Source organism: Streptomyces sp. NRRL F-5755, from assembly GCF_001279365.1.
Classification (GTDB): Bacteria; Actinomycetota; Actinomycetes; order Streptomycetales; family Streptomycetaceae; genus Streptomyces; species Streptomyces rimosus.
In genome coordinates this window covers 1-48,230 of record NZ_LGCW01000293.1, presented here as the reverse complement: position 1 = coordinate 48,230, position 48,230 = coordinate 1, and the positions used below count along the sequence as shown (strand labels likewise).

The 48,230-nt window shown below is 72.3% G+C and carries 48 protein-coding genes, 1 tRNA gene and 2 riboswitches; of the genes, 35 read left to right on the top strand and 14 right to left on the bottom strand.

The window, feature by feature from the left end; genetic code table 11:
- Positions 1-152: 152 nt before the first annotated feature.
- Both ADK86_RS31250 and ADK86_RS31245 read right to left on the bottom strand, forming a co-directional pair.
- Positions 153-749, bottom strand: coding sequence for an isochorismatase family protein (locus ADK86_RS31250; RefSeq protein ID WP_053699614.1), 597 nt, complete (start codon positions 747-749; stop codon positions 153-155).
- A gap of 167 nt (positions 750-916) precedes the next feature.
- Positions 917-2,245, bottom strand: coding sequence for a nicotinate phosphoribosyltransferase (locus ADK86_RS31245; protein WP_053699613.1), 1,329 nt, complete (start codon positions 2,243-2,245; stop codon positions 917-919).
- 80 nt (positions 2,246-2,325) lie between these two features.
- Between ADK86_RS31245 and clpS the strand changes: the two genes are divergently transcribed.
- The 12 genes from clpS to ADK86_RS31190 all read left to right on the top strand — a co-directional run bounded on the left by clpS (position 2,326) and on the right by ADK86_RS31190 (position 12,525).
- Positions 2,326-2,685, top strand: coding sequence for an ATP-dependent Clp protease adapter ClpS (gene clpS, locus ADK86_RS31240; RefSeq protein ID WP_234339742.1), 360 nt, complete (start codon positions 2,326-2,328; stop codon positions 2,683-2,685).
- The gene (locus ADK86_RS31235; protein ID WP_053699612.1) at positions 2,685-3,293 is read left to right on the top strand and encodes a DUF2017 domain-containing protein; all 609 of its coding nucleotides are present in this window, start codon (positions 2,685-2,687) and stop codon (positions 3,291-3,293) included. The genes clpS and ADK86_RS31235 overlap by 1 nt, the downstream gene beginning before the upstream one ends.
- Before the next feature lie 497 nt (positions 3,294-3,790).
- Positions 3,791-5,266 (top strand): amino acid permease, encoded by a 1,476-nt coding sequence (locus ADK86_RS31230; protein WP_053699611.1) that lies wholly within the window; start codon positions 3,791-3,793, stop codon positions 5,264-5,266.
- A 103-nt stretch (positions 5,267-5,369) separates the two neighbouring features.
- Entirely contained in the window at positions 5,370-5,792 is a 423-nt protein-coding gene (locus tag ADK86_RS31225) for a Mov34/MPN/PAD-1 family protein (protein ID WP_003986612.1), read from the top strand.
- 92 nt (positions 5,793-5,884) lie between these two features.
- Positions 5,885-5,959: riboswitch (cobalamin riboswitch) on the top strand.
- A gap of 58 nt (positions 5,960-6,017) precedes the next feature.
- Positions 6,018-7,013, top strand: a complete 996-nt coding sequence (locus tag ADK86_RS31220) for an ABC transporter substrate-binding protein (protein ID WP_053699610.1) — start codon at positions 6,018-6,020, stop codon at positions 7,011-7,013.
- Between the two features lie 5 nt (positions 7,014-7,018).
- Positions 7,019-8,065: a FecCD family ABC transporter permease gene (locus ADK86_RS31215; RefSeq protein ID WP_053699609.1), complete on the top strand. Its 1,047-nt coding sequence runs from the start codon at positions 7,019-7,021 to the stop codon at positions 8,063-8,065.
- Positions 8,062-8,901, top strand: a complete 840-nt coding sequence (locus tag ADK86_RS31210) for an ABC transporter ATP-binding protein (protein ID WP_053699608.1) — start codon at positions 8,062-8,064, stop codon at positions 8,899-8,901. The genes ADK86_RS31215 and ADK86_RS31210 overlap by 4 nt, the downstream gene beginning before the upstream one ends.
- Complete coding sequence (locus tag ADK86_RS31205) at positions 8,898-9,692, top strand: (2Fe-2S)-binding protein (protein ID WP_053699607.1); 795 nt, start codon at positions 8,898-8,900, stop codon at positions 9,690-9,692. Before ADK86_RS31210 ends, ADK86_RS31205 begins: the two co-directional genes overlap by 4 nt.
- Positions 9,693-9,793: 101 nt before the next feature.
- Positions 9,794-9,907 carry a putative leader peptide gene (locus tag ADK86_RS45485; RefSeq protein WP_312024637.1) on the top strand — a complete coding sequence of 38 codons (114 nt, stop codon included), beginning with the start codon at positions 9,794-9,796 and terminating at the stop codon, positions 9,905-9,907.
- A 156-nt stretch (positions 9,908-10,063) separates the two neighbouring features.
- Positions 10,064-10,369: a MoaD/ThiS family protein gene (locus tag ADK86_RS31200; protein WP_003986029.1), complete on the top strand. Its 306-nt coding sequence runs from the start codon at positions 10,064-10,066 to the stop codon at positions 10,367-10,369.
- Positions 10,369-11,319 carry a PLP-dependent cysteine synthase family protein gene (locus ADK86_RS31195; RefSeq protein ID WP_030602386.1) on the top strand — a complete coding sequence of 317 codons (951 nt, stop codon included), beginning with the start codon at positions 10,369-10,371 and terminating at the stop codon, positions 11,317-11,319. Before ADK86_RS31200 ends, ADK86_RS31195 begins: the two co-directional genes overlap by 1 nt.
- Before the next feature lie 453 nt (positions 11,320-11,772).
- On the top strand, positions 11,773-12,525 hold the full coding sequence (locus ADK86_RS31190) for an MBL fold metallo-hydrolase (RefSeq protein WP_030602384.1): 753 nt from the start codon (positions 11,773-11,775) through the stop codon (positions 12,523-12,525).
- A 106-nt stretch (positions 12,526-12,631) separates the two neighbouring features.
- On the opposite strand, the gene ADK86_RS31185 is transcribed toward ADK86_RS31190, so the two are convergent.
- Positions 12,632-13,900, bottom strand: a complete 1,269-nt coding sequence (locus ADK86_RS31185) for a PTS transporter subunit EIIC (RefSeq protein WP_030602381.1) — start codon at positions 13,898-13,900, stop codon at positions 12,632-12,634.
- Positions 13,901-14,140: 240 nt separating this feature from the next.
- On the bottom strand, positions 14,141-15,451 hold the full coding sequence (locus tag ADK86_RS31180; protein ID WP_030602378.1) for a PTS transporter subunit EIIC: 1,311 nt from the start codon (positions 15,449-15,451) through the stop codon (positions 14,141-14,143).
- Positions 15,452-15,677: 226 nt separating this feature from the next.
- Between ADK86_RS31180 and ADK86_RS31175 the strand changes: the two genes are divergently transcribed.
- The 5 genes from ADK86_RS31175 (at position 15,678) to rdgB (ending at position 18,804) form a co-directional block, all read left to right on the top strand.
- Positions 15,678-15,911, top strand: coding sequence for a glucose PTS transporter subunit EIIB (locus ADK86_RS31175; RefSeq protein WP_003986022.1), 234 nt, complete (start codon positions 15,678-15,680; stop codon positions 15,909-15,911).
- Between the two features lie 236 nt (positions 15,912-16,147).
- Positions 16,148-16,879 carry a ribonuclease PH gene (gene rph / locus ADK86_RS31170; RefSeq protein WP_053699606.1) on the top strand — a complete coding sequence of 244 codons (732 nt, stop codon included), beginning with the start codon at positions 16,148-16,150 and terminating at the stop codon, positions 16,877-16,879.
- 340 nt (positions 16,880-17,219) lie between these two features.
- Complete coding sequence (locus tag ADK86_RS42640) at positions 17,220-17,366, top strand: SCO1431 family membrane protein (protein WP_003986020.1); 147 nt, start codon at positions 17,220-17,222, stop codon at positions 17,364-17,366.
- Between the two features lie 124 nt (positions 17,367-17,490).
- Positions 17,491-17,901: a hypothetical protein gene (locus tag ADK86_RS31165; protein ID WP_053699605.1), complete on the top strand. Its 411-nt coding sequence runs from the start codon at positions 17,491-17,493 to the stop codon at positions 17,899-17,901.
- A 300-nt stretch (positions 17,902-18,201) separates the two neighbouring features.
- Complete coding sequence (gene rdgB, locus ADK86_RS31160; RefSeq protein ID WP_053699604.1) at positions 18,202-18,804, top strand: RdgB/HAM1 family non-canonical purine NTP pyrophosphatase; 603 nt, start codon at positions 18,202-18,204, stop codon at positions 18,802-18,804.
- Positions 18,805-18,913: 109 nt separating this feature from the next.
- Here rdgB and ADK86_RS31155 read toward each other — a convergent pair.
- The 4 genes from ADK86_RS31155 to proP all read right to left on the bottom strand — a co-directional run bounded on the left by ADK86_RS31155 (position 18,914) and on the right by proP (position 22,224).
- A tRNA-Leu gene (locus ADK86_RS31155) sits at positions 18,914-18,988 on the bottom strand.
- Between the two features lie 7 nt (positions 18,989-18,995).
- A complete protein-coding gene (locus tag ADK86_RS31150) occupies positions 18,996-19,838 on the bottom strand; it encodes an HNH endonuclease signature motif containing protein (protein ID WP_324611428.1) in 843 nt (280 codons plus the stop codon).
- 26 nt (positions 19,839-19,864) lie between these two features.
- Entirely contained in the window at positions 19,865-20,503 is a 639-nt protein-coding gene (locus ADK86_RS31145) for an HNH endonuclease signature motif containing protein (protein WP_053699602.1), read from the bottom strand.
- 182 nt (positions 20,504-20,685) lie between these two features.
- Complete coding sequence (proP, locus tag ADK86_RS31140; protein WP_053699601.1) at positions 20,686-22,224, bottom strand: glycine betaine/L-proline transporter ProP; 1,539 nt, start codon at positions 22,222-22,224, stop codon at positions 20,686-20,688.
- Between the two features lie 489 nt (positions 22,225-22,713).
- Between proP and ADK86_RS31135 the strand changes: the two genes are divergently transcribed.
- Positions 22,714-23,226, top strand: a complete 513-nt coding sequence (locus ADK86_RS31135) for a hypothetical protein (protein ID WP_030603701.1) — start codon at positions 22,714-22,716, stop codon at positions 23,224-23,226.
- Positions 23,226-24,635: a sensor histidine kinase gene (locus ADK86_RS31130; RefSeq protein ID WP_053699600.1), complete on the top strand. Its 1,410-nt coding sequence runs from the start codon at positions 23,226-23,228 to the stop codon at positions 24,633-24,635. The genes ADK86_RS31135 and ADK86_RS31130 overlap by 1 nt, the downstream gene beginning before the upstream one ends.
- Positions 24,636-25,300: 665 nt before the next feature.
- Here ADK86_RS31130 and bcp read toward each other — a convergent pair.
- On the bottom strand, positions 25,301-25,768 hold the full coding sequence (gene bcp, locus ADK86_RS31125; RefSeq protein ID WP_003984879.1) for a thioredoxin-dependent thiol peroxidase: 468 nt from the start codon (positions 25,766-25,768) through the stop codon (positions 25,301-25,303).
- Positions 25,769-25,966: 198 nt separating this feature from the next.
- Here bcp and ADK86_RS31120 point away from each other — a divergent pair, with 198 nt between their 5' ends.
- The 3 genes from ADK86_RS31120 to ADK86_RS31110 all read left to right on the top strand — a co-directional run bounded on the left by ADK86_RS31120 (position 25,967) and on the right by ADK86_RS31110 (position 27,320).
- Entirely contained in the window at positions 25,967-26,287 is a 321-nt protein-coding gene (locus ADK86_RS31120) for a DUF3618 domain-containing protein (protein ID WP_003984880.1), read from the top strand.
- Between the two features lie 248 nt (positions 26,288-26,535).
- On the top strand, positions 26,536-26,838 hold the full coding sequence (locus ADK86_RS31115; RefSeq protein ID WP_176564603.1) for a GroES family chaperonin: 303 nt from the start codon (positions 26,536-26,538) through the stop codon (positions 26,836-26,838).
- A 54-nt stretch (positions 26,839-26,892) separates the two neighbouring features.
- Positions 26,893-26,965, top strand: a riboswitch (guanidine-III (ykkC-III) riboswitch).
- Between the two features lie 34 nt (positions 26,966-26,999).
- A complete protein-coding gene (locus ADK86_RS31110) occupies positions 27,000-27,320 on the top strand; it encodes a DMT family transporter (RefSeq protein WP_003984882.1) in 321 nt (106 codons plus the stop codon).
- 31 nt (positions 27,321-27,351) lie between these two features.
- Here ADK86_RS31110 and ADK86_RS31105 read toward each other — a convergent pair whose 3' ends face one another.
- Positions 27,352-29,805 (bottom strand): transglycosylase domain-containing protein, encoded by a 2,454-nt coding sequence (locus tag ADK86_RS31105; RefSeq protein WP_053699599.1) that lies wholly within the window; start codon positions 29,803-29,805, stop codon positions 27,352-27,354.
- A 294-nt stretch (positions 29,806-30,099) separates the two neighbouring features.
- Between ADK86_RS31105 and ADK86_RS31100 the strand changes: the two genes are divergently transcribed.
- The 4 genes from ADK86_RS31100 to ADK86_RS31085 all read left to right on the top strand — a co-directional run bounded on the left by ADK86_RS31100 (position 30,100) and on the right by ADK86_RS31085 (position 33,536).
- Positions 30,100-30,897 (top strand): ABC transporter permease, encoded by a 798-nt coding sequence (locus ADK86_RS31100; protein WP_053699598.1) that lies wholly within the window; start codon positions 30,100-30,102, stop codon positions 30,895-30,897.
- 94 nt (positions 30,898-30,991) lie between these two features.
- A complete protein-coding gene (locus ADK86_RS31095; RefSeq protein WP_234346109.1) occupies positions 30,992-31,756 on the top strand; it encodes an ABC transporter permease in 765 nt (254 codons plus the stop codon).
- Between the two features lie 8 nt (positions 31,757-31,764).
- Complete coding sequence (locus ADK86_RS31090; protein ID WP_078952374.1) at positions 31,765-32,805, top strand: ABC transporter ATP-binding protein; 1,041 nt, start codon at positions 31,765-31,767, stop codon at positions 32,803-32,805.
- A gap of 17 nt (positions 32,806-32,822) precedes the next feature.
- Positions 32,823-33,536 carry a DUF1707 domain-containing protein gene (locus tag ADK86_RS31085; RefSeq protein WP_053699597.1) on the top strand — a complete coding sequence of 238 codons (714 nt, stop codon included), beginning with the start codon at positions 32,823-32,825 and terminating at the stop codon, positions 33,534-33,536.
- 159 nt (positions 33,537-33,695) lie between these two features.
- Here ADK86_RS31085 and ADK86_RS31080 read toward each other — a convergent pair whose 3' ends face one another.
- Entirely contained in the window at positions 33,696-35,024 is a 1,329-nt protein-coding gene (locus ADK86_RS31080) for an SGNH/GDSL hydrolase family protein (protein WP_053699596.1), read from the bottom strand.
- A 246-nt stretch (positions 35,025-35,270) separates the two neighbouring features.
- On the opposite strand from ADK86_RS31080, the gene ADK86_RS31075 reads away from it, so the two are divergent.
- The 4 genes from ADK86_RS31075 (at position 35,271) to ADK86_RS31060 (ending at position 39,320) form a co-directional block, all read left to right on the top strand.
- Positions 35,271-36,662: a DUF445 domain-containing protein gene (locus tag ADK86_RS31075; protein WP_053699595.1), complete on the top strand. Its 1,392-nt coding sequence runs from the start codon at positions 35,271-35,273 to the stop codon at positions 36,660-36,662.
- 83 nt (positions 36,663-36,745) lie between these two features.
- Positions 36,746-37,537, top strand: a complete 792-nt coding sequence (locus tag ADK86_RS31070) for a class E sortase (protein WP_234346107.1) — start codon at positions 36,746-36,748, stop codon at positions 37,535-37,537.
- A gap of 11 nt (positions 37,538-37,548) precedes the next feature.
- Positions 37,549-37,785, top strand: coding sequence for a DUF3311 domain-containing protein (locus ADK86_RS31065; protein ID WP_030376415.1), 237 nt, complete (start codon positions 37,549-37,551; stop codon positions 37,783-37,785).
- A complete protein-coding gene (locus ADK86_RS31060) occupies positions 37,782-39,320 on the top strand; it encodes a sodium:solute symporter family protein (RefSeq protein WP_053699594.1) in 1,539 nt (512 codons plus the stop codon). The genes ADK86_RS31065 and ADK86_RS31060 overlap by 4 nt, the downstream gene beginning before the upstream one ends.
- Here ADK86_RS31060 and ADK86_RS31055 read toward each other — a convergent pair.
- The 3 genes from ADK86_RS31055 to ADK86_RS31045 all read right to left on the bottom strand — a co-directional run bounded on the left by ADK86_RS31055 (position 39,298) and on the right by ADK86_RS31045 (position 42,843).
- Complete coding sequence (locus ADK86_RS31055; RefSeq protein ID WP_078952373.1) at positions 39,298-40,359, bottom strand: SCO0930 family lipoprotein; 1,062 nt, start codon at positions 40,357-40,359, stop codon at positions 39,298-39,300. The two genes, ADK86_RS31060 and ADK86_RS31055, sit on opposite strands and share 23 nt — an antisense overlap.
- 146 nt (positions 40,360-40,505) lie before the next feature.
- Positions 40,506-42,092: an NADH-quinone oxidoreductase subunit NuoF family protein gene (locus tag ADK86_RS31050; protein ID WP_053699593.1), complete on the bottom strand. Its 1,587-nt coding sequence runs from the start codon at positions 42,090-42,092 to the stop codon at positions 40,506-40,508.
- Between the two features lie 109 nt (positions 42,093-42,201).
- Positions 42,202-42,843: a hypothetical protein gene (locus ADK86_RS31045; RefSeq protein ID WP_053699592.1), complete on the bottom strand. Its 642-nt coding sequence runs from the start codon at positions 42,841-42,843 to the stop codon at positions 42,202-42,204.
- 368 nt (positions 42,844-43,211) lie between these two features.
- Here ADK86_RS31045 and ADK86_RS31040 point away from each other — a divergent pair, with 368 nt between their 5' ends.
- The 5 genes from ADK86_RS31040 to ADK86_RS31020 all read left to right on the top strand — a co-directional run.
- Positions 43,212-44,267 (top strand): PucR family transcriptional regulator, encoded by a 1,056-nt coding sequence (locus ADK86_RS31040; RefSeq protein WP_053699591.1) that lies wholly within the window; start codon positions 43,212-43,214, stop codon positions 44,265-44,267.
- 129 nt (positions 44,268-44,396) lie between these two features.
- Positions 44,397-44,702 (top strand): DUF6412 domain-containing protein, encoded by a 306-nt coding sequence (locus ADK86_RS31035; protein ID WP_030185513.1) that lies wholly within the window; start codon positions 44,397-44,399, stop codon positions 44,700-44,702.
- 96 nt (positions 44,703-44,798) lie between these two features.
- Positions 44,799-45,566: a YidC/Oxa1 family membrane protein insertase gene (locus tag ADK86_RS31030; protein WP_053699590.1), complete on the top strand. Its 768-nt coding sequence runs from the start codon at positions 44,799-44,801 to the stop codon at positions 45,564-45,566.
- Positions 45,567-45,703: 137 nt separating this feature from the next.
- On the top strand, positions 45,704-46,561 hold the full coding sequence (locus ADK86_RS31025) for a fumarylacetoacetate hydrolase family protein (RefSeq protein ID WP_053699589.1): 858 nt from the start codon (positions 45,704-45,706) through the stop codon (positions 46,559-46,561).
- A gap of 118 nt (positions 46,562-46,679) precedes the next feature.
- Positions 46,680-48,230, top strand: a 1,551-nt coding sequence (locus tag ADK86_RS31020) for a choice-of-anchor A family protein (protein WP_107088608.1), incomplete at its 3' end; no start/stop codon positions are given.

The following is a 48,230-nucleotide window of genomic DNA, read 5'->3' as shown; positions in this document are numbered from 1 at the left end:
GCAGGCGACCGAAGCCCCGGTCGCGTCCATACATTTCGGCCGCTCCAGGCAACGAGGAGAGACCCCTGCGGGGCCCCGAGCCCCCACCCACCGAACCCCGAGCGTCAAGGCGCACCCCCACCGGGGCAACCGCACCCCCACGGGCAAACCCCTCACGCAGTGATAACCACCGGCTTCCCGGTCAGCTCGACGCCGGCTGCCCGCATCCGCTCCAGCGCCGCTTCCGTCGTTGCCGCCGCCACCCCGGCCGTAAGGTCGAGCAGTACTCGCGTACGGAACCCCTCCCGCACCGCATCCAGCGCCGTGGCCCGCACGCAGTGATCCGTGGCCAGCCCGACCACGTCCACCTCGGTCACCCCGTGACCATGCAGCCACTCCGCCAGGGGGCGGCCGTTCTCGTCTTCGCCTTCGAAGCCGCTGTAAGCGGCAGCGTGCGAGCCTTTGGAAAAGACCGCGTCCACCGCCCCGGACGCGAGCGCCGGCGCGAAGTTCGGGTGGAAGCTGCTGCCTTCCGTGCCGGCGACGCAGTGCGGGGGCCAGGACGTCTCGTAATCCGGGCGGACGGAGAAGTGGTCGCCGGGTTCGACGTGGTGGTCGCGGGTCGCAACGACGTGCCGGTAGCCGCTGCCCGCCGCCTGCCCCACCAGGTCGGTGATGGCGGCGGCCACATCCGCACCTCCTGCCACGGCGAGGCTGCCGCCCTCGCAGAAATCGTTCTGCACGTCTACGACGATCAATGCCCGGTGCATGGTGCGAGCCTTCCGGCTGGGAGGGGAGGGAGGGGGCGCGGAGCAGGTGTGACCGAGGGTAGCCACTCTCCGTGCCCAGGGGGAGTGGGCACCGGGAGCACGCACGGGCAGCCCCGCCCGCCCCGGGGACAGGTTTTCGGCCTACCGCCCGCGTCAGCGGGCACCGGCTACACCGCCTCGGTCGGCAACACCGCCTCCCCCCGGGACAACTGCATCGCAGACATCGGCAACCCGCCCCGCGCCGCAATATGCCGCTCCCGCACCGCGTCCAGCGGCTCACGCGCGACGACCTCGCCGCCGCGGACCAGCGGCACCGGCAGCAGGCGGTCGGCGAGTTCCGGTGGTACCGGGCCGGTGCCGACGACCTCCGCTTCGGCGACGCCGTGTTCGTCCAGGCGGCGCGCGGCCCACTTGCGGCCGCCGAGCGACGCCTTGCCGCCCATGGACTTCTTCGCGACCGGCCGCAGCGGGGCGTCCGGCGCGTCGCTGTCGGCGCGGGCGACGAGCTTGTAGACCATGGAGGCGGTGGGGTGGCCGCTGCCGGTGACCAGCTGGGTGCCCACGCCGTACGCGTCGACCGGTGCCGCCGCGAGCGAGGCGATGGCGTACTCGTCCAGGTCGCTGGTCACGACGATCTTCGTGTCGCGGGCGCCCAGCTCGTCCAGCTGCTGGCGGACCCGGTGGGCGAGCAGCAGCAGGTCGCCGGAGTCGATGCGTACGGCGCCGAGGCCGGGCCCTGCCACCTCCACGGCGGTGCGGACCGCCTCGGCGACGTCGAAGGTGTCGACGAGCAGCGTGGTGCCGTTGCCGAGGGAGTCGACCTGCGCCTGGAACGCGTCCCGCTCGCTGTCGTGCAGCAGGGTGAAGGAGTGGGCGCTGGTGCCGACGGTCGGGATGTTGTAGCGGAAGCCGGCCGCCAGGTCGGACGTGGAGTGGAAGCCGCCCACGTAGGCCGAACGGGCGGCGGCGACGGCCGCCAGCTCGTGGGTGCGGCGGGCGCCCATCTCGATCAGCGGCCGGTCGCCGGCGGCCACCGCCATGCGGGACGCGGCGGCGGCCACCGCGGAGTCGTGGTTGAGGATGGAGAGGATCACCGTCTCCAGGAGGACCGCTTCGGCGAAGGTGCCCTCGACCCGCATGATCGGCGAGCCGGGGAAGTAGACCTCGCCCTCCGGGTAGCCCCAGATGTCGCCGCGGAAGCGGTAGTCGGCCAGCCAGTCCAGCGTGCGCGCGTCGAGGATGCCGCGTTCGCGCAGGAAGCCGAGGATCGTTTCGTCGAAGTGGAAGTTCTCCACCGCGTCCAGGACCCGGCCGGTTCCGGCGACGACTCCGTAGCGGCGGCCTTCGGGCAGGCGCCGGGTGAAGACCTCGAAGACCGAGCGGCGATCGGCGGTCCCGGACCGCAGCGCGGCCTGCAGCATGGTGAGTTCGTACTGGTCGGTGAAGAGCGCAGTCGACGGCACGGCCACCGGCAGCCCCAGGTCTGCTGTGTTCATGGTGAGATGCTACCTCCCATACTCGTCACTTTGACGATTTCCCCGGGCCGTTTGTGCGATGCCCCACCACGGGTGGCAGCATGGAGACCGTGAGCGCCGACCCGTCTGCCACCATCGCCCTTCGATCGACGCGCTGCGCGCTCAGCGCCCCCGTGGAGATCGAACGCCCGGAGTCCAGCGAGGCACCTTCCGAGGTGCCGGACCCGGACGTGCCCTGGGTCACGGTGGTCCACAACGACCCCGTCAACCTCATGAGCTACGTGGCGTACGTTTTCGAGACGTACTTCGGCTACTCGAAGGGCAAGGCCAAGCAGCTCATGCTCGACGTTCACCACAAGGGGCGGGCGGTGGTCTCCAGCGGCACCCGCGAGGAAATGGAGCGCGACGTGCAAGCGATGCACGGCTACGGCCTGTGGGCGACCCTCACCCAGGACCGCTGATGGCCGGACACTTCGAACCCCTGCCCGGCGGCGGTGCGGCCGCCCCCCTCGACGAGGTCGAGATCTCCATCCTGCGCAGCCTCGCCGTCCAGCTCATGGAGCTGATCGGACCGGGCGAGGAGGCGCCCGAGGGCGCGGACCCGCTCGCCGCGCTGTTCACGGACGGCCCCAGCGAGCCGCCCTCCGACCCGGCGCTGGCCCGGCTCTTCCCGAACGCCTACGGTGGCCCGGACGAGGTGCCGGACGACGCCACGCACGCCGCCGCCGCCGAGTTCCGCCGCTATACGGAAAACGATCTGCGCGCCCGCAAGCGCGAGGACGCGCTCGCCGTCGTACGGGCCCTGGACTCGCTCGGACCCGTCGGCGGCGGCGAGGACGGCGCCGTGGACGGTGCCGTACTGCGTCTGAAGCCGGACGAGTCGCGGCAGTGGCTGGGGGCCCTGAACGACCTCCGGCTGGCCATCGGCACCCGCCTGGAGGTCACCGACGAGGACGAGAGCGGCGAGCTGCTGCGCCTGCCGGACAGCGACCCGCGCAAGCCGATGGTGATGGCGTACCTGTGGCTGGGCGGCCTCCAGGAGAGCTTGATCGAGACGTTGACGGCTTGAGGGGTACGGGGCGGGGCGTACGAGCGGCCCCTACCGGCCGGTGATTTTCGTCGCTCCCGGCGGGGTGGCCCGGGGCGCTCGCCCGGGCGGGCCGGTGCCCTCGGCCGGGCCGTCACCGGGTGCCGCCTCCGGCGTGCGACCCGCCCCGCGCCTGGCATCCGGGCCGTTTCGCGGCCGTGGCGCGCGCCGTGCGGAGCGGACCGGCCGGGACTCCGCTCAACGGACGCTCAAATCCGGATAACGATCGCGTCACCGGCCCTGACTACCCACCAGGCCATTCCAGCATTTATCCTACTTTTCTTGTGCTCGGCTTCGCGGCATCACTGGTAGAGGTGTGCGAGGCCGTGATAGATGTTCACGACCTGCCGTGAGTGACGCCACCCCTGTTGCTCCGGGAGCGCTTGGCCGACCGACCGTCGGCGTGCAGGAACTCCATCCGGGGGGATCGGAACCCGATCCGGACAGACCGGGTCGGAATGGAGAAGGGCGCACCACTCATGACCTCTGTGCAGGTCGAAAAGAAAGTCGGCGGCAGCGATGCCGCGGGGTCTGCTTCCGAAGAGGGTTACCAGCGGGGGCTGGGAAACCGGCAGATCCAGATGATCGCCATTGGTGGCGCCATCGGAACCGGCCTGTTCCTCGGGGCGGGCAAGGCGATCTCCAAGGCAGGACCCAGCATCATCCTGGCCTACGCCATCGTGGGCCTGGTCATCTTCTGCATCATGCGGGCCCTGGGCGAGCTGCTCATGTACCGCCCGGTGTCGGGCTCCTTCTCGGAATACGCCCGCGAATTCCTCGGTCCGTTCATGGGCTTCGTGACCGGCTGGACATACTGGCTGTTCTGGGTGGTCACCGGCATCACCGAAGTGACCGCCGCGGCCACCTATGTCCAGTACTGGAACAAGGGAATACCCCAATGGGCGTCCGCCCTGGTCTTCACGGTCGCCCTGTTCGGAATCAATCTGATCTCCGTGAAGCTCTTCGGTGAGCTGGAGTTCTGGTTCTCGATGGTCAAGGTCACCGCGATCATCGGCATGATCCTCATCGGTCTCGGTGTGATCACCCTCGGTTTCTCCGACGCCGGCGACACCGCTTCCTTCACGCTTCTGTGGTCGGACGGCGGATTCTTCCCGAAGGGCATCGGCGGCACGCTGATGACCCTCCAGATCGTGATGTTCGCCTTCCTGGCGGTCGAACTCGTCGGCGTCACCGCGGGCGAGGCCACCGACCCGAAGAAGGTCCTGCCCAAGGCGATCAACACCGTGCCGTGGCGCATCGGCCTCTTCTACATCGGCGCGCTGATCATCATCCTGTCCGTCGTCAGCTGGACCGTCTTCAAGCCGGGCGTGAGCCCGTTCGTCGCGGCCTTCCAGCAGATCGGCCTGCCGGCCGGCGCGGCCATCGTCAACTTCGTCGTACTGACCGCGGCGCTGTCCTCGGCCAACTCCGGCATGTACTCCACCGGCCGGATGCTGCGCGACCTCGCGCTCAACGGACAGGGCCCGAAGCTGTTCACCCGCCTGAGCAAGAACGGCCTGCCCACCTGGGGCACCGGCATCTCCGTCGCGATGATGCTGGCCGGCGTGTGGATCAACTACCAGTGGCCGGGCAAGGCGTTCGACCTGGTGGTCTCCTTCGCGACGATCTCCGGTATGTGGGCCTGGATCATGATCCTGCTGTCCCAGCTGCGCTACCGCGCCAAGGCCAACCGCGGCGAGCTGCCGCAGTCGGAGTTCAAGGCGCCCGGCTCCCCGTACACCTCGGTCTTCGCGCTGGCCTTCATCGGCATGGTCATCGTGATGATGGGCGTGGACCCGGACGCCCGCGTCTCGCTGTACGCGGCACCGTTCTGGGCGCTGGTCCTGGGCGTCAGCTACCTGGTGCTCAAGGCGCGCAACCCGGAGTCGTTCGCCAAGCCGGCCGCTACCGCTGTGGGGGCGGATGCGGCCGCGAAGGGCGGCGAGAAGGGCTGAGGGCGGCCCGTCCCCGTACGGGCTGTTGAGCAACTGTCCAGCATGCGGGCCGATCCGTACCAACCTCCGGTACGGGTCGGCCCGCCTGCTTATTCTTGGCCCCATGCTGACCCTTACCAAGGCCCTGTACGACCAGATCGTGGACCACGCCCGCAAGGACCACCCGGACGAAGCGTGCGGCATGGTCGCGGGCCCGGCCGGCAGCGGACGCCCCGAGCGGTTCATCCCGATGCTCAACGCCGCCCGCTCGCCCACCTTCTACGAGTTCGACTCCCAGGACCTGCTCAAGCTCTACCGCGAGCTGGACGACCGGGACGAGGAACCGGTGATCATCTACCACTCGCACACCGCGACCGAGGCGTACCCGTCCCGTACGGACATCTCCTACGCGAACGAGCCCGGCGCGCACTACGTCCTGGTCTCCACGGCCGACACCGACGACGCGGGGCCCTTCCAGTTCCGCTCGTTCCGGATCGTGGACGGCGTGGTCACGGAGGAAGACGTCGAGGTCGTCGACGCGTACTGACCGCCGGGCGCCGGGCCGTACGGACCACCGCGGCGGCGGGCGCCGTCCGCGCACCTGACACACTGTGCCGCATCACCTCGGGCGGCAGGACCCAGGAACCCGGTGCGAATCCGGGACGGTCCCGCCACTGTGACCGGGCCGCCGAGCGGCCCGGAAGCCAGGAACTGACCTGCCGCCCTCAGCACACCGACCAGGGGACGCGGATCCCCCGGAGGAGGCACGGCCATGTCCAGGTCCCATCGCGCCCTGCGCGCGCTCATCTCGGCGGCGCTCCTGCTGCCGCTCGCCGCCTGCGGCAGCGGCGGCGACGACGGCAAGGCGTCCGGCGGGGCCGGGACCAAGGCGGCCGGCTTCCCGTACACCGTCACCAACTGCGGCGTACGCACCACCTTCCAGGCACCGCCCCGGCGCGCGGTGACCATGAACCAGCACACCACCGAGATCATGCTTGCCCTCGGCCTCAAGGACCGGCTCGCGGGCACCGCCTACCTCGACGACAAGGTGCTGCCGCGGTACGAGAAGGACTACAAGAGCGTCAAGGTACTCGCCGAGAAGTACCCCTCCTACGAGACGCTGCTCGGCGCCAACCCCGACTTCGTCTACGGCGGGTACGCCAGCGCCTTCGACAAGGCGGAGGGGCGCGAGCGGGCGGCCCTGGAGAAGTCCGGTATCAAGACCCGCCTGAACATCGAGTACTGCGCCCAGGGCAAGACCGGCGTGCAGCAGCTCGCCCAGGAGATCCGCGAGGTCGGCGCGACCTTCGGCGTACGCGACCGGGCCGAGGCCCTGGTCAAGAAGGCCGAGACGACGATCGACGCCACCAAGGTGAAGCTCAGGGGCGTCGCCCCGGCGTCCGTCTTCGTCTACGACAGCGGCGACACCGCCGTGCACACCGCGGGCGGCAAGGGCATCGGCAACGAGATCATCACCCTCGCCGGCGGCCGCAACGTCTTCGCCGACCAGCGCCGGACCTTCACCGATGTGTCCTGGGAGCAGATCGTCGAGCGCAAGCCCGAGATCATCGTGATCTACGACTACGGCGGCACCACCGTCGAGGCGAAGAAGAAGCGGCTGCTGGACGACCCGGCGCTCCAGGACGTACCGGCCGTGAAGAACAAGCGGTTCGCGGTGCTGCCGCTGTCCAGCGCGGTGCTCGGCGTACGCGTACCGGACGCGGTCCGGTCGCTGGCCGCGCAGCTGCACCCGGACTCCTTCAAGTAGCCCCGGTGACCTGCGAGACCGCGGCACCGCCGCGCCGCCTGCGCTACCCCCTCGTCCTGACCGTCCTGCTCGCCGCCCTGCTCGCGGCGGGCCTGGCCGGCCTCGTCCTCGGCTCCGTCACCATTCCGCCCGGTGACGTGCTGCGCATCCTGACCGGGGACGCGCCGCCCGGCCCGTACCCGACGATCGTGCTCGACGTCCGGCTGCCGCGCGTGCTGCTCGGCGCCGTCGTCGGCGCGGGGCTGGCCGTCATCGGCACCGTCCTCCAGGCCCTGGTCCGCAACCCGCTCGCCGACCCGTTCCTGCTCGGCGCCTCCTCGGGGGCCTCGACCGGCGCCGTCATGGTCGTCGTCCTGGGCGTCGGCGGCGGCGTGGCCACCACCGTCTCGATGCCGCTGGGCGCCTTCGCGGGCTCGCTCGCCGCGCTGGTCGCGGTGTACGCGATGGCCCGGCGCGGCGGCACCATGACCACCGGGCGGCTGGTGCTGGCGGGCGTCGCGGTGCAGTACATCCTGTCCGCGCTCACCAGCCTCGTCCTGGTCACCGCGGCTGAGGCCGAGCATCTGCGGGCGATCATGTTGTGGACGCTCGGCGGCCTCGGCCAGGCCCGCTGGAACACGCTGTGGCTGCCCGCCGCCGTGCTGCTCGCCGGGCTCGCGCTGCTGCTCACCCTCGCCCGGCCGCTGGACCTGCTGCTGGTGGGGGAGGAGGGCGCCACCGCCCTCGGCCTGGACACCGGCCGCTTCCGCGCCGCCGTCTTCGTCCTCGCGTCGCTGGTCACCGGCGTGCTCGTGGCGGCCAGCGGCTCGATCGGCTTCGTCGGCCTGATGGTGCCGCACGCCGTACGGATGCTCGTCGGCGCCTCGCACCGCGCCCTGCTGCCGGTCGCGGCGCTGGCGGGCGCGGCCTTCGTCGTCCTCGCCGACCTGCTGGCCCGTACGGTCGCGGGCTCCCAGGAGATCCCCGTCGGCGTGGTCACGGCGCTGGCCGGCGGACCGTTCTTCCTGTGGCTGCTGCGCCGCACGACGCGTACGGAAGGGATCACCGGATGAACGGCCGGACCATGGAGACCGGCGCGCCCGCCCCGGCCCCCGCCGAACTGCGGGCCGAGGGCCTGTCGTACGGCATCGACGGCCGCCACCTGGTCGACGGCGCCGACCTCCACGTCGCGCCCGGCGAGACGGTGGGACTCGTCGGGCCCAACGGCAGCGGCAAGACCACCCTGCTGCGCTGCGTCTACGGCACCCTCGCCCCCACCCACGGCCGGATCACTCTCGACGGGCGGGACCTGGCCGGGTTCTCCGCCAAGGAGCGGGCCCGGCGCATCGCCACCGTCCCGCAGGACGGCGGGGCCGCGTTCGACCTGACCGTGCGCGAGATCGTCGCGATGGGCCGCTCCCCGCACAAGCGCTTCTGGGAGACCGACTCGGCGGCCGACGCCGCGCTCACCGACGAGGCGCTGGCCCGGGTGGGCGCCGCGGCGCTGCACGACCGTTCCTTCGCCGCGCTCTCCGGCGGCGAGCGGCAGCGCGTCCTGGTCGCGCGGGCCCTCGTACAGCAGCCGTCGCTGCTCGTCCTCGACGAGCCGACCAACCACCTCGACATCCGCTACCAGCTCGACATCCTCGCCCTCGTGACCGGCCTCGGCACCAGCGCCCTGCTCGCGCTGCACGACCTCAACCTCGCCGCGTACTACTGCGACCGCCTGTACGTGCTGCGCGCGGGCTGCGTCGTCGCCCACGGCACGCCGCACGAGATCCTCACGCCCGCGCTGCTGGCCGACGTGTACGGAGTGGCGGCGGAGGTCAGCGTGCATCCGTTGACGGGGGCGCCGACGGTGGTGTACCTGCCGCCGGGGGCGGACGCTGCCGAGGCGGTACGGGGATGAGCGCGTACGAGGCGGCGACCGCCCACGACGGCCCGCTCGCCGCACTCGCCGCGCACGGTCCCCGCTACCGCCTCGGGGTCGGCGCCCCGCCGCCCGGCGCGCCCGGCTGGCTCGCCGCCGACCGCCTGCTCGACCCGTACGGCCCGGAACTGTCCCACCTGCTGGACACCGAGCACCGCGGCAGCGGTCACCGCACCGCGCACGCCGCCGCCCTCACCCTGATCGCGGTCTACGCGGGCCGGGTCACGGCGGCGGCCGTGCTGCACTGGGCGCTGACCGGGCGCGTCCTGGACGTACGGCCCGGAAACGTGTGGCTGCGGCCGGACCCCGGGCACGGCATCGCGGAGGTACGGCTGCGCGCGTTCCGCATGCTGGACGGGCCGGGCGTTCCGGATGCCCCGGCGGACGCCGGGAGCGCGGCAACGGTCCAACACGCCGTCCTCACCCAGCACTTGTTTCCCCTGGCCGACGCCCTGCGGGAGCGCACCCGGGCCGGGCTGCGGCAGCTGCGCGGGGGAGTGGCCCACGGCTGCGCGACCGCCCTCGGCGCCTCCCGCGCCGACCCGGACCTGCTGGCCCGCCACTGGGCCGCCTTCCTGGACGGTGCTCCCGGCGGGCTCGCCGCGCTGGGCGATGTGGTCACCGTCACGCGCCCCGACGGCACCCGGCGTCTGGTGTACCTCCGCAGGACCTGCTGCCTCTTCTACACGAGCGCCGAAGCCGTACGCTGCGCCAGCTGCTGCCTGACCAGCAGGGACGACCGTATCGCGGCGTACGAGGGGCGCTCCTGAGCCGTACTCCGGCCGCTCCGCGTCCCACCAGGCAGGCGGCAACCGTCCGGATCGCAAGACGAGGTTCCAGTCGCCGGACCGGGAATCGATACGATGACCGCATGGTTTTCCACGACGTGAGCGAGAAGACGCCGGGCATGTTGCTTGTGGCGCGGCTGCACGTCGACCTGTGCCGCCTCGCCAGCGCCATCTGTCCGAAGCGCGCTGCCGCCTGACGCCGCCGGACCCCCGGCCGCGCGGCGGCCGCGGCGCGCAGCACGCCTGCGCGCGCCCACCCGCGCTCTCCCGCACAGCGCCATCCGCGACGCACGCCCGCGCCTGCGCCGCGCGCAAGCCCATCCCGCACGTCCCGCCCTCCCACAGGAGCTCTCATGGCCATCGAGGTCCGTATCCCGACCATCCTCCGCACCTACACCGACGGCCAGAAGGCCGTCGAGGGCAGTGGGGACACCCTCGCCGACCTCTTCGCCGACCTGGAGAGCCGCCACAACGGCATCCGTGAGCGCCTCGTCGACGGCGGCCAGCTGCGCCGCTTCGTGAACGTCTACCTCAACGACGAGGACGTGCGCTTCCTGGAGGGCATCTCCACCAAGCTCAGCGACGGCGACAGCGTCACCATCCTCCCGGCCGTGGCCGGCGGCTCGGGCATGTCCGACGGCCCCCGGGACCAGCGCTGATGCGGTACGACTCCCCGCTGGCGGCGGTCGGCAACACCCCGCTGGTCCGCCTGCCGCGGCTGTCGCCCTCCGCCGACGTCCGCATCTGGGCCAAGCTGGAGGACCGCAACCCGACCGGCTCGGTCAAGGACCGCCCCGCGCTCCACATGATCGAGCAGGCGGAGAAGGACGGCCGGCTCACGCCCGGCTGCACGATCCTGGAGCCCACCTCGGGCAACACCGGCATCTCGCTGGCGATGGCGGCCAAGCTCAAGGGCTACCGGATCGTCTGCGTCATGCCGGAGAACACCTCCTCCGAGCGGCGCGAACTGCTCGCCATGTGGGGTGCCGAGATCATCTCCTCGCCCGCGGCGGGCGGCTCCAACACCGCCGTACGGGTCGCCAAGGAGCTGGCCGCCGAGCACCCCGACTGGGTGATGCTCTACCAGTACGGCAACCCCGACAACGCCGGCGCCCACTACGCCACCACCGGCCCGGAGATCCTCGCCGACCTGCCGTCCATCACCCACTTCGTGGCGGGCCTGGGCACCACCGGCACGCTCATGGGCGTCGGCCGCTACCTGCGCGAGCACGTCCCCGGCGTCCAGATCGTCGCTGCCGAGCCGCGCTACGACGACGTGGTCTACGGGCTGCGCAACCTCGACGAGGGCTTCGTGCCCGAGCTGTACGACGAGTCGGTGCTCACCACCCGGTTCTCCGTCGGCTCCGAGGACGCCGTGCGCCGCACCCGCGAACTCCTCGCCGAGGAGGGCATCTTCGCGGGCGTCTCGACGGGCGCCGCCCTGCACGCGGCGATCGGTGTGGCCAAGAAGGCGGTCAAGGCCGGACAGCCCGCCGACATCGCCTTCGTCGTCGCCGACGGCGGCTGGAAGTACCTCTCCACCGGCGTCTACACCGCCGAGTCCACCGAGGCGGCCATCGAGACGCTGCACGGGCAGCTCTGGGCGTGACGCGCTGAGGCCAAGGGTCCGGTCCTGCGGGACCGGGCCTCTTTGTTGTACGGCTCCCGGCGCGCGTACCGGCGTACGCTCCGCGCTCTTGGCCAAAAGCGCGCGCCCCACCACCCCCGGGCGCCCCGCTCCGCGCCCGTCCGCCCAGGGGCCGGGCGCCCGGCGGGGCCGTACCCGGCGTCCGGCGCCGTCGTGTAGGCGTACCGCACCGGGGAACCACAGGAGGGGAACCCGGTCCTGTACACACCCACCCGGACTGGTGATTCCGCCCACAGCTCGCCCCGCCGGAGGAGCCACCGGCCCTTTCGCGCCTTACCCTCGTGGGCACCGCAATGACCGCTCGGACCCGGCATGGACGCTCGCCGGGCGAGGCCGGCAGGGACCGTGCACGCCCCCGCCGAAGCCCCGCATGGACCCGCCGCTCCGCCCCCAGCCACGGAGGTTCACGCCCGCATGAAGCTCACTGTCGTCGGTTGCTCGGGGTCGTTCCCTTCCACGGAATCGGCCTGTTCGAGCTATCTCCTGGAGGCCGACGGCTTCAGGCTGCTGATCGACATGGGCAACGGCGCCCTGGGCGAGCTGCAGCGCCACTGCGGTCTCTACGACCTCGACGCCGTCCTCCTGTCGCACCTGCACGCCGATCACTGCATCGACCTGTGCGGCTACTTCGTCGTGCGCTACTACCGGCCGGACGGCGGCCGGTGCGCGCCGATGCCCGTGTACGGGCCGGCCGGCACCGAGCGGCGGCTGACCGCCGCGCACGCCGACCTGCCGACCGACCAGGCGATGAGCGAGGTCTTCGACTTCCGCACGCTGACCCCGGGCACGTTCACCGTCGGCCCCTTCACCGTCCGCGCCGACCTGGTCAGCCACCCCGTCGAGGCGTTCGGCTTCCGTATCGAGCACGACGGCAAGTCACTGACGTACTCCGGCGACACCGGGGTCTGCGACGCCCTGGACGGCCTCGCCGACGGCACCGACTTCTTCCTGTGCGAGGCGTCCTTCACGCACGGCAAGGAGGACATCCCGGACCTGCACCTCAACGGGCGCGAGGCGGGCGCGCACGCCGCGCGCGCCCGCGCGGGACGGCTGGTCCTGACCCACATCCCGCCGTGGACCGATCCGGGCATCAACCTGCGGGACGCGCAGGAGGTCTTCGAGGGCCCGGTCGAGGTCGCCAAGGCGGGGGCGGTCTACGAGATCTGAGCCGGGGCCCCGGAGCCGCCGGCCGGCGACATGCGAAAGGCCCCCGCGACCAGTGTGGTCGCGGGGGCCTTCGTCGCCCGGGGCGCTCTGGGGCGTCGGCCGGTGCCTACTTGCCCTCGGCCTTCTGCAGCTCGGCGAGTTCCTCGTCGGTCTCGCGGCCCGGCGTCTTGAGGTTGAACTTGATGATCGCGAACCGGAAGATCACGTAGTACAGGGCGGCGAAGCACAGGCCCACCAGCGCCAGCATCCACGGCTTGGTCGCGATGCCCAGGTTCAGCACGTAGTCGATCGCGCCGGCCGAGAAGCCGAAGCCGTCCTTCATGCCCAGCGCCCAGGTCAGCGCCATCGAGACACCGGTCAGTACGGCGTGGATCGCGTACAGCACCGGGGCGATGAACATGAACGTGAACTCGATGGGCTCGGTCACACCGGTGACGAAGGCGGTGAGCGCGAGCGAGAACATCATGCCGCCGACGACCTTGCGGCGCTCGGGGCGGGCGCAGTGCACGATCGCCAGGCAGGCGGCGGGCAGCGCGAACATCATGATCGGGAAGAAGCCGGTCATGAACTGGCCGGCGCTCGGGTCGCCCTCCAGGAAGCGGGCGATGTCACCGTGCTTGCCGTGGTAGTCGCCGGCCTGGAACCAGGGGAAGGAGTTCAGCAGGTGGTGCATGCCGACCGCGATCAGACCGCGGTTGGCGACGCCGAAGATGCCCGCGCCGACCGCGCCGGAGCCGACCAGCCACTCACCGAAGCTGTGCAGACCGGTGCCGAGGACCGGCCAGATGTAGCCGAAGACGATGCCGATGACCAGGCCCGCGAAGGACGACAGGATCGGGACCAGGCGGCGGCCGCTGAAGAAGCCGAGCCAGTCCGGCAGCTTCTTGCGGCTGTAGCGCTGGTAGATCAGGGCCACCACGATGCCCATCACCACGCCGCCGAGCACCTTGGCGTCGGCGGGCGCGGCCTCCTGGACTATCTTCCCGTCGACCACCTTGGCGATCTTCGGGAGGCTGTCGTCGCCGAAGGTCGCCAGCACCTTGCTGAAGACCAGGTAGCCGACGACGGCCGCCAGACCGGTCGAGCCGTCCGCCTTCTTGGCGAAGCCGATGGCGATACCGACGGCGAACAGCAGCGGCATGTTGTCCAGGAGCGCACCGCCACCGGCGGCCATGAACTCCGCGATCTTGTTCAGAAACGCGGGGAACGACTCCTTGCCGAGCATGTCCGCCTGGCCGAGCCGGACCATGAGCGCCGCGGCGGGCAGCGTCGCGATCGGCAGCATCAGGCTGCGGCCGATGCGCTGGGCGACGGCCATGGCGCCGGAGCCACGGCGCTTCTTGTCGGGAGCCGCCGTAGCGGTGGCCGAACTCATCGGATTCCTCCTGGGGAGGCGGGCCCTCGGAGAATGGGGGGTGGCCCGCAGGCTTGGTCTACACCACTCAGTGGTTTAGACCATTCTTAGCATGTCGCCCACACATAAAGGAATCCGTTCTTCCTCAACGTTTAGATCACAGACCAAGCGGCCCTCAAGTCCATCGACTTGAGGGCCGTCCGGACAGGGCCGTACGGGCCCGTCCGCACACCGGCGGGCCCGGGCTCCCGCCCGCTCCGCCTACTTCAGATTCTGCTGCTCCAGCTCCTCTTCCACCTCTTCCGGTTCACGGCCCGGAGTGTGCAGGTCGAACTTGGTGATCACGAAGCGGAAGAGCACGTAATAGACCACCGCGAAGCACAGCCCGATCGGAATGATCATCCACGGTTTGGTGGCCAGTCCCCAGTTGATCACGTAGTCGATCAGACCGGCCGAGAAACTGAAACCGTCCTTGACGCCCAGCGCCCAGCTCACCGCCATCGAGACACCGGTCAGCACCGCGTGCAGCGCGTACAGCACCGGCGCGATGAACAGGAACGAGTACTCGATCGGCTCGGTCACGCCGGTGACGAAGGAGGTCAGGCCCACCGACAGCATCAGGCCGCCGATCTCCTTGCGGCGGTGCGGCTTGGCGCAGTGGGTGATCGCCAGCGCCGCGGCCGGCAGCGCGAACATCATGATCGGGAAGAAGCCGGTGGTGAACTGCCCGGCCGTCGGGTCGCCCGCCAGGAACCGGTTGATGTCACCGTGCACCTGCGTACCGTCCGGCTTGGTGAAATCACCGAACTGGAACCACATGAACGTATTGAGGAACTGGTGCATCCCGATCACCAGCAGCGCCCGGTTGGCGACGCCGAAGATGCCCGAACCGGTGGCGCCCAGATCCGTCAGCCACTTGCTGAAGCTGGTCAGCGCGTCGCCGATGGGCGGCCAGACCCACAGGCACAGCGCGGCGAAGGCCAGCCCGACGAACGCCATGACGATCGGCACCAGCCGGCGCCCGTTGAAGAAGCCCAGCCAGTCCACCAGCTTCACCCGGTGGTAGCGCTGCCAGATCCAGGCGGCGAAGAAGCCCATCACGATGCCGCCGAAAACCCCCGGGTTCTGGAAGTTCGCCGGCGTCGCCTTGCCGTCGCCGCCCACGCACACACCGCTCCACTGCCCGGCCGACGCGTACGCGGAGCCCGCCGCGCAGTCCTGCGGGAACTGGTGCAGCACCGAGTAGTAGACGAGGAAGCCCACCACCGCGGCCAGCGCTGTCGAACCGTCCGCCTTCTTCGCCATGCCGATCGCCACACCGACGCAGAACAGCAGCGGCAGGCCCAGCGAGGAGTCCAGCAGCGCGCCGCCCGCGCCCGCGAACACCTTCGCCACGTCCTGCCAGCCCAGGCCGTCCGCGCCGAAGACGTCCGGCTGGCCGAGCCGGTTGAGGATGCCCGCGGCGGGCAGGACCGCGATGGGGAGCTGGAGGCTGCGCCCCATCTTCTGCAGCCCCTGGAAAAGGCCCGTCGACCGCTTCTTCCTCGGTGCCGCCGCCGCGTTCGAGCTCATCCGCGTCCTTTCGGCCCCCGGCCCGCAGCGGGCCGGCTCGGTACGTGCCGCATACTTGTGGTGTAGACCATTTGTGGTGCGTTTCGGGCCCCCGGAAAGCGCTGCCGGGTGGTCGCCATCTTTCGCCAGACGGCGGACATGCGCCCGGGTAACTGGGCTGAATGTGCGTTACCGTGTGATCATCGAGCGGCACCGCCGCCGGTGGCCGAGACAAGCAGGAGTGGACATGGCCAGCAAGGCTGAGAAGATCGTCGCCGGGCTCGGCGGACTCGACAACATCGAGGAGGTCGAGGGCTGCATCACCCGCCTCCGCACCGAGGTCGCCGACCCCTCGCTGGTCGACGAGGCCGCGCTGAAGGCCGCCGGCGCGCACGGCGTCGTGAAGATGGGCACCGCCATCCAGGTCGTCATCGGCACCGACGCGGACCCGATCGCCGCCGAGATCGAAGACATGATGTGAGCCGCTGAAGCGCTCTCCGTCCGGGGCTCCCGGTCCGCGCCGCGGTGGCGATGGGCCGGGGCCTCGGCGTATGTACGGACCTTGACGCTCGACCCGTTGCGCGTGCGGCACGTGGCGCGTGAGAGCCGTAACGCGAGACCGTGGCGTGTGACGCGGTCGCGCGGTGGCGAGCGGCCCGCAGACGATCCCGGCCGAACCGGAACCACCCCCTCTACGGAGCCGATAGGGTCGGAGCCATGTCTCGTATCGACGGCCGCACCCCCGACCAGCTCCGCCCCGTCACCCTGGAACGCGGCTGGAGCAAGCACGCCGAAGGCTCCGTACTGATCTCCTTCGGCGACACCAAGGTCTTCTGCACCGCCTCCCTCACCGAGGGCGTCCCGCGCTGGCGCAAGGGCAGCGGCGAGGGCTGGGTCACCGCCGAGTACGCGATGCTGCCGCGCTCCACCAACACCCGCGGCGACCGCGAATCCGTCCGCGGCAAGATCGGCGGCCGTACCCACGAGATCTCCCGCCTCATCGGCCGCTCGCTGCGCGCCGTCATCGACTTCAAGGCGCTCGGCGAGAACACCGTCGTCCTGGACTGTGACGTCCTCCAGGCCGACGGCGGCACCCGCACCGCCGCCATCACCGGCGCGTACGTGGCGCTCGCCGACGCCATCACCTGGGCGCAGACCAAGAAGACGATCAAGGCAGGCCGGCAGCCGCTCATCGGCACCGTCTCCGCCGTCAGCGTCGGCATTGTCGGCGGCGTACCGATGCTCGACCTCTGCTACGAGGAGGACGTGCGCGCCGAGACCGACATGAACGTCGTCTGCACCGGCGACGGCCGCTTCGTCGAGGTCCAGGGCACCGCCGAGGCCGAGCCCTTCGCCCGCGACGAACTCAACGCCCTCCTCGACCTGGCCGTCTCCGGCTGCGCCGGCCTGGACACCGCCCAGCGCGAGGCCCTTGCCCGCACGTTGTGAGGGGTGGGCGGGGCGTATGGCCCGTGCGGGGGTTGTTTGTACGGGCGGGTGCGCGGTCCGCGTGGGGTTTGTTTGTACGGGCGGGTGTGCGGTCCGGGCGCGGCTCCGTTCGTACGGGCGGGTGCGTACGGCTCGTGCGGGATGCCGCTCGTACGGGCCGCGCGCTCGGCCCGTACGGGGTTGGGTCCGTACGGGTGGCCACCGCCCCTCTTGACGCGCCGGCCCCCGCTGCGGTGGGCCGGCGCGCCGCTGGGCGAGGCGGCGGCGCCCGCCCTGTGACCTTTCCCTCGTGGGATCTGCGTCTCTGGAAATACGGCGACCGCCCGCGCACCGTGGACGCATGACCACTTCCGCTGCCACCGCCACCACCGGGGCCCGGACCCGCACCGGCGGCCCCAAGGACGACTCCAACCTGCTGGAGCACATCGTCGGCTGGACGCTCGTCGTCGTCCTGGCCATGCTGCTGACCCAGACCGGCCTGGTCTGACGGCCGGGGCACCCGCCCCGCCTCCACTTCTCGCCGCGCCCCTGTCAACCAAATCGCGCGCGGCGGCGTTATCCCTGGTACCGACGCACCACCCGCGCTCGGCACACCAGGGGAGGACCGTTCCATGGCCGTACGCCGCCGTACCGCATTCCGCCGCTCCACGACGACCACCGCCGTCGCACTGGCCACCGCCGCGCTGGCGGCGTCCCTGCTCACCGCCTGCGGAACGGTCGAGAAGGCCGTCGGCTGCGCCAAGATCGCCACAACCTTCGCCAACGACCTGGACCAGCTCAGGCAGGACCTGAGCAACGCGGCCGAAAGCCCACAGGACGCCCAGCGCGCCGTCGACCGCCTGAACAAGGACCTCGGCAAGATCCAGAAGTCCACGGACGACCCGGACGTCCAAAAGGCCCTCACCGACCTGACCAAGGCCCTGGACAAGGCCGACGACGCGGTACGCGACGGCAAGGTCCCCGACCTGGACGGACTGAAGGACGCGGCCGCGTCGCTCACGAAGACGTGCACGCCGGGGTAGGCGTCGGACCTCGGTGGGGGGATGAGCGTCGGACCTGCGCGGAGGGGCGGGCGTGGGATCTGCGCGGAGGGGCGGGCGTGGGGAACTGCGCGCCGGGACGGACGTCAGGACCCGCACGCCTACATGGGCCCCAGGACCCGCATGCCTGCATGAGCATCGCGACCTGCACGCCTGGATAGGTGCCGGGACCCGCACGCCTGGATAGGCACCCGGACCCGCCCGCCGGCATGCCTGGATAAGCCCCAGGACCCGCCCGCCCGCACAAGCATCGAGATCCGCGTGCCTGGATAATCGGGGCCTATGAAGCGCCTGATCCTCGCCACCCGCAACGCCGGCAAAGTCACCGAACTCCGCGCCATCCTCGACGCCGCCGACCTCGACGTCGAACTGGTCGGCGCCGACGCCTACCCGGACGTTCCCGACGTCAAGGAAACCGGTGTCACCTTCGCCGAGAACGCCCTCCTGAAGGCCCACGCCCTCGCCCGGGCCACCGGCCACCCGGCCGTCGCCGACGACTCCGGGCTGTGCGTCGACGTCCTGGGCGGCGCGCCCGGTATCTTCTCGGCCCGCTGGGCGGGCCGGCACGGCGACGACCGGGCCAACCTCGACCTGCTCCTCGCCCAGCTCTCCGACATCGCCGACGGCCACCGCGCGGCGCACTTCGCGTGCGCCGCGGCGCTCGCCCTGCCCGACGGCACGGAACGCGTCGTCGAGGGCCGCCTCGAAGGCACCCTCCGCCACACCCCCGCCGGCACCGGCGGCTTCGGCTACGACCCGATCCTCCAGCCCCTCGGCGACACCCGCACCTGCGCCGAACTCACCGCCGACGAGAAGAACGCCATCAGCCACCGCGGCAAGGCGTTCCGGGGGCTGGTGCCGGTGGTGCGGGAGTTGTTGGGCTGAGTGGGGCGAGCGGTCGCACGAGGCCCGGCGGCTCGCCCGGCCAGTGGCCGTATACATGAAGCAGCGGTGTCTCCTTCCGCGGAAGGAGACACCGCTGCTTCATGCTGGGTGGGCCCGGTGGGACTCGAACCCACGACACACCGGACCTAAACCGGCGCCCTCTGGCCAGCTGGGGTACGGGCCCGCGGCGCCTACTGTACTGTGCCCGGTTGCGCGGCCGTCAGGGGATCTTGGGTTCGGGCGGTCCGCCGTCCGAACGTGCGGGTCTGGCTGTGGCAGGAAGGACACAGATAGCGCAGGTTGCCGATGCGGTCGTCGAGCCGGTTTCCGTCGATGTGGTCGATCTCCAGGACCAGCCGCCTGCCCTGCCAGGATTCGCCGAGGCCACATGCGCCGCACTGCCGTGGCACCGCCTTGTCGTCCAGGGCGCGGCGCAGCAGGGACGTCTTCGTCCGGCGGGAGCCCGGTGGGTGGTGCCGAAGGACGTCGTCGGCAGGTCTGCGGGCCGGGGAGGGATGGCCGCGACCGTGGGCCTGCCCGGTGAAGTGCGCGGTCGACAGGCCGTAGGCCGTGATGCTCCGGTCCAGGAGCCGCCGGGAGGAGGTGGTGACGGGACGACCGAGCAGCCGGAGTGTTGCGGCCCGGCTTCTCGAACCGGCCACGGCGGCGATGAGTTCGTCGCGCGGCAACAGCTCCCCGCGGGCTCCGCGCCCGGTGAAATGCGCCGTGCTGATGCCGAAGCGCGTCAGCTTCCTGCGGATGTGGCTGTAGGCGCTGTCGTACGGCGCGACGCCCAGGTGATCCAGAACGTCCCGGATGCTTCGCGCTTGTGCGGCGGCTTCCTCCAGGCGCTCCCTGGTGTACGTCTGCGGTGGTCGCCGGGGCAGCTCTTCCAGGACGAAGTGCGTGGTGTCGATGCCGTAGTGCGTCAGGCGGCGGCGCAGGTAGCGGAGCGTGCCGCTGCCCGGAGGCGTGCCCAGGCGGCGGAGCATGTCCACCGGGCCGGTGGACGCCGCGGCCGTGCGGGCGAGCACGCCGCGGGTGTACCGCCGACGGGCCGTCATGGCAGGCGCCCGTGCGGAGCGCGCCGTTTGCGGCCGCGGTAGGTGTCCGTGACGGCGTGGCAGTTGGGGCACAAGAGGCGCAGGTTGGCGGGGCGGTTGTCCCACCAGTCGCCATTGCGGTGATCGACCTCCAGGCGCAGGGGCTTGCCGTTCCACACCGGGCCCGTGCCGCACATCGCGCACTGTTCCCGTATTCCCTGCCGCAGCAGAGCTCTGCGCAGCCGGTCGCCGGGCAGCCGCCCCTCGGACGGCGATCCCAGGACCAGCCGGTCGGCGATCGGGCGTTGCGGCCGTCTGGGGCGCGCGGTGGTGAAGTGGGTCGTGTCCAGGCCCAGTTCGGCGATCCGGCGGGCGATATGGGCCTGGTTGCCGCCGACGGGGTGGATGCCGAGACGGCGTACGACCTCGGCGGTGCTGTGGGACAGGGCCACCGCCTCGCGGAGCGCGGTTTCGGAATGGCGGACGGCCCCGGACATGAAGTGCGCGGTGTCGATGCGCTCTTCGGCCATCCGGCGACTGATGTAGTACCGGACGCTCCGCGTGGGGGCGCTTCCGCAGTGGCGAGCGGCTTCCTCGTACGACGTCGAAGCGAGCGCGGCCTCGATGAGCAGCTCGCGGGTGTATTTCGTCCCCATGGCCCCCGCTTCCCCCGGTAACGCTTCTCGGGCGTGAGTAGCGCCCTCGAACACTTCAACGACCACCTCCCTGTCCGGTTACGCCGAACGGCCCAACAAATCGACGGCGGCCCCTCGCCCGCCGTGGACGAGAGGCCGCCGTGCCGCGAACCCGACCGCTCAGGGCCGGACGCCGAGCCCCCTCAGAACCGAGGATCCGGCGACTGCGCCGTGACGATCTCCACCGCTTCCTCCTTGGTGGCGACGGCGGGCGGGGAGCCCTCCAGGGGCTGTTGGGCGGTTTCCTTCATGCAGGCCACGGCGATGGCGCCGATGAGGGCGGCGCCCATCGCGTAGTAGGCGGGGATCATGTCGTTGCCGTCGGCGGCGTCCATGAGGGCGGTGATGACCAGGGGGGTGGTGCCGCCGAAGAGGGAGACGGCGAGGTTGTAGCCGATGGACAGGGAGCCGTAGCGGACGCTGGTGGGGAAGAGGGCGGGCAGGGCGGCGGACATGGTGCCCAGGAGGCAGACCAGGCAGAGGCCCAGGATCAGCATGCCGGGGATGATCGCGGCCAGGCTGCCCGCCTTGACCAGCAGGAACGCGGGCGCGGAGAGGAGAAAGAAGCCCAGCATGCCGGTCATGAGCAGGGGCTTGCGGCCGAAGCGGTCGTTGAGCTTGCCGACGGAGCTGATGATGCACATCAGGACGACCATGGTGCCGATGACGATCAGCAGACCGTGCGCCTCGTCGTAGTGGAGGGTGTCGGTCAGGTAGGTCGGCATGTAGGACAGCAGCATGTAGTGGCAGATGTTGTACGCGCCGACGAGGGCGATGCACAGGATCAGCATGGGCCACTGCTGCGCGAAGATCTCGCTGAGCTTCTTCTTGGGGGCGTTCTCGGAGAGGTGGGAGAACTCGGACTCTGTCTCGGTGACGGTCGCTTCGCCGTTGTGGGTCTGGGCGGCTTCCAGCTTCTGGAAGGCGGGGGTCTCGTCGAGCTTCATCCGCAGGTAGAGACCGACCAGGCCGAGCGGTCCGGCGACCAGGAACGGGATGCGCCAGCCCCAGTCGTGCATGGTCTCGCTGCCGAGCGTGGTGTTGAGGATCAGGACCAGGCCGGCGGCGCCGGTGTAGCCGGCCAGGGTGCCCATCTCCAGGAAGCTGCCGAAGAAGCCGCGCTTCTTGTCGGGCGCGTACTCGGCGATGAACGTCGAGGCGCCGCCGTACTCACCGCCGGTGGAGAAGCCCTGGATCATACGGAAGATGATCAGGAGGATCGGGGACCACAGGCCGATGGTGGCGTAGGAAGGAATCAGGCCGATGCACAGGGTGCCGGCGGCCATCATGATCATGGTGAGCGCGAGGACCTTCTTGCGGCCGATACGGTCGCCGAGCGGCCCGAAGAACGCGCCGCCGATGGGACGCACGAGGAAGGCGACGGCGAAGGTGGCGAACGAGGACAGCAGGCTGACCGTGTCGCTGCCGCCCGGGAAGAACACCTTGCCGATGGTGACCGCGAGGTAGCTGTAGATGCCGAAGTCGAACCATTCCATGGCGTTTCCGAGCGCGGCGGCCTTCACGGCGCGTTTGACGACGCGCTCGTCGGTCACCGTGATGTCGGTGCGCCGCAGCCGGGGGTTGCGACGGCGGGCGACGGCCCGGAAGAGGTTTCTGTGGCGTTTGAACGCCTCCGGGTCCCGGTCGGTCGCGGGTTCGGCTTCGGTGCTGCCGGTCGGCACGAGTCGAGTCCTCTCGGTCGGTCAGCGCGCTCGATGCGCGGCAGGGGGTCGCAGCTGTCGTGGGCGGCCTCTTGGCCGGCTCGGCCGTCGGCGGTCGCCGTGATCACCCGAAGGTGGTCGTACGACAGGTGCGCCTGCGCACTGGAGCGCGGCTCAAACCACTCTGACCCCACAACGCGATGTACGTCACGTGACATGCGCCGTCCGGAGCAGCGGTTTCTCCCGGTTTCGGGCTGGTTCTCACCAGGGGTGCGACGGCCGCTGTTACAGGACTGGTACAAAGCCGAGTGGTCACCGCAGCGTCCGGGCAATCAGCCTGTGTGGCGGGGAGGGGAAAGTTGCGGGTATCGAAACCGCCCTTATGCTCCGAACCGTTCGCTTCGCGAATACCTCGCGTATGTGCCCCTCGTTCCGCGCGCGCGTGACGCGTTCGGGCGTGGTGGCCCGATCTGCGCCGGCACGGGGCCGCCGCCCCGGAAGGAGAAGCTCATGACCGACCGCGACCGCGAAGGCGCCCGCCGGTTCAGCGGCCGCACCGCCCTGGCGACCTTCGTCGCGGTCACCGCACTGGCGGCGGCCGGCGTGTGGTTCAGCCAGGCGGCGGACCGCGCGTCGGCGGTGGACGCGGCGCCGAAGACGTCCGCGGTGCGGGACGTGAAGGGCGCGGCGAAGGCGACCGGCGGGCTGCCGGGGGTGCGCGACTGCGGCTTCGGCGAGCCGGAGATCAAGCCGAAGGTCATCACGCTGACGTGCGCGGACGCCGCCATGGTGGCGACCGGCATCGTCTGGGAGCGGTACGGCGCGGCGGAGGCCGAGGGCAAGGGCGTGGTGCAGGTCGAGAAGGCCGCCGCGGGGGCGGGCACGGACGCCGGGTTCCCGGCGACGTTCCGGCTGTACGGGGCGAAGACGGTGGACGGCGCGCGGGCGTTCACGGGGCTGGAGGTCACGTACGAGGGCTCGACGCCACTCGGTGACTCGACGGAGATGTACAACCTCGCGTGATGGGCATCCGAGGCCGGATCGCCCTGGCCATTTCGTGTGTGACGGCGCTGGCGGTGGTGGTGCTGGGGTTCGCGGTGCACCACATCGCGGACGCGGAGCGGGAGCGGTCGGCGCGCTCCTATCAGGACGACCGGCTCAGTTCGGCGCTGCAGATCTACGAGCGGGACGGCACGCTGGCGCTGGGCGCCCAGCTGGACGACGCGACGCTGCCGGCACCGCTGCGCGCCGCGGTCCTCGCGGGCAAGTCCGGTACGTACCGGAGCCAGGGCGAGGACCCGCGGGTGTGGGCGGCGACCGGCGTGGGCGGCGGGGTCGCGGAGGGCCGTTCCGGGAGCGATTCCGGCACCGGCGATTCCGGTACCGGTGGCTCGGGGACCGGCGATTCCGGGAGCGGCAATCCCGGTACCGGTGATTCCGGGTCCGGCAGGGCCGGCGCGCAGCCGCGGACGCTGTCGGTGTCGGCGGCGTTCCCGGACAACGACCCGGCCCAGGAGGCGCTGGGCCGGGCGCTGCTGATCGCGGGCATCGGCACGGTGGTGCTGATGGCCGGCGTGTCGTGGTTCGTCTCGCAGCGGCTGTCCCGGCGGCTGCGGCACAGCGCGGCGGCGGCGCGCCGGATCGCGGCGGGCGAGCCGCCGGACGCCGAGGCGCTGGCGGCGTCCGGCCGGGACGAGGTGGCCGAACTCGGCCGTTCGGTGCACCACATGGCGACGTCGCTGGCGGCGCGGGTGGAGGCGGAGCGCAAGTTCACCGCGGACGTGGCGCACGAGCTGCGTACGCCGGTGGCCGGGCTGGTCGCGGCGGCCGAACTGCTGCCGCACGAGCGCGCCGTCGAGCTGGTACGGGACCGGGCGCAGACCATGCGCAACCTGGTCGAGGACCTGCTGGAGGTCTCCCGGCTGGACGCGGGCGTGGAGTCGGCACAGCTGGACGCGGTGGACCTGCCGTCGCTGGTGCGCGGCATCGTGGGCCGGGCGGAGCGGGTGCGCGGCATCACGGACGTCGGAATCGTCGTGGCAGGCCCGGCGCGGGTGGTGGAGACCGACCGGCGCCGGGTGGAACGGGTGCTGGTGAACCTGCTGGCGAACGCGGCCAAGCACGGCAGGCCGCCGGTGGAGGTACGGGTCGAGGGCACCCGGATCGTCGTACGCGACCACGGCCCCGGCTATCCGCCGGAGCTGTGCGCCGAGGGGCCGCGCCGGTTCCGTACGGCGGCACCCGAACGCGGCACCGGCCACGGCCTGGGACTGACGATCGCAGCCGGTCAGGCGGAGGTGCTGGGCGGCCGGCTGATCTTCGGCGCGGCCGAGGGCGGCGGGGCGGAAGCGGTATTGGAGCTGCCGGAGCCGGTGGGGGCGGATGTGGAGGTTGAGCCGGTGGGGGATCGGGGGGCGGTGACGGCTTCGTAGGTGGGGGGCCGGGGGCGGTGACGGCTTCGTAGGGCGAGGGTTCGGCGGCGGTCGGGTGTGGAGGAACGCCGGCGGCCGTGCGGGCCGGCCGGGTGCCGGCCCCGGACGTCGGGCCGGTGGGGCGGTCAGGTGCTGTGGGCCCGGGGCGGTCAGGTGCCAGGCCCTCGGCCGGTCGGGTGGGGCCGGTGCCCGGTCAGGCGCCGGGGACTGGGCCGGGCGCCGGGCCGAGGACGGGCCGGGTGAGGCCGGCGGCGGTCAGACGCCGGGGGCTCGACTGGGCGCCGGGCCGAGGGGAGCGGCCGGGGCCGGGTCGATGGGGCGGTTCAGTCGCCGGAGCGGCCGGGCGCGGGGCTGATGGGGCGGTTCAGCCGCCGGAGCGGTCAAGCGCGGGGCCGAGCGGACCAGTCGCCGGAGCGGCCGAGTCCCGGACCGACGGGGCGGACCACCCGAGGGAGCGGCCGAGTCCCGGACCGACGGGGCGGACCACCGCCGGAGGGGCCGAGCGCCGGGGTGGCCGGGCGCCGGGCCGAGCGGACCAGCCGCCGGACGGGGCCGAGCCCCGTACCGCCGGGGCGGACCACCCACCGGAGCAGCCGATCCCCGGACCAACGGGCCCGCCCAGCCCCCCGCCCGCCCCCGTTCCCCCGTCCGGCCCAACGCGCCCCCTACAGCCCCAGATCCTTGATGATCTTGGCGACGTGGCCGGTGGCCTTCACGTTGTACAGGGCGCGCTCTACCTTGCCCTCCTCGTCGACGATCACGGTGGAGCGGATGACGCCGGTCACGACCTTGCCGTACAGCTTCTTCTCGCCGTAGGCGCCGTACGCCTCCAGGACCTTCTTCTCGGGGTCGCCGAGCAGCGTGACCGACAGTTCCTCCTTCTCGCGGAACTTCGCGAGCTTCTCCGGCTTGTCGGGGGAGATGCCGATGACGTCGTAGCCGTGGCCGGCCAGGAAGTCGAGGTTGTCGGTGAAGTCGCAGGCCTGCTTGGTGCAGCCGGGGGTCAGCGCGGCCGGGTAGAAGTAGACGATGACCTTGCGGCCCTTGTGGTCGGCGAGCGAGACCTGCTTGCCGTCCGCGTCGGGGAGGGTGAAGGCGGGGGCGGTGTCGCCGGGCTGCAGTCGCTCGCTCATGGCTCTCCTTGGGGCGTGGGTGGGGCGGCACGCGGTGATCGCGTACGGGGCCGGGTGCGCGAGCGGGTCGCGCCCCCGTTTTGGCTACGTCCCGAGATTACTGAGCCGCCCGAAAAGGGGGTGCTGTGGGGCGCCGGGGCCGGTGGGCTGACAGACTGTGCGCACGGAAGACGGATCGAGACGACCGGAGGCAGCGCGGTGTCGGAGGCCAGGACCCCTGCGCAGATCGAGAAGGACATCGTCCGCAGGCGGCAGGAGCTCGCTGTGACGCTGGACGAGATCGGCGTGCGGCTGCACCCGAAGACGATCATGGGGGACGCCAAGGCGAAGACGGCGGCGGCCGTGGACCGTACGGCGGGGCGGGCCTACGTGGCCGCCAACCGCGCCGTCTCGGACATCCGCGCCCAGCTCGTGTCGGAGGACGGCGCGCCCCGCCTGGAGCGCGTGGTGCCGCTGGCGATGATCGGTGTGGCCGTCGTCGGGCTCCTGGTGGTGGGCTCGAAGCGCCGCCGCTCCTAAGGGGCCTGGGCCTCGCCGCTCCTGAGGGGCCTGGGCCTCGCCGCTCCTGAGGGGACCGGACCTCGCCGTTCCTAGGGCCCCGGACCTCGCCGTTCCTAGGGCCCCGTACGCCGCCGTTTCTAGGCTACGTACGCGGCCGTTCCCGCGGCCGGTCCCCGGCGCGTGCGCTGTCCGGTCCCGCGGCCAGGTACCGTCTTGCCGTGAGCCCGAATAACGCCAAGGACACCCACGACAAGCTGCCCATCCGGATGCTGCACGACCGGGTGCTGGTCCGTACCGACATCGCCGAGGGCGAGCGCCGCTCCAGCGGCGGCATCGTCATTCCGGCGACCGCGGCCGTCGGCCGCCGCCTGGCCTGGGCCGAGGTGGTCGCGGTGGGTCAGAACGTACGGACCGTGGAGCCCGGTGACCGGGTGCTGTACGACCCGGAGGACCGGGCCGAGGTCGAGGTGCGCGGCGTCGCGTACGTCCTGATGCGCGAGCGCGATCTGCACGCGGTGGCGGCGGAGCGCCTGGAGGGCGCCGAGGACGCGACGGGGCTGTACCTGTAGCGCTGCGGCCGCAGTGGGCGGACGGCGGGCGGTGACCAGGGTCACCGCCCGTTTTATTCGCCTTTTGCTAGGGTCGGAGGCATCCCGACGAGACGCGCCGTACCGGGTCACGACAAGACGACGCACCCCTGTAGAAGCTCGTTTTCCACGGAGGTGCCGTCATGGCATGGATCCTGCTCGTCGTCGCCGGCCTGCTGGAGGTCGGCTGGTCGATCGGTATGAAGTTCACCGAGGGGTTCACCCGGCTGTGGCCCAGCGTCTTCACGGGCGCCGGCATCGTCGCCAGCATGCTGCTGCTCTCGTACGCCGCCCGGACGCTGCCGATCGGTACCGCGTACGGCGTATGGGTCGGCATCGGCGCGGCGGGCGCCGCGATCGTGGGCATGCTGGTGCTCGGCGAGCCCGCCACCGCCGCGCGGATCTTCTTCATCTGCTTGCTGCTGGTGGCGGTGGTGGGACTCAAGGCGACATCTGGCCACTGAGGCCGGCCGAGGGGCGCGTACACGCCCCGCATCACACCCCCGGAAAGTTCTCCCACCCCCCATAGGCCCCGGCGTACCCGTTCATCCCGCCGTCCCCGCCGACCCCGCCGCCGATCCCGCCCCGGCCTCCGCCGACGCCGCCCATTCCGCCGCCCGTCCCGCCGTCGATGCCTCCGGTGGGCGGTTCCACGGTGGGCCAGTCGTCGGTGGGGCCGGCCGTCGGTTCGTGGGTCGGGTACGTCGGGAAGCTGGGGCCGGGGGCCGTGGTGGGGCCGCTGGTCGGCGGTTGGCCGGTGGGGCCGGTGGGCGGGGCGCTGTCGGTCGGGGACGCGGAGCTGCTGCTCGACGACTCGCCGGGCGTGCTCGGCTCCTGGGAGGGTGGCTGGTTCGCGCCCTCCTCCAGGTCCAGGTCGAAGTCCTTGACCGGCTTCCCTTCCAGGGCGTCGGCCGTGTACTGCGCCCAGATCCGGGCGGGGAAGCCGCCGCCGTTGATGCGGGGCAGGCCCGCCGCGCCGTACAGCGGCTTCTGCGCGCCGGAGTCCGGGTCCTGGCCCAGGACGGCGACGACGGTGGCCAGTTCGGGCGTGTAGCCGGCGAACCAGGCGGCCCGGTCCTCCTCGGCGGTGCCGGTCTTGCCGGCCGCGGGCCGCCCGGCGGCGCGGGCCTCGGCGCCGGTGCCGCCGGGGCTCTCGATGACGCTGCGCAGGATGGAGGTGGTGGTGTCCGCGGCGTTGCGCGGCACGGCCGTCTTCTCGCCGCGGTCCGGCAGCTCGACGGTTTCGCCGCCCTTGGTGGCCTTGGCGACGAGGCTGTACGCGCGCTGCTTGCCGTGGTTGGCGAGCGTCGCGTACACCTGCGTCATGTCCAGCACGCTGGGCGTGGCGGTGCCGAGCGAGATGGCGCCCTCGGAGGAGCCGAGGCTCGGCGTGTCCTTGGGGACGCCGAGGTCGATGGCGGTCTCCTTGACCTTCCGCGGCCCCACGTCCACGCCCATCTGCGCGTAGACGGCGTTGACGGACTTGTCGGTGGCGGTGGTGACGGTGATCGGGCCGTACGAGCGGCCGTCCTCGTTCTCGGGCGAGAAGCCGGTGCCCCGGCCGTTGCTGACCGCCTCGCGCTTGTTGGTGCCGTCGTAGACCGTGTTCGGGGTGATCTTGCGGCCGTCCTGGGTGACCGAGTTGTTGGCGACCGCGGAGGCGAAGACGATCGGCTTGAAGATGGAGCCGACCTGGTAGTCGCGGCGGGTGGCGCTGTTGACGTACTGCTTGGCGTAGTCGATGCCGCCGTACATGGCCACGACGTTGCCGGTGGCGGGGTCGATGGAGGTGCCGCCGGCGCGTACGTACCGGTCCGCCTTCGAGCTGCCCAGTTCGTCCATCAGCCGCTCGTCCACCGCCTTGACCAGCGCGTCCTGCCGCTTCCTGTCGAGGGTGGTGGTGATGCGGTAGCCGCCGGCGGCCAGTGTCCGGTCGTCGATGATGTCGTTCTTGGTCAGATAGTCGCGGACCGCCTCGACGAGGTAGCCGCGCTGCCCGGACAGGCCGGTCGGCGGCTTGGCCTTGCCGGGCGTGGGGAACTTCAGCGCCGCCCGTTCGGACTCGCTGATCCACTTCTTCTTGACCATGCCGTCCAGGACGTAGTTCCAGCGGTCCAGGGCGCGCTGCCGGTTCTCCGGGTGGGCGGCGATGTCGTAGGCGCTGGGCGCGTTGAGCAGGGTGGCGAGGTAGGCGCCCTCGGCGGTGGTGAGCTGGTCGGAGTTCTTGCTGTAGTACGCCTGCGCCGCGGCCTGGATGCCGTAGGCGTTGCGGCCGTAGTAGCTGGTGTTGAGGTAGCCCTCCAGGATCTCGGACTTGCTGCGCTCACGGTCCAGCTTGATGGCGATGAAGAACTCCTTGGCCTTGCGGGTGAGGGTCTGCTCCTGCCCGAGGTAGTAGTTCTTCACGTACTGCTGGGTGATGGTCGAACCGGACTGCTTGCCCTTGCCGGTGACGGTGTTCCAGGCGGCGCGCAGCATGGCGACGGGGTCGACGGCGGACTCCGAGTAGAAGTCGCGGTCCTCGGCGGCCAGTACGGCTTCCTGGGTGGTCTTGGGCACCTGGCTGAGCGGTACGTTCTCGCGGTTGACCTTGCCGTCGCGGGCGATCTGGCTGCCGTCCGCGTACAGGTAGACGTTGCTCTGCGCCTGCGCGGCCTGGTTGGCGGCGGGGATGGGGACCAGGACGTACCCGGCGACCAGGCCGCCCGCGATCAGCAGCAGGATGAGCAGGACGCCGCCCAGCACCATCCGCCAGGTGGGGATGACGCGCCGCCAGCCGGTGCGCCTGGGGCGGGACTTGCCGCCCTTCCCGTCAGCGCCGGAACCGGAACCAGGGCCGGGCCCGGCCTCATCCGGCGCGTCGCCGCCGGTAGAGGGCAACTTGGAGCGCGCGGCCCACCTCGGAACGCGGGGACCGGCCTTGCCGTCCTGCTGCGGATCGTCGCTCATGTCTGTAAGGACTCCTCGGCCGCCGCCGACGGTTGTGCCGCGGGCGGATCGGTGACGTGTCGGGCGAATCGCGCCCATAGCCGGAAAAGGAACTGTCGCCCGATACGAAACTCTCGCATCATGCCCTTCGGTCACGAGGGGCGGCGCGCACCTGTGACCGCTCCGTGACCGGCCGAATGGGGCGCTCGGCTCACCGGAACGGGTGAATAAATGCGTGGCCGGGTCCGCGCCGCCGCACTAGGCTCCGGTGCCCGCGCCGGACCGGCGCGCGGTCAGGTACGGGAGGCACGGGACGTGTTGTACGCCGCCGTCGCGGCCCGGAGCTTCCGGCGCTACGCCACCTACCGTATCGCCACCGCCTCCGGTGTCTTCACCAACACCGTCTTCGGCTTCATCATCGCCTACACCTACATCGCTCTGTGGGCCGAACGCCCCCACCTGGGCGGCTACGACCTGCCGCAGGCCCTGACCTACGCCTGGACCGGCCAGGCGCTGCTGGCCGCCACCGGGCTGCTGATCGGCGGCGGCATGGACGACCTCCAGGAGCGCATCCGCAGCGGGGACATCGCCGTCGACCTGCACCGGCCCGCCGACCTCCAGCTGTGGTGGCTGGCCGCCGACCTCGGGCGGGCCGCGTTCCAGCTGATCGGCCGGGGCCTGCTGCCGATGGCGGTGGGCACGCTCGTCTTCCCTTCGGCGCTGCCCGCCTCCGCGGTGACCTGGCTGCTGTTCCTGGTGTCGGTGGCGCTCGGCGTGGTCGTCGGCTTCGCGCTGCGCTACCTCGTGGCGCTGACGTCCTTCTGGCTGCTGGACGGCGCGGGCGTGGCGATGGTCGCCGGGCTGCTGTGCATGTTCTGTTCGGGGATGGTGCTGCCGCTGAACGTCTTCCCCGGCGCCTTCGGCGAGGTGGTCCGGCTGCTGCCCTGGTCCTCGATGCTCCAGGTGCCCGCCGACGTGCTGCTCGGCGTGCACGACGGCGCGGGCGTCGCGGGGGCGCTGGCCTTCCAGGCGGGGTGGGCGGCGGTGCTGCTCGCGGCCGGGCGGCTGCTGCAGTCCGTGGCGACGCGGAAGGTCGTGGTGCAGGGTGGCTGAGGAGCGGGTGCGCGCCGGGGCGGCCGTACGGGAACACGCCGGGGCGGCCGTACGGATCGGGGAAGGGCTGCGGGCGTACGGGCTGATCGTGGCGATGTGGGTACGTTCCACGCTCGCCTACCGGACGTCCTTCCTGCTGACCGCGCTCGGCCACTTCGCCGCCACCGGCCTGGACTTCCTGGCCATCCTCCTGATGTTCTCGCACATCACCGTCCTCGGCGGCTTCACGCTGCCCGAGGTGGCGTTCCTGTACGGCACGTCCAACGCCGCGCTCGGCCTGGCGGACCTGGCCCTGGGCAGCATGGACCGGCTCGGCTCCCGGGTCCGCGACGGCACGATGGACGTGCTGCTCGTGCGCCCCGTACCGGTCTTCGCGCAGGTCGCGGCGGACCGTTTCGCGCTGCGCCGGCTCGGCCGGATCACCCAGGCGGCGCTGGTGCTGGGCTGGTCGCTGACCCAGGTGGAGGTGGACTGGACGCCGGGCAAGGTGCTGCTGGTGCCGGTCATGCTGCTGAGCGGCACGGTGATCTTCGGGGCGGTCTTCACGCTCGGCGCCGCTTTCCAGTTCGTCACCCAGGACGCGGCGGAGGTGCAGAACTCTTTCACGTACGGCGGATCGACGATGCTTCAGTACCCGCCCGCCGTCTTCGCCAAGGACCTGGTGCGCGGCGTCACCTTCGTCGTACCGCTCGCGTTCGTCAACTGGCTGCCCGCGCTGCGCCTGCTGGGCCGCGACGACCCGCTCGGGCTGCCGGGCTGGGTGGACTTCTGCGGGCCCGCGGTGGCGGCGCTGATGTGCGTACTGGCGTGGCTGGCCTGGCGGACGGGCCTGCGCAACTATCGGAGCACAGGGAGCTGAGGGGCGGCATGGGAGTCGGGACGCGGGACACGGCGCCGGGCGCAGGGCGCGATGAGGAGCGGGACGCGGCGGACCGCCGTGCGGAGCCGGGCTTCATCGAACTGGACGGCGTCGAGAAGGTCTTCCATGTACGGCGCAGAGCGGGGCGGCTGCGGCGGGTGCGGGAAGAGGTGCGGGCCGTCGACGGCATCAGCTTCAGCGTGCCGCGCGGCGCGATGGTCGGCTACATCGGCCCGAACGGCGCGGGCAAGTCCACCACCGTCAAGATGCTGACCGGCATCCTGGTGCCCAGCGGCGGACGGCTGCGGGTGGCAGGCATCGACCCCGCGCGCGAGCGCACCCGGCTCGCGCGCCGCGTCGGGGTGGTGTTCGGGCAGCGGACGACGCTGTGGTGGGACCTGCCGCTGAAGGACTCCTACGAGCTGGTGCGGCGGATGTACCGGGTGCCGGAGGCGGCCTACCGCCGCAACCTGGAGCGCTGCGTCGAACTGCTCGACCTCGGACCGCTGTTGCCGGTGCCGGTACGTCAGCTCTCGCTCGGCCAAAGGATGCGCGGCGACATCGCGGCGGCCCTGCTGCACGATCCGGAGGTGCTCTACCTCGACGAGCCGACCATCGGCCTGGACGTCATCAGCAAGGCGAAGGTCCGCGGCTTCCTGCGCGAGGTGAACGCGGAGCGCGGCACGACCGTCCTGCTGACCACCCACGACCTGACCGACATCGAGCAGCTGTGCCGCCGGGTGATGGTGATCGACCACGGGCGGCTGGTGTACGACGGCGATCTGGACGGGCTGCATGCCGTGGGGCGCAGCGAACGGACCCTGGTGGTGGATCTGGAACGGGAGCTTCCGCCGATCGAGGGGGTGCCCGGTGCCCGTACGGTCAAGGTGGAGGGTCCGCGGCAGTGGCTGGCGTTCCCCGCGGCGCAGAGCGCGGCGCCGGTCGTCTCGGCGGTGGCGGAGCGCTATCCGCTGGTGGATCTGTCGGTGCGGGAGCCGGACATCGAGGATGTCATCTCCCGGATGTACGCGGACAGTACAGCGCCGTAAGGCATTAATCTGAACGTATGACTGACGAACTCCCCGATCTGCGCGCATCGGACGCCGACCGTGAGCGGGTCGCCGAGATCCTGCGCGAGGCCCTCGCCGAAGGACGGCTGGAGATGGCGGAGTTCGACGAGCGGCTGACCGCGGCGTACCGGGCGCGTACGGTCGGCGCGCTGAAGCCGCTGGTAGCGGACCTGCCGCAGCCGCACGACGACCGGATGGCGGCCACCCGCGCCGCCACCTCGGGGGCGCTGTCCTGGCGTGAGCGGATCGGCGGCGAGCCGAGCTCCCGCGGTGCCTTCGCCTTCTGGAGCGGCTTCTCGCGCAAGGGGCGCTGGACGGTGCCCCGGGTCTTCACCGCCGGGGTGTTCCAGGGGGGCGGCGAGATCGACCTGCGGGACGCCTGCTTCGAGGCCGGTGAGGTCACGGTGCGCTGCTTCGCGCTGATGGGCGGCATCGATGTCGTGGTGCCGCCGGGCGTCGAGGTGCAGGTGACCGGCTGGGGCTTCATGGGCGGCTTCGACAACGGCGACGGCGAGCCGGGGGACCCGGGCGCGCCCCGGGTGAAGATCACCGGGTTCGCGATGATGGCCGGCGTCGGGGTCCGGCGCAAGATGTCCAAGAGGGAGAAGGAACGGCTGAAGCTGGAGCGCGAGCGCCGGGCGGAATCGGCGCTTCCGCGGGAGTCGGGCCGGCGCGAGGTGCCGGACCGGCTGCGCAAGGAACTGGACTGAGGGCGGGCGGGTCAGGCACCGCCGGTTCCGTCGGACGGCTCACGGCGCTGCGGGTGCTGTCGGATGGCCTTAGGCGGGCTGCGGGTGCCGGCGGACGGCTGAGGCGGGCTGCGCGTGCCGTCGGGCGGCTCAGGCGGGCTGCGCGTGCCGTCGGATGGCTTACGGCGTCGCCCGCACCGTCCCCTTGAGCTGCCGCAAATCCACCGCTTCGGCCATCGCCCGGTACCCCGCGTCGCTCGGGTGCAGATGGTCGCCCGAGTCGTAGGCGGGCCGCAGCCGCAGCGGGTTGCCCGGGTCGCGCAGCGCCTCGTCGAAGTCCACGTACCGCTCGTAGACCTCCCCGGCCCGGATCTTCGCGTTGAGCGCCTGCCGTACGGAGTCGAGCTCCGCCCGATAGCCGCGGTGCCCGCCGAACGGGGTGAGCGTGCTGCCGATGACCTGGATGCCGCGCGCCCGCGCACGGCGCTCGATCTCCCGCATGCCGTCCGCCAGCTTTCCCGGGTCGAGCTGGCGCGGTGACTTGAACAGGTCGTTGAGGCCGATCTCCACGATCACCGCCCGCACGCCGGCGCGGGAGAGCACATCGCGCTCCAGCCGCGACAGCACGCTCGGCCCGCTGCTGACCGCCCAGCGGCTGCCGTCGGTCAGCAGGCGGTTGCCGCTGATGCCCTGGTTGAGGACGCCGTAACGGGGCGCGCCCGGCTCGGTGCGCAGCCGGGCGGCGAGGAAGTCCGGCCAGCGGTGGTTGGCGTCCGGGGTGGAGGTGTTGCCGTCGGTGATCGAGTCGCCGATGGCGACGACGGTGCCGCCGGTGTGCGGGCCGCGCACGTCCACGCCGGTCAGATAGCGCCAGGAGGTGACCTTCTTGGTGTAGGCGGCGCCGGTGGTGTCCGCAGCCCGGTCGCCGCGCGCCAGGTACGACGTCTGGCGGGCGTGCGGGTGGAAGGTGACGGGTCCGGAGGGGGCGGGGGAGTAGGTGGTGACCAGCAGGTCGGCGGCGGCCGGCACGGTCAGCCGGACCGGGTCGCTGGTGACCTCGCCGCCCGCCGGGACGGTCACGCCGGGCCGCCCCGAGAAGGTCAGCCGGCGCATGCTGCCGGGCGCGGCGGCCGGGGTGCCGGGCGCCGCGGCGCGGGCGAGGGAGGCGTGGCCGATGGCCAGCGGGCGGGTGCCGAGGAGGTTGGAGAGCTGGATACGGGCGCTGGTGCCGCCGATGCTGGTGTGCACCACGTTGCGGATGGACGTACCCGCGTAGCCGTCGAGGTTGCCGGGCTCGACGGCCGCCGCGGCGGCCGACCACGTACCGGCCCACCGGTCGGCGGCGGGCCCCGGCCTGCCGTCCTCGGAAGCCCCCTCGCCGTTGCCGCCCGGGACGAGCAGGACCACGGCGGCGATCAGCGCGGCCAGCGCCACCAGTCCGGAGATCAGGGCCCGGACACCTCTGGCGGACAGGCGCCCGCCGACGGACAGGCCCCCTCTGGTGGACATGCGGCACGGTCTCCTGGGGGACGCGGAACGGGATGCTCCGGGCGGGCACAGGGCAGCGTGTATCAGCGGCGTGGTCCGACCGTCCTCATGCTGCCACGCGGGCCCGCCGCTCCGCCCGGCGGCCCGGCCCCGCGGACCGGACGCGGGAACTCGTGGTTCACCGCCGGAGTAGGACACAGTTGAACGCACGTACCGGCACGGAGCGGGGCACCCGCCGATACGTACGGTCCGATCGGGTGCGAGCGGATGGAACGGATGGAACGGATGAAGACGGACGTGATCCCCGGCGGCGATACGGCCGCGGGAGCGGGCGGGACGCCGTCCGGCGGCGCGCACGCGGGCGGCGGCCGGGTCCGCGGCCCGGTACCGCCCGGCGGCTTCCCGTACAGCCCCGCCGACGAGGCGAAGCGGCGCGGCGTACGGCGCATGAAGACCCTGGCGACCTGTCTGCTGCTCGGCGTCGCCCTGGTCTACGCCCTCGCCACCTGGGCGAAGGCCGCCGGAGCGGGCGGCTGGGCGGGCTATGTGGCGGCGGCGGCCGAGGCCGGCATGGTCGGCGCGCTGGCCGACTGGTTCGCGGTGACCGCCCTGTTCAAGCGCCCGCTGGGGCTGCCCATCCCGCACACCGCGATCATCCCGACGAAGAAGGACCAGCTGGGCGTGAGCCTCGGCGACTTCGTCGGCGAGAACTTCCTGTCCGGCGAGGTGGTGCGGCAGCGCCTGCGCAAGGTCGGCATCGGCCGCCGGCTGGGCGCCTGGCTCGCCGAGCCGAAGAACGCCGACCGGGTGACGGCGGAGCTGTCCACCGCGCTGCGCGGCGCGCTGACCGTGCTGCGCGACTCCGACGTGCAGGCCGTGGTCGGCGAGGCGATCACCCGGCGCGCCGACGCGCAGGAGGTGGCGCCGGGCCTCGGCAAGATGCTGGAGAAGATCGTCGCGGACGGCGGCCACCGACGGGTGGTGGACCTGGTCTGCGTACGGGCCCACGACTGGCTGGCCGAGCACAGCGACTCGGTGATGACGGCGGTCTCCGGCGGCGCGCCCGGCTGGACGCCGCGCTTCGTGGACCGCAAGGTCGGCGAGCGGGTCTACAAGGAGCTGATGCGGTTCGTCACCGAGATGCGGGACATGCCCGAGCACCCGGCGCGCGGTGCGGTGGACCGTTTCCTGCGGGATTTCGCGAGCGACCTCCAGTCCGACACCGACACCCGCGAGCGGGTCGAGCGCCTGAAGTCGGAGGTGCTGGGGCGCGGCGAGGTGCAGGACCTGATCGCCTCGGCGTGGAGCTCGGTGCGCACCATGATCGTGGCGGCGGCGGAGGACGAGAACAGCGAGCTGCGGCTGCGCACCCGGGCGGCGCTGCTGTCGCTGGGGAAGCGGATGGCCGGGGACGGGCGGCTCCAGGGCAAGGTGGACGGCTGGCTGGAGGGCGCCGCGGTCTACGTGGTGACGACGTACCGCGACGAGATCACCTCCCTGATCACCGATACCGTGGCGAGCTGGGACGCCGAGCACACCTCGAAGAAGATCGAGGCGCACATCGGGCGCGACCTCCAGTTCATCCGGATCAACGGCACGGTCGTGGGCGCGCTCGCCGGGCTGTGCATCTACACGGTGTCGCGGCTGCTGGGCGGATAGCGCGGGGCGCCGGCGCGGGGCATCGGTCAGGGCGCGGGGCGCCGCCTCTGGATGTCTTCCGTCGCAGGCCCTACCGTGCCCGCGTGCGCGAGCGGATACCGGTGGTGGTGCAGGGGCAGCGGCGACGGCCGCCCGCCGTACGGGTGCTGTGGGCGGGCGCGGAGCTGGCGGTGACGTTCGGCGTGCTCGTGCTGCTGCTGGTCGTACACCAGCTGTACTGGACCAACCGGCAGGCACAGGCGGGCGCCCACGACCAGGTCACCCGGCTGGAGCGGCAGTGGGACGCCCGGCGCGCGCCGCCCGCCGGAGCATCGCCCGGAACCGAACCGCATGCGAAACCGCAGCCGGAACCAGAGCGGCAGCACACCCGCATGCGCCAGGAGTTCCGCAGCACCCTGGAACAGACCCCGCCGCGCCCGCGCAAGGACGACGCATACGCGGTCCTGCGCATCCCGCGCCTCGGCCTGACCGTCCCCGTCGCCGAGGGCACCAGCAGGACCGCCGTCCTGAACAAGGGCTACGCGGGCCACTACGCGCACACCGCGCAGCCCGGTGAGCAGGGGAACTTCGCGCTGGCCGGGCACCGCAACACGCACGGCGAGCCGTTCCGCCGCCTCGACCGGCTGCGGCCCGGCGACACGGTCGAGGTACTCACCGCGGCCGTCCGCTACACGTACACGGTCGACCGGACCCTGCCGCGCACCGCGCCCTCCGACGGCACGGTCATCGCCCCCGTCCCGTACAGCAGCGCCCGTCCGGCCTACCGCTACACCGAGCCGCGCGCCTATCTGACGCTGACGACGTGTACGCCGGAGTACTCCTCGGCGTACCGGCTGGTGGTGTGGGGCCGTCTGACGGGCGCGCTGCCCCGATAGGCTCTCGCGCTGTGCTGAAACGTCCCACGCTGCTGTGGCTCCTGGTCCCCCACGTGCTCTACCTCGGCGCGCTGCCGCTGGTGAACCGCGTGACGCCGACCGTGCTCGGGCTGCCCTTCCTCGTCTTCTGGATGCTGCTCGCGACCCTGCTGACGCCCGCCGCGGTGTGGCTGGCCTGGCGCGGCGACCGGAAGCGGGCCGCGCGGCGGGCGGCCGGTGCCCCGGCCGGAGAGCGGGGCGCGGCGTGAACGCGACCATCGCGACCTCCATCTTCGCCGCGTTCATGGTGCTGACGCTGGCCCTGGGCCTGCTGGCGGTCCGCGGCGGCGGGCGCGGCAAGGGCAAGGGCGGGCTCGCCGAGTGGTCGGTGGGCGGCCGGAGCCTCGGCACGGTCTTCATCTGGGTGCTGATGGCGGGCGAGAGCTACACCAGCTTCAGCTACCTGGGCGCGGCCGGCTGGGGCTACAACTTCGGCGCCCCGGTCCTCTACGTCCTCGCGTACATGTCCTGCGGCTACGCGATCGGCTTCGTGGTCGGCCCGATGCTCTGGTCGTACGCGCGCCGGCACGGCCTGGTCGGCATCACCGACCTGGTGGCGCACCGCTACGGGCGGCGCTGGCTGGGCACGGCGGTGGCGATCCTCGCCACGGTCTGCCTGCTGCCGTACATCCAGCTCCAGATCACCGGCATGGGCGTGGTCGTGACGACCATCTCCTACGGTGCGATCAGCCTGAACTGGGCGTACTTCATCGGCTTCGCGGTGACCACGCTCTTCGTCGTGGTCAGCGGCCTGCGCGGCAGCGCGTGGGTGTCGGTGCTCAAGGACGTGCTGGTGATCGCGACGCTGGCGTTCCTGGCCGTCTACGTACCGCAGCACTACTTCGGCGGGTACGGGCCGTTCCTGGACCGGATCGTCGCCGAGAAGCCGCAGTGGCTGACCTTCCCAGGACACCACTCGGGCGGCCTGGACCAGGGCTGGTTCATCACCACCTCCCTCCTGAACTCGCTGACCGTCGTCATCTTCCCGACCACCGTCGCGGGCTATCTGGGCGCGCGCAGCGCCGACGCCCTGCGGCGCAACGCGGTGCTGCTGCCGTTCTACAACGTGCTGCTGTTCGTGCCGATGCTGCTGGGCATGGCGGCCCTGTTCGTGGTGCCGGGACTGACCGGCGCGGACTCCAACCTGGCGCTGTTCAAGCTGGTGGTGGACTCGCTGCCGGCCTGGCTGGTGGGCGTGACCGGTGTCGCGGCGGCGCTCTCCTCCATCGTGCCGATGGCCGTGTTCATGCTGGTCATCGGCGCGATGTGGGGGAGGAGCGTGCTGGGCGCGGTGCCCCGGCTGGCGAACCGCCAGAAGCTGTGGTCGCAGGTGGTCGTCGTGGTGGCGGGCGCGCTGGCGCTGCTGCTGACGTACACCGCGCCGAACACCCTGGTGCGGCTCTCGCTCATCTCGTACGAAGGGATGGCGCAGCTGGTCCCGATGATTCTGCTGGGGCTGGTATGGCGGCGGCTGACGCTGTACGGGGCGGTCGCCGGACTGGCCGTGGGCCTCGTGGTGGTCTGCGGGCTGGTCTTCACCGAGCACGACCCGGTGGGCGGCATGAACGCGGGGATCGTGGCGCTCGCGGTGAACCTGGTGGTGGCGCTCGCGGTGACCTGGCTGGGACCGCGGCCCGTGGACGACCGGCCGGACTCCGAAGTGCTGGCGTCGGACCTGGACACGGAAGAGGACGGGCCGGGCGCGGGCGGCGCGCCGGAGGTCAGCCCGTCGCCGGCGAAGTGATCTTCTTGCCCTCCGGGGAGACGGCGAACCACGTGCCCATCTTCCCCTGCCCCTTGACGTCCCCCGGCTGCCGGTCGCCGCTGAAGGTGTAGACCGGCCAGCAGTCGACGGCCAGCTGCTTGGTGCCGTCGGGGCGGGTGACGGTGCTGATCAGCTTCTCGGGGACGCCCTCCAGTTTGCTCTTGTCGGCGGGCGCGACGGGTTTCCAGGTGTCCAGGCAGGCGCCGTTGCACCCGAACCTCATCGGCCAGGCGCTGTCCTTGTTGAAGCGGTAGACCGTCCGGCCCTCCTTGTCGACGAGCAGCTTTCCCAGCTTGGGCTGGTCGAAGACGGAGACGTCGGCGGCGGGCCCGGCGGTGGCCTTCTTGCCATCGGGTGCGAACGCGTTCCAGGTGCCGCCGACGCCGTGGCCCTTGGTGTCGCCCGGGGCGGTGTCCTTGGCGTAGCGGTACGCGGGCCAGCCGTTGATGGTCAGCTGCTTGCTGCCGTCGGCGCGAGTGACCGAGCCGAGGGCGCTCGCGGCCATGCCGGAGGCGGCGGCGGTGTCGTCGGCGGGCACCGGCGGCCAGGTGGTCGCGCAGGCGCCGGAGCAGGCGGAGTTGGGCGGCTCGGCGGTGTCCTTGTCGAAGCGGTAGAGGGTCATGCCCTTGCTGTCGGTGACGACCGGGCCCAGCTCGGGGGACTGGCGCAGGGCGAGCGTCCCGGCGGGGGCGCCCTGCGCGGCGGGCCGGGTGCTGTCGCCGGACGAGCCGTAGCCGTCACCGCCGGCCTGGCCCTTGTCCGCGCCGTAGCCGCTGTCGCCGGAACCATAGCCGGAGCCGTATCCGGTGGAACCGCCGCTGGCCGACTGGGTCTTGCCGTTGGCCACCGGCGCGGCGTTGGTGCTGCCGCCGGAGCCGCAGGCGGTGGTGAGCGCCATGACGGCGGCGGCCGTCACGGCCAGCGCGGCGTGCCGCCGCTGGGCGTCGGAACAGCGGGCGGGGCGCGGCGTCCGGGCGGTGCGGGCGGTGGCCGTGCCGGTGGGCGTGTGCTGGTTCACGGGGGTCTCCTTCGGGGTTCTCCGAGGTACGGGGTGTGCTGTCTGCGGGGTACGAGGGGTGGGGGGCCGGTGTTCAGGTGGGGCGGAAGTTGTCATCGGGGGACAAAAACCGCGCCCAAGTGGGCTCCGCTGAGGACCTCTTCGGGTCAGGTGGCGTCTTGGATGCGCAGCGCCAGCGCCGGGCAGCGGCGTACGGCGAGCTGTGCGCGGCGGCGCATCCGGGCGGGCAGCGGCATGGTGGCGCGCTCCGGGTAGCCGTCGGCGCCGAGCCGGACCATGCCGGGTACGAGGTCGGCGCACAGGCCGTGGCCCTGGCACAGCGTCCAGTCCACGAGCAGCCGTTGGCCGGGGGCGGGGGGCCGGGACGCGCGCGTGGACGTGTGGCCACCGGCGTGCCGCCCGCCGCCGGTTCCGGGCGCGCTGGCGGACCCGTACGCCTCCTCGCCCGTCACCGGCAGTACGCCGAGCACCGGACGGCCGCACCCGGCACCGTGTGCGTGCCCGGCGAACTCCTCGGGGAAGGCGGCCAGTGCCGAGGCGACGAAGCGGGCGGTGCCGTCGGGGTGGCTGCACGCACCGCGCCGTTCCACGGCCCGCATCCGTGCCCGTACGGCGTCCAGCGCGCGCTGACCGCCACCGCCCACCGCCTGGCCAAGGGCATCGGCAAGGGCAGGCAGGCCCAGCACGCAAGGCCCGCACTGCCCGGCGGATTCGGCTGCCAGCCAGCGCGCGACCCGTACGGTTTCGCCCGCCGGGCAGGTGCCCTCCGGCAGTGGCAGCACCGCGCCCGCCCCGAGCACCGCGCCATGTGTGGCCAGGGCCTCGCGGGTGAGGACGGCCGTGGCGGCGGCGGACGGCGACAGCCAGGTGCCGTGGTAGCCGCCGACGAGCACGCCCTGGCCAGGGCCGAGTCCGCACAGGGCCAATACGCGGGCGAGCGGCACCCCGGTCGGCGCTTCCACGACCCGCTCGCCGGCCACGGTCAGCAGGACGGTGCCGGGCTCGGCGGGGTCGCCGGTGGTGCGGAAGCCGAGGGCGCCGAGCCGGGCGGCGACGGCGAGCTGGGCGTACGTCTCGGTGTTGGACAGCAGGGTGGGCAGGCCGTTCAGGCCGCGTTCGCTGGAGCGGACCTTGCGGCCCGAGGGCAGGCCGGGGCCCCGGTTGAGGCCGTCGGTGAGCGCGGTGCCCTCGCCGGTGACGAAGCGTTCCGTCAGCAGCTGTGCCCGTACCGGCGTGGACAGCGGGCCGCGCTCGGCGATCGCCCGGCGCACCGAGCGGGCCACGTCGGCGCGCGTCACCCCGATCGCGACCTCCTCGGCGCCGAGCGCCCGCGCGGCCAGCAGCGCGCCGTCCAGCACCAGGTGCGGCGCGTACAGCAGCAGCGCCGCGTCCTTGAGGCAACTGGGCTCGCCCTCACTGCCGTTGACGACCACGGCGGCGCGCCCGTCCGTGCGCCGCCGCCCCTCCAGGACGGCGCTCAGCTTGCGCGCGAAGGGGAAGCCCGCGCCGCCGCGGCCGCGCAGACCGGTGTCCTCGGCCAGCGCCACCAGCTCGCTCGCGGACAGATCCGGCGGGCTGCCGTGCCGGGTGAGGTGCGCGACCCGGTCCAGCCGCTCCGCCCCGTCCAGCCCGGCCAGCAGCCGGGGCGGCCCGAGCGCGGCGAGCGCCGGTACGACGGGCGCGCGCCCGACGGCGGGCAGGGGGATCGTGGTGGCAGGCGCGAGGAGTGTCATGGGGAACTCCGGGTGTGGGGTGGGTTGCTGGGGCGTACGGGGGTGGGCTCCGCGGGCGTACCGGCGGAGTCTTCGCGCGTAGCGGTACGTCGTGGGTGTCAGCGGTACGTCATGGCCGGCCGCCCGGCGCCTGGGCCTGCCGCGGCCCCCGCACCCGCAGCACGAGCACCACCGCGACGCCCGCCACGCAGAGCAGATACGCCGCCGTCGCCCAACCAGCCGCCGGACGGCCCGACTTCAGGCCGTGCACCAGCGCCGCGCACCACGCCGCGTACGCGCCCATGTGCAGCAGCCGCCACCACCGCGACCCGCGCCGCGAGGTGAACGCGCCGCGCACCGCGCCCGTCACCGCCGCCGCGAGGAACAGGTAACCGGCCAGCGTGCCGAGGCCGATGAGCAGCGGGCGGCCGCCGTCGGCGAACGGCACCGCGGCAGCCGTGCCGCCGGTCCGGCCGCGGGCGACTTTCACCCCGATGTGCAGGGCGAGGAAGCCGAGCCCGGCGACGCCGGTGCCGCGGTGCACGGCCTGGGCGACCAGCCGGTGGCCGGAGTGCAGCAGCATCCGGTCGGTGGCGGCCAGGCCCCACAGCACGGTGCCGGTGAGCGAGACCAGTGCGAGCACACCGGCACCGAAGTCCAGGAAGTCCAGGATGCGCCGGGGCGCGCCGGCATGGGTGGCCACGGCCAGGAAGAGGAGCACGACGGCCGGCAGGGCCGGGCGCAGGACGGTCCGCAGACGGGATGCGGGCATCGGGCCTCCTTGAGGAGGGGAGTCGAGTACGGAGTACGAGCGGGCGACGGCCCGGCCGTAACCGGTTCGCGTGGTGCGCAATTCACCGAAATTCGCCACGGTTATCCGTGGCCGTGTCCCGCCGGGCCGCGCAAAGGCAGGTACCGGGCGGTAGTGATCGGGATGTGCAGCAGCATCACGGAAGGCCGCCGGAGCGTCCTGCGGTTTATCGCGCTGTGACAAATTCCTGCACCGGCATCGAAGTTACGGCGGGTAACTCCGGATGGTGCCCCTCCAAGCAGGACCACCGCCCGGAGCGCGTCCGCACCATGCCGCCGGGCAGCAGGGCCGCAACCCCCCCTCCGCATCACGCCAGGAACGAGGTAGCGATGTGTGATCTCCTGACCCGCATCTGGTCACGCCCCCGCGGTGAATGGACCCGCGTTCTGAAGAAGGAACTCCCGGCGCTCGCCGGTAAGGTGACCGAGGAGCTGCGGAGCGGATTTCCCGCCTTTTCCGCACTTCTCGCGGAAATGGGCGCCGAAGAGGCCCGCTGGGCCGTGGAACAGGCCATGCTGGTGGCGCTCGGCTACCAGGACACCGCGGAACGCGCCCGGCGCCCCAAGGATCTCGTCGTCACCCCGCTGCCGGTCGCGCCCGCCCGCCGGGAACTGTTCGCCGCCCTCTCCGGGACCAAGGACGTCTCCGAGGTCGCCCTCTGCGAGGTGGCCCGCTGCGCCGGCTGGCCCGTACCGGGCTTCGTCCAGGCCATCGCCCTCACCTCGCCCGCCGAAGCACCCCAGCTGGCCGCCGCCCTCGGGGACGCCCTGATCGGCACGGTGGACGGCGACACCTGCCTGCTCGTGCCCGATCCCGGTACGCAGACCCGCGCCCGGCTGGAGGCCGCGCTCAAGGGGCGGGCGGCGGCGGTCGGGCACGCCGTACCGGCCGGTGACACCGCCTCTTCGCTGCGCTGGGCGCGCACCCTGCTGGCCCTCTCGCCCGGCCGCGGCGGCCCCGACACGCGCCCGGCCTTCGTCGACGACCACCTCTCGGCGCTGCTCCTCCTCCAGGACGAATCGCTGGCGCGGGCGCTCTCCTCGCGCTGGCTGAGCCCTTTGGAGGACCTGACGCCACGGCAGAGCGAACGGCTGGAGGTCACCTTGCTGGCCTGGCTGGAGGGCGGCGGCGCGCCGGAGGCGGCGAAGGTGCTCCAGGTGCACCCGCAGACGGTGCGCTACCGCCTGCGGCAGATCGAGAAGCTCTTCGGTCCCGCGCTGCGCGATCCGCGTACCCGCTTCGAGCTGGAGATGGCGCTGCGCAGCCGTCGCCTGATGGCCCACGTACGGCGCTACCGCTCACGGGCCGGGCGCCGGGCGCGGGCCGTCGCCTCCACCATCCGCCCGCTGGGCATGGCCCGGGAGGCCCGGGTCAACGGGCTGTGACGGGCGCACCCCGACCGCGGCGGCCCCGGGCTCCCCTCCGGGGCCGCCGCCCCGCCCGCCGCCGCTGCGGTTACGCTGGGGCGGACACCGGCGGAACAGCCGGTACGAGTACGGAAGGGAGTGAACACGTTGCAGCGCTTTGCCGACGCCTGGCGGCTGTACGTGGGCGCGCTCTTCTTCCTGCTCTCCGGGTTCCTGCTCGCCCAGAGCGGACTGGCGCCCGCGTTCGCCGCCGCCGCGACCACCGCCGCCGTGCTGCTGCTGTGCCGCGCCTTCCTGGCCGCCGCGCTCGCCCGGCCCGAACCGCCGGGCCGCGTCCGCACCGCCCTGCGCGACCGGGAACGCCGTACGGCCTTCCTGCCGCAGCGCGATCCCGACGCCGCCGGCCGTCCGCGGCCCAGGGCACCCGGCCGTCCCCTCCCGACGGCCGCGTAGGCGCCTTCACCTCGCACTGTGCGGGGGCTCCGGCCCCGCGCGGCTCGTCACGCCGACCTCTTCCCCGGCACGACGAGACCCGTGGAGGGCTCACCCATGTCCGTTTTCTCCACCCTGGGCGGCGCGCTGTCCCAGGCTGCCGACCTCATCGAACCGCTCTTCGGCGCCTCCGCGACGGCCGCCGCGATCATCCTCTTCACCCTGGGCGTACGGGCCGCCCTGCACCCGCTCGCCCGCGCCGCCGCCCGCGGCGAGAAGACCCGCGCCGCACACGCCCCGCGCCTGGCCGAGCTGCGGCGGAAGTACGCGAAGGACCCGGAACGGCTGCGGGAGGCGACGGCCGCGCTCTACGCCGAGACCGGCTCCTCGCCGCTGGCCGGCTGCCTGCCGGCGCTCCTGCAACTGCCCGTCTTCTTCCTCATGTACCACCTGTTCACCGACGACGGCAGCGGCCTGCTCGGACACACCCTGCTGGGCGCGCCGCTCGGCGGCCACTGGTCGCAGGCCCTCGCCGACGGCGGGCCGTTCGGGCCGCACGGGCTGGTCTACCTCGCGCTGTTCGCCCTGGCCGCGGCGGTCGCCTTCTGGAACTACCGGCGGGCGCGTACGGCGATGGCGCGGAGCGCCGAGGGGGGAACGGCCGTCGACGGCGCGGTGCCCGGACTCGGCGGGATGCTGAAGGTCATGCCGCTGCTGTCCTTCGGGACGCTGATCAGCGTCGCGGTGCTGCCGCTGGCGGCGGCGCTCTACCTGGTGACGACCACGGCGTGGACGGCGTGCGAGCGGGCGCTGCTGCACCGGGGCGGGGGTGCGGACCGTATGCCGGAGAAGGAGGCCGCGGCCCGGGCACGTACCGCCGGGTAACGGTCCAGTACGTGAACCGGGTCTTGCGGAGCGGACGCCGTTCTTGGACGATCGTCCGAATCGCTCGATGGCCGTCCCCATCGGCCGGTCCGGGAGAGCCCTCCCGGACCGACCCTTCGACCACGGGAGTTGTACCGATGAAGCTGCTGCGTGTCGGTTGGGTGGGGACGGAACGCCCGGCGCTGCTCGACGAGCAGGGCGCCCTGCGCGACCTGTCGTCGCTGGTCACGGACATCGACGGCGCCCTGCTGGCGGACGCCCCGGCCCTGGAGCGGATACGGGCGGCGGCCGCCGCCGGTGAGCTGCCGCGCCTGGACCCGGCCGGGCTGCGCACCGGACCGCCCGTCGCCCGGATCGGCAAGATCGTGTGCATCGGGCTGAACTACCACGACCACGCCCGCGAGACCGGCGCCGCCGTCCCGGCCGAACCGATCGTCTTCCTGAAGGCGCCCGACACGGTCGTGGGGCCCGACGACCCGGTGCTGGTGCCGCGCGGCAGCGAGAAGACCGACTGGGAAGCCGAACTGGCCGTCGTCATCGGCCGGACCGCGCGCTATCTGGAGACCGACGACGAGGCCCGCGCCGCCGTCGCCGGCTACACGATCGCGCACGACGTCTCCGAACGCGAGTTCCAGATCGAGCGCGGCGGCCAGTGGGACAAGGGCAAGAACTGCGAGACGTTCAACCCGCTGGGCCCGTGGCTGGTGACGGCCGACGAGGTGCCCGACCCGCAGGCGCTGGGCGTACGGCTGTGGGTCAACGGCACGCTGCGGCAGGACGGCACGACCGCCGAGCAGATCTTCCCGGTGGCCGAAGTGGTCCGCTACCTCAGCCGGTTCATGACCCTGTACCCGGGCGACGTCATCAACACCGGAACCCCGGCGGGCGTGGCGATGGGCTGCCCGGAGCCGAAGCCGTATCTGCGCGCCGGTGACGTGGTGGAGCTGGAGATCGACGGCCTGGGGCGGCAGCGGCAGGAGCTGAAGGCGGCCTGACGGGGCATCAGGCGGGGGCCGCGGGTGGGGCGGCCGGCTGTCGGCTGGACAGGGGGACTCGCCGTACGGGTGCGCGGGCTGTCCGGCTGCCCACCCCGTAGGCGTACATAGTTCCCATATGCCTGCAAAAAAGACAAAACGGTCCCATGTGGTGGGTGCCGCCGCACTGGGAGCCGTCGCCGCGGTGCTCCTCGGCCTGTTCGCGGCATTCGGCTTCGCGGCCCCGCTGCCCGACGGGCTCGGCCCGTGCCTGGGGAGCGGCTGCCCGTCCTCGTACGACGATCCGAACAACGGACCGGTGCCCGGCCGGGACGAGAACCTCAACATCTTCGTCGGCGGGGACTTCCGCGTCGGCGGCTCGGCCGCGGAGGCCGAAGGGAAGATCGTCACCCTCGGTTCCTTCGAGATGAACAAGACCGGCGGGTCCAGCGTCTACAACGTGGGCGTCGTCGGCGTCGGCTCCCGGGTGCCGCCGCCCAACGGCTCCGACTTCCTGACCGTGGGCGGCGACGTCACCATCGCCCCCGGGCAGCGGCTGCTCGCCGAGGAGGGCAGCACCCACGGAGTCGTCGCCTACGAGGGCAGGCTCAGCGGCACCGTGATTCCCCAGGCGGACCAGCGGCCCGGCGTCGCCGACCCGTACCGCAGGCTGGTGCCCGACCTCACGGCGAGCAGTCGGTGCTACGCGCGGACCGGGGACGGGCCGCGGCCCGCGACCGGCACCGCCGTCAACCAGGGCTACTCGACGGTCTTCACCGGTGACGGCAGGTCCGCCCTGCAGGTCTTCAACGTCGACTTCGACCTGGTGGGGCGCAACGGCGGCGCCCAGGGCATCACCTTCACCGGGATTCCGGAGGGCGCGACCGTCCTGGTCAACATGGTCGGCGACGCGCGCACGATCAACACGTACATCGGCCACGACCTCCAGCCGCCCGGCATCCGCCAGCGGCTGCTGTGGAACTTCCCGGACGCGAACACGGTGGAGTTCAAGGGCGGCGCGCAGTTCCAGGGGAGCGTGCTGGTCGGCAAGCAGGGCAGCACGACGACGGTGTCGGTGCCGGGCATGAACGGCCGGTTCTTCACGGTCGGTTCGCTGGTGCACACCTCGACGTCCGGCGCCGAGATGCACAACTACCCGTTCAACGGCGACCTGCCGGACTGCCGTGACCAGAGGCCGACACCCAGCCCGACACCGAGCCCTACGGAGCCGTCGCCTTCGCCCACGGAGCCGAGTCCGTCTCCGACGGAGCCGTCGCCGAGCCCGACGGAGCCGAGTCCGTCGCCGACCGAGCCGTCACCGTCGCCTACGGAGCCGTCGCCGAGCCCGACGGAGCCGAGTCCGTCGCCCACGGAGCCGTCGCCGTCGCCGACCGAGCCCAGCCCGTCGCCCACGGAACCGACCCCGTCCCCCACGGAGCCGACCCCGAGTCCGACGGAGCCGACCCCGAGCCCGACCGAGCCGACCCCGTCTCCGACGGAACCCACCCCCTCTCCGACCGAGCCGATCCCGACTCCCACCGAGCCGACGCCGGGCCCGACGGAGCCCACCCCCGGCCCGACCGAGCCCACTCCGGGTCCGACCGAGCCCACCCCGTCGCCCACGGAACCGACCCCGTCCCCCACGGAGCCGACCCCGAGTCCGACGGAGCCGACCCCGAGCCCGACCGAG

Excerpts from the sequence above, each read along its gene's own strand:
- ADK86_RS31250 (WP_053699614.1), bottom strand. The coding sequence starts at position 749 with ATGCACCGGGCATTGATCGTCGTAGACGTGCAGAACGATTTCTGCGAG.
- ADK86_RS31245 (WP_053699613.1), bottom strand. The coding sequence starts at position 2,245 with ATGAACACAGCAGACCTGGGGCTGCCGGTGGCCGTGCCGTCGACTGCG.
- clpS (WP_234339742.1), top strand. The coding sequence starts at position 2,326 with ATGGAGACCGTGAGCGCCGACCCGTCTGCCACCATCGCCCTTCGATCG.
- ADK86_RS31235 (WP_053699612.1), top strand. The coding sequence starts at position 2,685 with ATGGCCGGACACTTCGAACCCCTGCCCGGCGGCGGTGCGGCCGCCCCC.
- ADK86_RS31230 (WP_053699611.1), top strand. The coding sequence starts at position 3,791 with ATGACCTCTGTGCAGGTCGAAAAGAAAGTCGGCGGCAGCGATGCCGCG.
- ADK86_RS31225 (WP_003986612.1), top strand. The coding sequence starts at position 5,370 with ATGCTGACCCTTACCAAGGCCCTGTACGACCAGATCGTGGACCACGCC.
- ADK86_RS31220 (WP_053699610.1), top strand. The coding sequence starts at position 6,018 with ATGTCCAGGTCCCATCGCGCCCTGCGCGCGCTCATCTCGGCGGCGCTC.
- ADK86_RS31210 (WP_053699608.1), top strand. The coding sequence starts at position 8,062 with ATGAACGGCCGGACCATGGAGACCGGCGCGCCCGCCCCGGCCCCCGCC.
- ADK86_RS31205 (WP_053699607.1), top strand. The coding sequence starts at position 8,898 with ATGAGCGCGTACGAGGCGGCGACCGCCCACGACGGCCCGCTCGCCGCA.
- ADK86_RS45485 (WP_312024637.1), top strand. The coding sequence starts at position 9,794 with ATGGTTTTCCACGACGTGAGCGAGAAGACGCCGGGCATGTTGCTTGTG.
- ADK86_RS31200 (WP_003986029.1), top strand. The coding sequence starts at position 10,064 with ATGGCCATCGAGGTCCGTATCCCGACCATCCTCCGCACCTACACCGAC.
- ADK86_RS31195 (WP_030602386.1), top strand. The coding sequence starts at position 10,369 with ATGCGGTACGACTCCCCGCTGGCGGCGGTCGGCAACACCCCGCTGGTC.
- ADK86_RS31190 (WP_030602384.1), top strand. The coding sequence starts at position 11,773 with ATGAAGCTCACTGTCGTCGGTTGCTCGGGGTCGTTCCCTTCCACGGAA.
- ADK86_RS31185 (WP_030602381.1), bottom strand. The coding sequence starts at position 13,900 with ATGAGTTCGGCCACCGCTACGGCGGCTCCCGACAAGAAGCGCCGTGGC.
- ADK86_RS31180 (WP_030602378.1), bottom strand. The coding sequence starts at position 15,451 with ATGAGCTCGAACGCGGCGGCGGCACCGAGGAAGAAGCGGTCGACGGGC.
- ADK86_RS31175 (WP_003986022.1), top strand. The coding sequence starts at position 15,678 with ATGGCCAGCAAGGCTGAGAAGATCGTCGCCGGGCTCGGCGGACTCGAC.
- rph (WP_053699606.1), top strand. The coding sequence starts at position 16,148 with ATGTCTCGTATCGACGGCCGCACCCCCGACCAGCTCCGCCCCGTCACC.
- ADK86_RS42640 (WP_003986020.1), top strand. The coding sequence starts at position 17,220 with ATGACCACTTCCGCTGCCACCGCCACCACCGGGGCCCGGACCCGCACC.
- ADK86_RS31165 (WP_053699605.1), top strand. The coding sequence starts at position 17,491 with ATGGCCGTACGCCGCCGTACCGCATTCCGCCGCTCCACGACGACCACC.
- rdgB (WP_053699604.1), top strand. The coding sequence starts at position 18,202 with ATGAAGCGCCTGATCCTCGCCACCCGCAACGCCGGCAAAGTCACCGAA.
- ADK86_RS31145 (WP_053699602.1), bottom strand. The coding sequence starts at position 20,503 with ATGGGGACGAAATACACCCGCGAGCTGCTCATCGAGGCCGCGCTCGCT.
- ADK86_RS31135 (WP_030603701.1), top strand. The coding sequence starts at position 22,714 with ATGACCGACCGCGACCGCGAAGGCGCCCGCCGGTTCAGCGGCCGCACC.
- ADK86_RS31130 (WP_053699600.1), top strand. The coding sequence starts at position 23,226 with ATGGGCATCCGAGGCCGGATCGCCCTGGCCATTTCGTGTGTGACGGCG.
- bcp (WP_003984879.1), bottom strand. The coding sequence starts at position 25,768 with ATGAGCGAGCGACTGCAGCCCGGCGACACCGCCCCCGCCTTCACCCTC.
- ADK86_RS31115 (WP_176564603.1), top strand. The coding sequence starts at position 26,536 with ATGCTGCACGACCGGGTGCTGGTCCGTACCGACATCGCCGAGGGCGAG.
- ADK86_RS31110 (WP_003984882.1), top strand. The coding sequence starts at position 27,000 with ATGGCATGGATCCTGCTCGTCGTCGCCGGCCTGCTGGAGGTCGGCTGG.
- ADK86_RS31105 (WP_053699599.1), bottom strand. The coding sequence starts at position 29,805 with ATGAGCGACGATCCGCAGCAGGACGGCAAGGCCGGTCCCCGCGTTCCG.
- ADK86_RS31095 (WP_234346109.1), top strand. The coding sequence starts at position 30,992 with ATGTGGGTACGTTCCACGCTCGCCTACCGGACGTCCTTCCTGCTGACC.
- ADK86_RS31090 (WP_078952374.1), top strand. The coding sequence starts at position 31,765 with ATGGGAGTCGGGACGCGGGACACGGCGCCGGGCGCAGGGCGCGATGAG.
- ADK86_RS31085 (WP_053699597.1), top strand. The coding sequence starts at position 32,823 with ATGACTGACGAACTCCCCGATCTGCGCGCATCGGACGCCGACCGTGAG.
- ADK86_RS31080 (WP_053699596.1), bottom strand. The coding sequence starts at position 35,024 with ATGTCCACCAGAGGGGGCCTGTCCGTCGGCGGGCGCCTGTCCGCCAGA.
- ADK86_RS31075 (WP_053699595.1), top strand. The coding sequence starts at position 35,271 with ATGGAACGGATGGAACGGATGAAGACGGACGTGATCCCCGGCGGCGAT.
- ADK86_RS31050 (WP_053699593.1), bottom strand. The coding sequence starts at position 42,092 with ATGACACTCCTCGCGCCTGCCACCACGATCCCCCTGCCCGCCGTCGGG.
- ADK86_RS31045 (WP_053699592.1), bottom strand. The coding sequence starts at position 42,843 with ATGCCCGCATCCCGTCTGCGGACCGTCCTGCGCCCGGCCCTGCCGGCC.
- ADK86_RS31040 (WP_053699591.1), top strand. The coding sequence starts at position 43,212 with ATGTGTGATCTCCTGACCCGCATCTGGTCACGCCCCCGCGGTGAATGG.
- ADK86_RS31030 (WP_053699590.1), top strand. The coding sequence starts at position 44,799 with ATGTCCGTTTTCTCCACCCTGGGCGGCGCGCTGTCCCAGGCTGCCGAC.
- ADK86_RS31025 (WP_053699589.1), top strand. The coding sequence starts at position 45,704 with ATGAAGCTGCTGCGTGTCGGTTGGGTGGGGACGGAACGCCCGGCGCTG.